Annotated in this window: 46 protein-coding genes, 1 tRNA gene and 1 pseudogene (1 of these 48 running past the window's edge); 28 read left to right on the top strand and 20 right to left on the bottom strand. The window is 68.2% G+C overall.

Translation table 11 applies throughout. The features are described from left to right. Positions 1 to 57, bottom strand: the 5' end (the start) of a protein-coding gene (locus tag AC5JCN_RS06065) for a response regulator (RefSeq protein ID WP_495754135.1). The gene continues 393 nt to the left of window position 1, outside the view; only the first 57 of its 450 coding nucleotides appear in the window; its start codon is at positions 55 to 57; its stop codon lies beyond the left edge, outside the window. Positions 58 to 265: 208 nt separating this feature from the next. Here AC5JCN_RS06065 and AC5JCN_RS06070 point away from each other — a divergent pair, with 208 nt between their 5' ends. Then, positions 266 to 1,015, top strand: coding sequence for a glucose 1-dehydrogenase (locus AC5JCN_RS06070; RefSeq protein WP_495754136.1), 750 nt, complete (start codon positions 266 to 268; stop codon positions 1,013 to 1,015). 6 nt (positions 1,016 to 1,021) lie between these two features. Here the strand turns inward: AC5JCN_RS06070 and AC5JCN_RS06075 are convergent, their stop codons facing one another. Then, complete coding sequence (locus AC5JCN_RS06075) at positions 1,022 to 2,548, bottom strand: sugar transferase (RefSeq protein ID WP_495754137.1); 1,527 nt, start codon at positions 2,546 to 2,548, stop codon at positions 1,022 to 1,024. A gap of 87 nt (positions 2,549 to 2,635) precedes the next feature. Next, positions 2,636 to 3,562 (bottom strand): DMT family transporter, encoded by a 927-nt coding sequence (locus AC5JCN_RS06080; RefSeq protein ID WP_495754138.1) that lies wholly within the window; start codon positions 3,560 to 3,562, stop codon positions 2,636 to 2,638. Positions 3,563 to 3,715: 153 nt separating this feature from the next. Here AC5JCN_RS06080 and AC5JCN_RS06085 point away from each other — a divergent pair. The 6 genes and pseudogenes from AC5JCN_RS06085 (at position 3,716) to AC5JCN_RS06110 (ending at position 9,473) form a co-directional block, all read left to right on the top strand. After that, a tRNA-Glu gene (locus tag AC5JCN_RS06085) sits at positions 3,716 to 3,790 on the top strand. A gap of 128 nt (positions 3,791 to 3,918) precedes the next feature. Continuing rightward, on the top strand, positions 3,919 to 4,701 hold the full coding sequence (locus AC5JCN_RS06090; protein WP_495754139.1) for a GntR family transcriptional regulator: 783 nt from the start codon (positions 3,919 to 3,921) through the stop codon (positions 4,699 to 4,701). 65 nt (positions 4,702 to 4,766) lie between these two features. Then, positions 4,767 to 6,316: pseudogene (locus tag AC5JCN_RS06095) on the top strand (putative N-acetylmannosamine-6-phosphate 2-epimerase). Positions 6,317 to 6,338: 22 nt separating this feature from the next. After that, entirely contained in the window at positions 6,339 to 7,670 is a 1,332-nt protein-coding gene (locus AC5JCN_RS06100) for an extracellular solute-binding protein (RefSeq protein WP_495754140.1), read from the top strand. Between the two features lie 103 nt (positions 7,671 to 7,773). Beyond that, entirely contained in the window at positions 7,774 to 8,646 is an 873-nt protein-coding gene (locus tag AC5JCN_RS06105) for a carbohydrate ABC transporter permease (RefSeq protein ID WP_495754180.1), read from the top strand. Further along, positions 8,643 to 9,473, top strand: coding sequence for a carbohydrate ABC transporter permease (locus tag AC5JCN_RS06110; protein WP_495754141.1), 831 nt, complete (start codon positions 8,643 to 8,645; stop codon positions 9,471 to 9,473). Before AC5JCN_RS06105 ends, AC5JCN_RS06110 begins: the two co-directional genes overlap by 4 nt. Before the next feature lie 7 nt (positions 9,474 to 9,480). Here the strand turns inward: AC5JCN_RS06110 and AC5JCN_RS06115 are convergent, their stop codons facing one another. The 3 genes from AC5JCN_RS06115 to AC5JCN_RS06125 form a co-directional block, all read right to left on the bottom strand. Continuing rightward, entirely contained in the window at positions 9,481 to 10,206 is a 726-nt protein-coding gene (locus tag AC5JCN_RS06115) for a YoaK family protein (RefSeq protein ID WP_495754181.1), read from the bottom strand. Between the two features lie 34 nt (positions 10,207 to 10,240). Beyond that, the gene (locus AC5JCN_RS06120; protein WP_495754142.1) at positions 10,241 to 11,563 is read right to left on the bottom strand and encodes an MFS family transporter; all 1,323 of its coding nucleotides are present in this window, start codon (positions 11,561 to 11,563) and stop codon (positions 10,241 to 10,243) included. A gap of 326 nt (positions 11,564 to 11,889) precedes the next feature. Further along, positions 11,890 to 12,399, bottom strand: coding sequence for a TspO/MBR family protein (locus AC5JCN_RS06125; protein WP_495754143.1), 510 nt, complete (start codon positions 12,397 to 12,399; stop codon positions 11,890 to 11,892). Between the two features lie 165 nt (positions 12,400 to 12,564). Here AC5JCN_RS06125 and AC5JCN_RS06130 point away from each other — a divergent pair, with 165 nt between their 5' ends. The 4 genes from AC5JCN_RS06130 (at position 12,565) to AC5JCN_RS06145 (ending at position 15,150) form a co-directional block, all read left to right on the top strand. Continuing rightward, entirely contained in the window at positions 12,565 to 13,131 is a 567-nt protein-coding gene (locus AC5JCN_RS06130; protein WP_495754144.1) for a fasciclin domain-containing protein, read from the top strand. Between the two features lie 100 nt (positions 13,132 to 13,231). After that, positions 13,232 to 13,783 carry a sigma-70 family RNA polymerase sigma factor gene (locus AC5JCN_RS06135; RefSeq protein ID WP_495754145.1) on the top strand — a complete coding sequence of 184 codons (552 nt, stop codon included), beginning with the start codon at positions 13,232 to 13,234 and terminating at the stop codon, positions 13,781 to 13,783. Further along, positions 13,780 to 14,478, top strand: a complete 699-nt coding sequence (locus AC5JCN_RS06140) for an anti-sigma factor (RefSeq protein WP_495754146.1) — start codon at positions 13,780 to 13,782, stop codon at positions 14,476 to 14,478. Before AC5JCN_RS06135 ends, AC5JCN_RS06140 begins: the two co-directional genes overlap by 4 nt. A 111-nt stretch (positions 14,479 to 14,589) precedes the next feature. Beyond that, the gene (locus AC5JCN_RS06145; protein WP_495754147.1) at positions 14,590 to 15,150 is read left to right on the top strand and encodes a L,D-transpeptidase; all 561 of its coding nucleotides are present in this window, start codon (positions 14,590 to 14,592) and stop codon (positions 15,148 to 15,150) included. A 22-nt stretch (positions 15,151 to 15,172) separates the two neighbouring features. Here the strand turns inward: AC5JCN_RS06145 and AC5JCN_RS06150 are convergent, their stop codons facing one another. After that, positions 15,173 to 15,613, bottom strand: coding sequence for a DUF1810 domain-containing protein (locus AC5JCN_RS06150; protein ID WP_495754148.1), 441 nt, complete (start codon positions 15,611 to 15,613; stop codon positions 15,173 to 15,175). Between the two features lie 412 nt (positions 15,614 to 16,025). On the opposite strand from AC5JCN_RS06150, the gene AC5JCN_RS06155 reads away from it, so the two are divergent. The 7 genes from AC5JCN_RS06155 to AC5JCN_RS06185 all read left to right on the top strand — a co-directional run bounded on the left by AC5JCN_RS06155 (position 16,026) and on the right by AC5JCN_RS06185 (position 23,244). Next, positions 16,026 to 16,817: an HpcH/HpaI aldolase family protein gene (locus AC5JCN_RS06155; RefSeq protein ID WP_495754149.1), complete on the top strand. Its 792-nt coding sequence runs from the start codon at positions 16,026 to 16,028 to the stop codon at positions 16,815 to 16,817. Positions 16,818 to 16,820: 3 nt separating this feature from the next. Next, positions 16,821 to 17,867 (top strand): NAD(P)-dependent oxidoreductase, encoded by a 1,047-nt coding sequence (locus tag AC5JCN_RS06160; RefSeq protein WP_495754150.1) that lies wholly within the window; start codon positions 16,821 to 16,823, stop codon positions 17,865 to 17,867. Positions 17,868 to 17,951: 84 nt separating this feature from the next. Continuing rightward, the gene (locus tag AC5JCN_RS06165; RefSeq protein ID WP_495754151.1) at positions 17,952 to 19,619 is read left to right on the top strand and encodes an extracellular solute-binding protein; all 1,668 of its coding nucleotides are present in this window, start codon (positions 17,952 to 17,954) and stop codon (positions 19,617 to 19,619) included. Positions 19,620 to 19,715: 96 nt separating this feature from the next. Then, the gene (locus AC5JCN_RS06170; RefSeq protein WP_495754152.1) at positions 19,716 to 20,648 is read left to right on the top strand and encodes a carbohydrate ABC transporter permease; all 933 of its coding nucleotides are present in this window, start codon (positions 19,716 to 19,718) and stop codon (positions 20,646 to 20,648) included. Beyond that, positions 20,645 to 21,499: a carbohydrate ABC transporter permease gene (locus AC5JCN_RS06175; protein ID WP_495754153.1), complete on the top strand. Its 855-nt coding sequence runs from the start codon at positions 20,645 to 20,647 to the stop codon at positions 21,497 to 21,499. Before AC5JCN_RS06170 ends, AC5JCN_RS06175 begins: the two co-directional genes overlap by 4 nt. A 19-nt stretch (positions 21,500 to 21,518) precedes the next feature. Then, positions 21,519 to 22,616 carry an ABC transporter ATP-binding protein gene (locus AC5JCN_RS06180; RefSeq protein ID WP_495754154.1) on the top strand — a complete coding sequence of 366 codons (1,098 nt, stop codon included), beginning with the start codon at positions 21,519 to 21,521 and terminating at the stop codon, positions 22,614 to 22,616. 85 nt (positions 22,617 to 22,701) lie between these two features. Beyond that, the gene (locus AC5JCN_RS06185; protein ID WP_495754155.1) at positions 22,702 to 23,244 is read left to right on the top strand and encodes a hypothetical protein; all 543 of its coding nucleotides are present in this window, start codon (positions 22,702 to 22,704) and stop codon (positions 23,242 to 23,244) included. Here AC5JCN_RS06185 and AC5JCN_RS06190 read toward each other — a convergent pair. Next, positions 23,241 to 23,468, bottom strand: coding sequence for a hypothetical protein (locus tag AC5JCN_RS06190; RefSeq protein ID WP_495754156.1), 228 nt, complete (start codon positions 23,466 to 23,468; stop codon positions 23,241 to 23,243). The genes AC5JCN_RS06185 and AC5JCN_RS06190 overlap by 4 nt on opposite strands. Positions 23,469 to 23,695: 227 nt before the next feature. Further along, the gene (locus AC5JCN_RS06195) at positions 23,696 to 24,580 is read right to left on the bottom strand and encodes a lysophospholipid acyltransferase family protein (protein ID WP_495754157.1); all 885 of its coding nucleotides are present in this window, start codon (positions 24,578 to 24,580) and stop codon (positions 23,696 to 23,698) included. Positions 24,581 to 24,842: 262 nt separating this feature from the next. On the opposite strand from AC5JCN_RS06195, the gene AC5JCN_RS06200 reads away from it, so the two are divergent. Then, on the top strand, positions 24,843 to 25,679 hold the full coding sequence (locus AC5JCN_RS06200) for a phosphoenolpyruvate hydrolase family protein (RefSeq protein WP_495754158.1): 837 nt from the start codon (positions 24,843 to 24,845) through the stop codon (positions 25,677 to 25,679). Between the two features lie 66 nt (positions 25,680 to 25,745). Beyond that, the gene (locus AC5JCN_RS06205) at positions 25,746 to 27,176 is read left to right on the top strand and encodes an FAD-binding oxidoreductase (protein WP_495754159.1); all 1,431 of its coding nucleotides are present in this window, start codon (positions 25,746 to 25,748) and stop codon (positions 27,174 to 27,176) included. Between the two features lie 3 nt (positions 27,177 to 27,179). Here the strand turns inward: AC5JCN_RS06205 and acuI are convergent, their stop codons facing one another. From acuI to AC5JCN_RS06230, 5 genes are all read right to left on the bottom strand, one after another. After that, positions 27,180 to 28,166: an acrylyl-CoA reductase (NADPH) gene (gene acuI, locus AC5JCN_RS06210; protein WP_495754160.1), complete on the bottom strand. Its 987-nt coding sequence runs from the start codon at positions 28,164 to 28,166 to the stop codon at positions 27,180 to 27,182. 131 nt (positions 28,167 to 28,297) lie between these two features. After that, entirely contained in the window at positions 28,298 to 29,548 is a 1,251-nt protein-coding gene (locus AC5JCN_RS06215; RefSeq protein WP_495754161.1) for a cell wall hydrolase, read from the bottom strand. Between the two features lie 154 nt (positions 29,549 to 29,702). After that, a complete protein-coding gene (gene ppdK / locus AC5JCN_RS06220; protein ID WP_495754162.1) occupies positions 29,703 to 32,381 on the bottom strand; it encodes a pyruvate, phosphate dikinase in 2,679 nt (892 codons plus the stop codon). 176 nt (positions 32,382 to 32,557) lie between these two features. Next, a complete protein-coding gene (locus tag AC5JCN_RS06225) occupies positions 32,558 to 33,136 on the bottom strand; it encodes an HdeD family acid-resistance protein (RefSeq protein WP_495754163.1) in 579 nt (192 codons plus the stop codon). A gap of 84 nt (positions 33,137 to 33,220) precedes the next feature. Continuing rightward, the gene (locus tag AC5JCN_RS06230; RefSeq protein WP_495754164.1) at positions 33,221 to 34,141 is read right to left on the bottom strand and encodes a LysR family transcriptional regulator; all 921 of its coding nucleotides are present in this window, start codon (positions 34,139 to 34,141) and stop codon (positions 33,221 to 33,223) included. Between the two features lie 102 nt (positions 34,142 to 34,243). Here AC5JCN_RS06230 and AC5JCN_RS06235 point away from each other — a divergent pair, with 102 nt between their 5' ends. Both AC5JCN_RS06235 and AC5JCN_RS06240 read left to right on the top strand, forming a co-directional pair. Further along, positions 34,244 to 34,672 (top strand): DoxX family protein, encoded by a 429-nt coding sequence (locus AC5JCN_RS06235; protein ID WP_495754165.1) that lies wholly within the window; start codon positions 34,244 to 34,246, stop codon positions 34,670 to 34,672. A 62-nt stretch (positions 34,673 to 34,734) separates the two neighbouring features. Beyond that, a complete protein-coding gene (locus AC5JCN_RS06240) occupies positions 34,735 to 35,418 on the top strand; it encodes a glutathione S-transferase family protein (protein WP_495754166.1) in 684 nt (227 codons plus the stop codon). Here AC5JCN_RS06240 and AC5JCN_RS06245 read toward each other — a convergent pair. Continuing rightward, a complete protein-coding gene (locus AC5JCN_RS06245; protein ID WP_495754167.1) occupies positions 35,373 to 36,401 on the bottom strand; it encodes an L-threonylcarbamoyladenylate synthase in 1,029 nt (342 codons plus the stop codon). The genes AC5JCN_RS06240 and AC5JCN_RS06245 overlap by 46 nt on opposite strands. 103 nt (positions 36,402 to 36,504) lie before the next feature. Here AC5JCN_RS06245 and AC5JCN_RS06250 point away from each other — a divergent pair, with 103 nt between their 5' ends. The 5 genes from AC5JCN_RS06250 (at position 36,505) to AC5JCN_RS06270 (ending at position 41,784) form a co-directional block, all read left to right on the top strand. Then, the gene (locus AC5JCN_RS06250; RefSeq protein ID WP_495754168.1) at positions 36,505 to 38,253 is read left to right on the top strand and encodes an acyl-CoA dehydrogenase family protein; all 1,749 of its coding nucleotides are present in this window, start codon (positions 36,505 to 36,507) and stop codon (positions 38,251 to 38,253) included. Then, positions 38,250 to 39,107 carry an SDR family NAD(P)-dependent oxidoreductase gene (locus tag AC5JCN_RS06255; protein WP_495754169.1) on the top strand — a complete coding sequence of 286 codons (858 nt, stop codon included), beginning with the start codon at positions 38,250 to 38,252 and terminating at the stop codon, positions 39,105 to 39,107. The genes AC5JCN_RS06250 and AC5JCN_RS06255 overlap by 4 nt, the downstream gene beginning before the upstream one ends. Positions 39,108 to 39,179: 72 nt before the next feature. After that, a complete protein-coding gene (locus AC5JCN_RS06260; protein ID WP_495754170.1) occupies positions 39,180 to 40,052 on the top strand; it encodes an SDR family oxidoreductase in 873 nt (290 codons plus the stop codon). Positions 40,053 to 40,058: 6 nt separating this feature from the next. Beyond that, positions 40,059 to 41,051 carry a magnesium transporter CorA family protein gene (locus AC5JCN_RS06265; RefSeq protein ID WP_495754171.1) on the top strand — a complete coding sequence of 331 codons (993 nt, stop codon included), beginning with the start codon at positions 40,059 to 40,061 and terminating at the stop codon, positions 41,049 to 41,051. Positions 41,052 to 41,058: 7 nt separating this feature from the next. After that, complete coding sequence (locus tag AC5JCN_RS06270) at positions 41,059 to 41,784, top strand: SOS response-associated peptidase (protein ID WP_495754172.1); 726 nt, start codon at positions 41,059 to 41,061, stop codon at positions 41,782 to 41,784. A gap of 3 nt (positions 41,785 to 41,787) precedes the next feature. On the opposite strand, the gene AC5JCN_RS06275 is transcribed toward AC5JCN_RS06270, so the two are convergent. From AC5JCN_RS06275 to AC5JCN_RS06295, 5 genes are all read right to left on the bottom strand, one after another. Continuing rightward, positions 41,788 to 42,063, bottom strand: coding sequence for an EscU/YscU/HrcU family type III secretion system export apparatus switch protein (locus tag AC5JCN_RS06275; RefSeq protein WP_495754173.1), 276 nt, complete (start codon positions 42,061 to 42,063; stop codon positions 41,788 to 41,790). Next, positions 42,060 to 43,955, bottom strand: coding sequence for a flagellar hook-length control protein FliK (fliK, locus tag AC5JCN_RS06280; RefSeq protein ID WP_495754174.1), 1,896 nt, complete (start codon positions 43,953 to 43,955; stop codon positions 42,060 to 42,062). Before fliK ends, AC5JCN_RS06275 begins: the two co-directional genes overlap by 4 nt. A 112-nt stretch (positions 43,956 to 44,067) precedes the next feature. Continuing rightward, positions 44,068 to 45,492: an FAD-binding oxidoreductase gene (locus AC5JCN_RS06285; RefSeq protein WP_495754175.1), complete on the bottom strand. Its 1,425-nt coding sequence runs from the start codon at positions 45,490 to 45,492 to the stop codon at positions 44,068 to 44,070. Positions 45,493 to 45,523: 31 nt separating this feature from the next. Further along, positions 45,524 to 46,783 (bottom strand): class I SAM-dependent RNA methyltransferase, encoded by a 1,260-nt coding sequence (locus AC5JCN_RS06290; RefSeq protein WP_495754176.1) that lies wholly within the window; start codon positions 46,781 to 46,783, stop codon positions 45,524 to 45,526. Then, positions 46,776 to 47,558: a TlyA family RNA methyltransferase gene (locus AC5JCN_RS06295; protein WP_495754177.1), complete on the bottom strand. Its 783-nt coding sequence runs from the start codon at positions 47,556 to 47,558 to the stop codon at positions 46,776 to 46,778. Before AC5JCN_RS06295 ends, AC5JCN_RS06290 begins: the two co-directional genes overlap by 8 nt. Before the next feature lie 89 nt (positions 47,559 to 47,647). Here AC5JCN_RS06295 and AC5JCN_RS06300 point away from each other — a divergent pair, with 89 nt between their 5' ends. Next, entirely contained in the window at positions 47,648 to 48,163 is a 516-nt protein-coding gene (locus AC5JCN_RS06300; protein ID WP_495754178.1) for a superoxide dismutase family protein, read from the top strand. Positions 48,164 to 48,234 lie beyond the last annotated feature (71 nt).

The raw sequence follows: 48,234 nt of genomic DNA on the forward strand, positions 1-48,234 counted from the left end.
GATGACGAGGACGGGCGTCGACTGGAGATGCTGGCGCATGAGGGCAGTAGAGCTCATGCGTCCAGTCAAGCTTATCCAGCTTAAAATTCGGCTGAGGTTATTGCGCGAGAGCACGGCTGTTTCGGCCGTGCAAGCGCAGGCTGGATCGTGAAGACCGCGCTCAGACGCTCAACTGCAAGATCGTCGTGGACGCGACACTGCGCTTTCCGCAAGCATGTCGTCACGGCCGGGCCATGGCCCCTGAACGTCTTAAAAGGAGCGTTGCATGAGGCTGCAAGGCAAGTCGGCACTGGTGACGGGAGCCGCATCCGGCTTCGGGGCGGAGATCGCGCGAACCTTCGCCCGCGAAGGCGCCCGCGTGGTTCTGCTCGACCTCAACGGAGAGGGCGCGGCGTCAGTCGCGGCCGGGATCGGTCCTGAGGCAGTGGCCGTTCGCGGGGACGTCACTCTCGCCGGCGACATCGAGAAGGCCGTGGCCGCGGCGCTCGCCCATGGCGGGAGCCTCGATATCGTCGTCAACAATGCCGGCTGGACGCACCGCAACAAGCCCGCGCTGGATGTCACGGAGGAGGAGTTCGACCGCGTGTTCGCGATCAACATGCGGTCGATCTACCTCATGACGAAGGCTGCCGTGCCGGTGATGCGGGACAAGGGCGGGGGCGTGATGCTGAACATCGGCTCGACCGCAGGCATCCGGCCGCGCCCCGGTCTCACCTGGTACAACGCCTCGAAAGGCGCCGTGAACCTCGTCTCCCGCTCGCTTGCGGTTGAACTCGCGCCCGACCGCATCCGGGTCAACTGCGTCGCTCCCGTCATGGGCGCGACCGGCATGCTGGAGCAGTTCATGGGCATGCCCGACACACCCGAGAACCGCGCCCGCTTCATCGCCACGATACCGCTCGGACGCCTCTCGGAACCTGCCGACGTCGCCAGCGCCTGCGTCTACTTCGCCTCGGACGAGGCTGGGTTCATCACGGGCGTGGTGCTCGAGGTGGATGGCGGCCGGACGATCTGAACGGAGTCATTCGCGCCCGGCGCGCAGACGCGCCAGCGGTGTCATGGCGAGGATGTAGAGGTCGAGAAGCATCGACCAGTTCTCGATGTAGTAGAGGTCGTGCTCGATGCGGCCCTGCGCGGCCGAGGTCTGGTCTATCTCGGACCCACCCGCCTGGATCTGAGCCCAGCCTGTCAGGCCGGGCTTTACCCTGTGCCGGGCGAAGTATCCGTTCACGACGGCATCGCACTCGGTCCCCGACCTCGGCAGTGGCGGGTGCGGAGCTGGGCCCACCAGCGACAGCGAATGGGAGAAGACGACGGTCAGAAGCTGCGGCAGCGAAGCGATGCCGGTACGGCCGATCAGCTGCGCCAGGGCGCGTGCGCGCAGCGCCAACCTGGACGGCGGCGGGCCTTCCGCGGACTCCACTTCGTCCGGAATGCGGAAGCGCAGGACCTGGATGACCTCGCTGTTGAAGCCGTAGCGCTCTTCACGGACCAGCAGTGGCCCGGGGCCTGAGAGCCGGAGCGTGATGGCGGTCAGCAGCATGACCGGGGCGAGGAGCGCCAACAGCACCAGCCCGACGACCCTGTCGAATGCGCCTTTCAACACCGCGTCCCAGTCGGTGACGGGGCGGTCGGCCACGTCAACGACCGGAATCCCGCCGACGCGGGAATAGCAGCGGCTCCGCAGCCGCAACCGGCTCTGGTGCGCCGACAGCCGAATGTCGACCGGCAGCATCAAGAGCTTGCGGAGCATGGCGAGGATGCGGTCCTCAGCCGTGACCGGCAGGGTGAAAAGCACCAGATCGACCGGAACGCGCCGGACGAATTCGACGAGGTCGTCCGTATTGCCAAGCTTCGGACAGGCAGGGAGCGCATCCGGTGATCTTGTATCGTCGCGGTCGTCGAAATACCCGAGGACACGGACATCGTGCGCGGGCCCGGCAGCAAGCGCCCGGAGCAGTGCCTGCGCGGGTGCCCCGCCGCCGACAAGCACTGTACGACGCTCGAGGAGACCGCCGCGCATGGCCTCGCCCAGGATCAGGGCTGCCGCCAGGCGCACCGACGCGAGCGCCGCCGTCGCGGCGCAGAGGAAGGCTCCCCACCACGCCGGATCGGGCGCCAGCCGCCCTGTCGTGGCCAGTGTGAGGAGCAGGGATGTCACGACGACCGCTGACCAGGCCGCGCCGGCCCGGACGCCCGCGGCAGCGCAGAGCAGCAGTGCACGCACATCGTAGAGACCGGCCGCTCGGAAGGCGAGGGCGGTGCCGGCGCCGATGACCGACGCCAGCAGCGTTGCCACCAGCACGCCCGTCGCATTCGACCCGGCCAGCACCGCGCAGGCGGCGCCCGCGCCGGAGACCACCAGGATATCTGCGATGGCCGCGAGGCCTGCGACGACTCGGGGCGACCAGGAGCGCCGCCAGACCCGGGAAGCCAGGTCCTCGGCTGCCGGGCAGAGCCTGCGCCGATTGAGAAAAGGAGCGGGAGGCAGGGCATAGCGGTCCCGGCCCGGCGGGGCAGTGATGCGTTCGATGCCCTGATCGGCCATCGCAAGCCACTTTCGCGCATGAAAACTGCGCCTGCGACTTATAATTGCAGGCTGCCCGGAGCCTAGGCCGGTGCCGTAACGGAAGCGTTAACCCTGGCGGCGCGCGGCACGCTGCTCGGCAAGGAAGATGTACAGGCCGGCGGCAACGATGACGGCCGAGCCGGCAAAGACGGCCATAGCCGGGATGTCGCCGAAGACCAGCCAGCCCAGCAGCACGGCCCACGCGATCTGCGTATACTGGTACGGCACGACCACCGCGGCGGGGGCCAGCTTCAGCGCGCGATTGACGCAGAGATAGGCCAGCGCCGAAACCACGCCCAGAAGGGCGAGCAGCGCGAGGTCCGGCCATGTCGGCGTCGCCCAGCCGAACGGCGCGATGACGAGGCCGAAGAGGAGGGCGCCCACGGTTTGCCAGCTGATCAGAACGGCGTCGCTGGTGCCGCGCAGCCGTCGCGTGACGATGAGCAGCAGCGCGAACATCAGGCTGCCGACGAGCGCGATCAGCGATGGCCAGGCAATGGTGTCCGCGGAGGGCCGCATGGCGATGACGACGCCGCAGAAGCCGATGAGAATGGCGATCCACTGCCGCCAGTCGACCTTCTCGCCCAGCAGCGGGCCGGAGAGGGCGGCCACCCAGATCGGGCCGGAGAGATAGATCGTGACGACGTCGGCGAGCGGAAGATACGAGACGCAGAGATAGAAGCAGGCGACCTCGGCCGTCCCCAGCGCGACCCGAAGGATCTGCGTCCGCAGGTTCGGCGGATGCAGGATTTCGGCCCAGCCCTGCCGCGCCATCATCGGCGTGAGCATGATGAGCGCCGCGACGGAGCGAATGAACAGGATCTGCCCGACGCCATAGGTCGCGACGAGCCATTTGCCGAGCACGTCGTTGGCAACGAACATGAAGATGCCGACGAGCATGAAGGCGATGCCGAGCAGCGCCGAAGACTCCGCTGTCCGGCTCGCACCGCGTGTTCCGCTGCCCGCTCCCGCGGGTCCCGTCTCGGCGCTCATGATGCCCGTGTCGCTTCCGTCCCGGCCGGCCCCTCTCGACCGGGAGCGCTGGCTCCTCATAGCCGGTCGAGGGACGCGAGGCGAGCCCGGCCACCCCTTGTCGCGCGTGGCGAAGCCCCCTATAAGCGCGGTGCCTGGCTGGGGCCGGGACAGGCGCTCTTCGTCTATCGGTTAGGACGCGACCCTTTCAAGGTCGAGAGACGGGTTCGACTCCCGTAGAGCGCGCCACCTCATCGCGTTTTGCGCGACATGCCGGCCATCATCCCAGCCGTTCCAAAAGCAACTGCCGGTAGCTTTGCGAGGCGTCTGCCGCCATGCGTCTTGCCCCGGCGAATGCGATTGCTCCATATGGCGCCATGTCCATCGTCCGCATGACGCCGGGATCGCCGGCAGACCTGCTCATCGGCCACCTCGGCCAGGCGGTGGGTGCCCTCGACGACCACACTGCGCTCTACCGGCGTCTCGCCGACGGCATCCGCGAGGCGATCGCGCAGGGGGTGATCGCTCCCGGCTCGGCCCTGCCGGGCGAGCGCGAACTGGCGCAGCGCCTGTCTCTGTCTCGCGTGACCATCCGAAGCGCGATCGAGCTGCTCGTCAGTGAACGCGTGCTGGTGCGCCGCCATGGTGCGAGGACCAGCGTCGCCCGCTCCGTCGTGAAGCCGCTCTCCAGTCTGAATGGCTTCTCCGAGGACATGCGCGCCCGCGGGTTCGAACCAGGCGGCATCTGGCTGCGGCGCTGCGTTGCCGTGGCCACCCCGGCCGAGGCCATGGCGCTCGGCCTGTCTCCCGGCCAGGAGGTCTGCCGCCTGATGCGGCTCCGCACGGCCGACGGCGTGCCGCTGGCTATCGAGCGTGTCGCCGTGCCTAGCATTTTCCTGCCGTCGCCGGACCTCGTGACGGATTCTCTCTACGCCGTGCTCGACAGGCTCGGCTTCATGCCGCAGCGCGCGCTGCAACGCATTCGCGCCGGCAGCGCCAGCGCCGAGGATGCCGCGCACCTCGACATCGATCACGGTGCGCCGCTTCTTCTTATGGAGCGGCGCTGCGCGCTCGAGGACGGCCGCATCGTCGAGTTCACGGAATCCCGGTATCGCGGTGACAGCTACGACTTCATCGTGGAAACGAGCCGCACCGCCTGAGCACTGGTTCTGAACTGGTCTTGTCAGGCCCGGCGTCGTGCCCTTAGACTGGCTTTGTCGGAGGTCTGATGCACCCTCTGCTTGCCAGTCTCGCCAATCGCCTTGTCGTGTCCTGCCAGCCCGTGACAGGCGGTCCGCTGGACAGTCCGGCTATCGTGGCCGCCTACGTCCGGGCCGTGGAGGCCGGCGGTGCCGCGGGTGTCCGGATCGAAGGATTCGAGAACGTCCGGGCGGCCCGTGCCGCGACCACTCTTCCTGTGATCGGGCTGGTGAAGCGCGATCTGGATGCCTCCCCCGTGCGCATCACGCCGTTTGCCGACGATGTCGTCCGGCTCGCCGATCTCGGTGCTGACATCGTCGCTTTCGACGCAACGGCGCGCACCAGACTGGCGCCCGTCGCCGACCTCGCCAGTCTCGCCCATTCCCGCGGGCGGTTGGCCATGGCGGACATCGCCACGATCGAGGAGGCCGTTGCTGCTGTCGAGGCGGGATGCGACGTGGTCGGGACGACCCTGTCCGGCTACACGGGAGGCCCAACGCCCGACGGCCCCGACTTCGATTTGCTTTCCGCCATCGCCGCCCGCGGCATCCCGGTAATTGCCGAAGGCCGGATCCGGACGCCGGCGGAAGCTGGCGAGGCGATGCGGCGGGGCGCGCTGGCGGTGGTCGTGGGATCGGCCATCACCCGGCCCGAGCATGCGACGGAGTGGTTCGCCGACGCCGTCCGGTCCGGTGCCGCGTCGAGGCCTCGCCCGTGAGCGCGCCGGTGCTCGCCCTGGACGTCGGCGGCACCAAGATGCTCGCTGCCCTCGTTTCCGGAGGGCAGGTGCTGGAGGCACGGACGATTGGCACGCCACGGGACAATGCGCCGGATCGGTGGTGCGATTCACTGGCCGCGCTCGCCGAGCCGTGGACGGGACGCTTCGCCCACGCCGGGCTCGCGCTGACCGGAGGCATCGTCGACGGACGCTGGTTCGCGCTCAACCCGGCGACACTCCCGGTTCCCGCGGGCTTCCCGGTCGTGGACGAGATGCGGCGACGCCTCGGCGTGCCTGTGCGGGCCTGCAACGACGCGCAGGCTGCGGCGTGGGGGGAATTTCGCCATGGAGCGGGGAGGGGACGCGACATCGTCTTCCTCACCGTGTCGACCGGCATCGGGGGCGGCATCGTCTCGGGCGGGCGTCTGCTCTCTGGTCGGTCCGGACTCGCCGGGCATGTCGGCCAGATCCGCCTCGCCTCGGCCGACGGATCGGCCCGGCTGGAGGATCTCGTCGCCGGCCGTGCGGTGGCCGGGGCTGCCGATGGCCGTGCAGCCGACGCGGCCGGCGTTGCGGATGCAGCCTTCGTCCGCGGAGAGGCGTGGGCCCTCGCCATCATGGACGTGTCCGCGGCACTGCTGGCGCGAGCAGTCTCGGACCTGCAGCTTCTCTTCGATCCCGACCTCGTCGTCATCGGCGGCGGACTGGGACTGAATGCCGATTACCGCCGGCGGCTGGTCCACGCGGTCGAAAGCCTGCCCGACGTGCTGCGGCCCACGGTCGTCGCCGCCGAACTGGGTGTAAACGCCGGGGTGGTCGGCGTTGCCGCCCTCGCCGGCGAAGCCAACGAAGGTTGAGAACAAACAGGAGGGGATGGACATGCGTGCATCAGGAATGGGAATGGCGGGGCGGGCCCTGTTCGGGGCTTTCGCACTCGCGAGCCTCGCAGCGGGCACGGCGCGCGCCGACGTGACCGTTCTCGGCTGGCCGGGCGGCCCCGAGGAAGTCGCGCTGCGCAAGGCGGCTGAGGCCTACAACGCCAAGGCGGCGGACCCCGACAAGGTGAAGCTGATCTTCTTCAACCGCGAAGGCTTCTGGGACAAGCTGCAGGCCGACATGGCGGCGGGATCGTCGGAGTTCGACGTCAACCTGACAGCGACCTATGCGGTCGGCCGTTATGCGCCCTACATGGTGCCGCTGGACCTGCCGGCCTCCGCCGCAGAGACCTTCCCGCCCAAGGTCCTCGATACGATGAAGTTCGACGGCAAGATGTACGGCGTGCCGACCGACCTGTCGTTGCACTTCATGTATTTCCGCAAGGATCTCATCGACAAGCTGCTGTCCGACGCTGCCTGGAAGGAGACCTACGGCAAGATCAGCCAGGCGAAGCTCGGCAAGGCGATGACGCCGAAGGACCCGGCCGAGTGGACGCAGGACGACTGGGCCGCGACGGCGCTGTTCTTCACCAAGTCGGTGAACCCGGACAGCCCGACGCGTTACGGCACCGTGCTGCAGATGAAGAATCTGCTCTTCAACATGATGGTCTGGCACTCGGCCGCCCGCGCCCAGGGAGCCGACTGGCGCGACGCCAGCGGCAAGATCACCGTTGACTCGCCGGCCTTCCGCAAGGGCCTCGAGCTCTACAAGATGCTCTATGACGCCGGCACGTCGCCCAAGGACTCGCTGTCCTACGAGTATGCCGAGGCCAACGCCGCCTTCGGCTCGGGCCAGGCTGCCACGATGGTGCAGTGGAACGCCGCCTACGCCGACCTCGACAACAAGGAGAAGACGCCCGCGGTCGCCGGCAAGATCGGTACGGCTCCGCCGCCGGCCGGCCCGGCCGGCCGCTTCACCCACATCCACGGCCTGGGCCTCGGCCTCAACAAGTCGTCGAAGAATCAGGCGGGAGCAATGAAGTTCCTGAACTGGCTCGCGAGCCCCGACGCCATGGTGATCTATGCCAAGGCGGGCGGCTCCCCGGCCCTGGCCGAGGGCCCGCTGAAGCAGGTCGCGGCCGACAGGCCCGACCTCGTCAAGCTGGGCGACTACGCCGCCAAGTACGGCTTCGTCATGAATGGCGGCACCTCCGCCAAGGCCCTGTCGGTCTATGAGCTGCAGGCCGAGCAGTTCACGGGCTACTGGTCGGGCCAGAAGAGCCTCGACGATGCTCTCGCGGCGACGTCCAAGGGCATGGCCGACCTCCTGAAGTGAGCAACGCGCCGGCCCCTTCCGCACGGGACGGGGCCGGCCAGCTACACGACGGGACGGCACGGTGCCGCTCGATCCCGTCCATCCCCTGTCCTATGGAGACCTGATGACACCGGCGCAGCAGAACCACCACGGCCCCGTGCTGGTCGCGCCGCTCGTGATCTTCCTGCTGGCGATGCTGGGGTTTCCGCTCGTCGCCGACCTCGTCTACAGCGTGTCCCAGGTCGACTTCCAGACGCTGCGCTCGCCGCGCTTCGTCGGCCTCGCCAATTTCACGACCGTCCTGTCGGACCCGGCCTTCTGGCAGGCATGCTGGTTCTCGCTGCGCTTCGCGCTGGCCACGGCGATCCTGCAGGTGGCGCTCGGGCTCGGGCTCGCCGTCTTCCTGGCTCCGCTGCTGGAACGCCGCCCCTGGCTCATGGCGATCCTGATGATGCCACTGATGGTGGCGCCGGCGCTCGTCGGGCTGATGTACCGGCTGATCCTGCACGAGTTCGTCGGCGTCGTGCCCTACTACCTGATGCTGTGGACAGGTGACAGCCCGGCTTTCCTCGACGCCGCCAACGCGTTCCGCACGCTCGTGGTGGTCGAGGTTCTCCAGTGGACACCGTTCGCCATTCTCATCCTCTACACGGCCTATCAGGCGATACCCGGCGCCCTGCGGGAGGCCGCACGAATGGACGGGGCGGGAGCGTGGACGCTGTTCCGGCTCGTCGAACTCCCCATCCTGATGCCGACGCTCGCCGTGACCTTCTTCATCCGCTACATCGACAGCTTCCGGGTGTTCGACAATGTGTATGTGCTGACCGGCAGCGGCGCGGGCGGATCGACGACGAGCCTCTCGATCTACATCTACAAGGCCTTCTTCAAGAGTGGCAGCATCGGCACGGCCGTGGCGGCATCCATCCTGCTGCTGGCCGCCGCGACGGCTGTGTATCTCGGGCTGACCCGGGTGGCCGGGCGGAGAGTGACGGCATGAGGCATGTCGTCCACGCCGCCCGCTGGGCGGTCTTCGTGCTCGCCGCGCTCGTGCTCAACTTCCCGGTGATCTCGACGCTGGTGACCTCGCTGAAAAGCGAGGCCGAAATCGCCGCGAGCCCCTCCCTCCTGATCCAGCAGCCGACCCTGGCGAACTATGCCCGCGTCTTCGGGATGGCGGACCGGTTCGACATCCTGCACTACCTCTGGAACAGCCTCGTGGCCTCGTCGATCGGGGCGGGGCTCGCCATCCTGCTGAGCTTTCCCGCCGCCTACGCCATCGGCCGCCATGGCTATGGGCGGCGCTGGCTGATGCCGGTGGCCGTCAACATCAGGGCCGTCCCGCTCATCATCTTCGCCATCCCGCTCTACCTGATGTACCAGGCCTTCTCGCTGCTCGACACGCGGCTGGGCCTCGGGCTCGTGCTCACCGTCGTGAACGTGCCCCTCATGCTCGTGCTGCTGGCGGGAGCCATCGCCGAGATCCCGGGTGAACTGGAGGAAGCCGCCCGCATGGACGGGGCGGGTACGGTGCAGATCCTTCGCTACGTGGTGCTGCCACTGTCCCGGGCCGTGCTCGCTTCGGCGCTCATCCTGGGCTTCATCACGGCGTGGAACGAGTTCCTGTTCGGCCTGATGCTGACGACCCGTTCGGCCGTCCCTGTCACTGTCGGCGCCTCCTTCTTCTTCGCCGCGAGTGGCGGCGGAGTGCAGTGGGGCGTGGCGGCAGCCGTGATGATGATGAGCACGCTACCTCCCGTGCTGCTGGGCGTCCTCATGTACCGGCAGATCGGCGCGTCGCTGACGGAAGGCGCCGTGAAGGGCTGAGCGGGTGCTATCGCGAGGCAGGCCGCACGAAGGCGCCCGTGGCTTCGCCCGCCAGAGTCAGTGCCGTCGCTGCCAGCGGCACGGCTAGCGCCATGGTCCCCAATCCGCGGTGCGCCCAGGCACCCGCAACGGCGCCGCCGAGAAAAGCGAGCCACAGAAGCAGGCTGACTAGCCACCGCCAGGAAGGGCCCTGGCCGTGCAGGGCGAGCGCGAGGTCGCGCGCCGCGGTGGCGAGGGTGCCCGTGACGTAGGTGATGCCGAGCCGCCGGCCGTCCTGTTCCACCATCGCCGAATTCTGGGCACCCATCGCAGCGGCCAGAACGGGCATAGACGCCGCCGCGGGTCCGCCGAGGTGCAGCACGGCGAGCGACGCAGCGAGCAGGGCCGTCACGACCGCCAGCACGAGCGTGCGGCCGTATCGCAGCGAAACCGGAGCCAGGAAGGCTCCTGTCAGCGCTCCGAGAAAGAAGGCGGCGACGATGGCGACCGGCAGCAGGGCAGGGCTGTCCGTGCCGAACGCGACGCCGATCTGCGTCGTGTTTCCGCTCATGAAGGAGACGAAGAGGCCGCCGAGTGTGAGGAAACCCACGGCGTCGACCCATCCCGCGGTGGCGGTGAGGACAAACCCCAGCGTGAGATTGGCGGCCGTGTTCAGGTCCTGTCTCCGCCGGCCATCCCTGGGCTCCCGCTCGTGCCGCGGCGGAAACTGCCCAGCATTCCGGCCGCAGTCCAGAACGGTCTGCCTGCCCGCTGCGGAAGGGGCCTGATCACTGCGTGCCGTGGCCTTGGAGGTACCCGCCCTTGCGGGCGTCCGGCATGGCGAGCGTCACGAGGAAGCCGATGACCATCATGCCCGTGACGTACCAGAAGAAGGCACTCTCGATGCCGGCCTGCTTGAACCAGAGCGCGACGTACTCGGCCGTGCCGCCGAACAGGGCGTTGCCCAGCGCATAGGCGAAGCCGACGCCCAGGGCCCGGATTTCCGGAGGAAAGAGCTCGGCTTTCACGATGCCGCTGATCGACGTGTAGAGGCTGACGACGGCCAGCGCGATCGTGGCGAGGGCGAAGGCGGCGACCGGCGACCCCGTTTTGCCGATGGCGGTCATCAGGGGGACTGTCATGATTGCCGCCAGTGCCGTGAACAGGCGCATCGAGGTGCGCCGGCCGATGCGATCAGACAGGGCGCCGAACGGTGGCTGCATCAACATGTAGACGAGCAGTACCACCGTCATCGTGTTGGTCGCGGTGGCGGGGGAGAAGCCCGCCGTGTTGACCAGGTACTTCTGCATGTAGGTGGTGAACGTGTAGAAGATCAGCGATCCGCCTGCCGTGAACCCCAGCACGATGAGGAAAGCCTTCCGGTTCTCCGGAACACGGAAGATTGCTCCGAACGTCCCAGCCCCCGCACGGCTGCGCGTCTCCTCGGTCGACGTTTCGTGGAGCGAGCTGCGCAGGTAGAGCGCCACCACTGCGGCGACCGCCCCGATGGCGAAGGGCACGCGCCATCCCCACGCCCTCAGCTCCGCTTCGTCGAGGAAGAGCTGCATCACGACCAGCACCAGCGTCGCGAGAAGCTGCCCGCCGATCAGCGTGACGTACTGGAACGAGCTGAAGAACCCGCGGCGGCCGCCTATCGCAACCTCGCTCATGTAGGTCGCGCTCGTTCCGTACTCGCCGCCGACCGACAGGCCCTGCAGCAGCCGCACGAGCAGGAGGAGCACCGGGGCGGCCACGCCGATCGTGGCGTAGGTCGGCAGCACGGCGATGGCCAGCGAGCCCGCACACATCATCGACACGGAGATCAGCATGGAGGTGCGGCGGCCCAGCCTGTCGGCCAGCGTGCCGAAGATCCAGCTGCCGATGGGGCGCATCAGGAAGCCGGCCGCGAAGATCCCGGCCGCGTTCAGCAATTGCGAGGTCTGGTCACCCTTGGGGAAGAAGGCCGGCGCGAAATAGAGAGCGCAGAACGAGTAGACGTAAAAGTCGTACCATTCGACGAGATTGCCAGACGCGGCGCCGACGATGGCCTTGATGCGGTTGCGGGTGTCGTGCGGATCGAGGGCGGGTGTGACCGCGACCGTCTCGTCCATTTCGCATACTCCCTGCGCCCTGTGCCCCTTCAACGTCAGTGGATGACGCTCAGGCCGCGCTTGCGGTTCCGCGTGCGGTGCGGACCTGCCGCCGGCTCGAGGCCTCCGCCGACGCCGCATCGGCGATGATCACTTTGCGCACCTCTGATTGCAAAAGATTCGACCGCACGCGTTAGGCGGCCGTTAACCGCGGCGGGAGAGATTTTGGTCATGGCCATCCTCGTCGCAGTCGCAACCGTCTACGCCGCGCTCGTGATCTTTATGGGTGCAGCCTTCGTGCTCGCGCGCAAGGCCGACGACGCCGCCAATTCCTGACTGCCCGGAATTCAGCCGGGCTGGTTGCGCTCCCGGATGTCCTCCGTCATCAGCCCGCCAAAGATGCTCCACAGCGCGAACGGCACCGCGCAGGCGGCTGCGGCGGTATCGACACGCGCGGCTCGCTCGATGTGCGCGGCCGCTGAAGCCACCAGCGCCGCCGACACGACCGCGCCGCCGAGCGGGCTCCGCTCGCCGAAAAACGCCTTGGCCCAGCCTGTGACGAGGGCGATGTCGGTTGCCCAGAAGCCGAGAGCCGCGTCCCGCTCCGGGCTGCGAGGCGAGGTCATAAGGCGATACGCGCCGTAGGAGTGGAGAAGCTGCAGGGCCGGCCAGATGGCACCGAACAGCGGGTCCGGCGGCTTGTAGGACGGCTTGTCGAGGTGCGCGTACCACGAGGCGATGCGGGGGTGCGTGGGGTCCGGCGAGTAGCGCCGGGCAACGATGCCGGCCAATCCGAGGACGCCGGCGATCGCAATGGCGGCGGCCGGGCCCGGGACCCGGCCCTGGTCGAGTGTCATGTCCGAAACCCTCCTGGGGAGCAGGACACAGCAAACCCGTCGCTTCATCGTTGGTTCGCCACGCCGGGCTGGATCACCCAAAACCGGGGTCTGAAACTTTTCCGAGAACGCTCCCGTACCGTCTTTCACCCGGATCTTTCCGGGAGAGACCATAGGAGAGCATCCATGCGTGCCGAAACCTGGAAGACAGTCGCCTTCGCCCTTGTCCTGGCCGGGACGTCAGCGATCGCGTCCGGCGCTGCTGCAAAGACCGTGATGGTCGGCGGTGCCCCGATGTACCCGTCGAAGACCATCGTCGAGAACGCCGTCAACTCGAAGGACCACACGACCCTCGTTGCCGCCGTGAAGGCTGCAGGGCTCGTTGACACCCTGTCCGGACCGGGCCCCTTTACGGTTTTCGCGCCCACCAACAAGGCCTTTGCCAAGCTGCCGGCCGGCACGGTGGACAGCCTCGTCGAGCCGCAGAACAAGGGGACGCTGACCAAAGTGCTCACCTACCACGTCGTGCCCGGCGCCCTGACGGCGCAGGATCTCCAGCGCATGGTTCGCGACGGCGGCGGCAAGGCCGAGCTCAAGACGGTACAGGGCGAGACACTGACGGTTCTGCCAGGAAAGTCCGGCAAGACCCTTTTCGTGGAGGACGCCAAGGGCAACGAGGCACGCGTCACCATCGCCAACGTGATGCAGTCGAACGGAGTGATCCACGTCGTCGACACGGTCCTGATGCCCTGATCAGAGGCGAGGCGGGCGCGCAGCGCGCCTGCCTCTCTCTTTTTCCGATCCGGCGGCGGCTGGCGCGCGTAAGCTGCTCCCGGGGTACATCGGAGTCGACGTGAAAGCTCAATCCGAGCAACTGGCCGACTTGCTCGTGCGGACGGGCAGGGCAGACCGCCTTGCGTTCCGCCAGCTCTATGAAGCCACCGCGCCGAAGATCTTCGGCGTGATCCTGCGCATCGTCCGCAATCGAACGACGGGCGAGGAGGTCCTGCAGGACGTCTATCTCAGGCTCTGGCAAAAGGCGGCAACGTATCAGCCGGACGCAGGGCCGCCCATGCCTTGGCTCAACACAATCGCCCGGCGCTGCGCAATCGACGTCATGCGCCGGAAGACTCCCGAGGTCACGACGTCCAGCGGCGATGGCGAAGATTGGCTCGCCCAACTCAGTGACGGCCGGGATGCCGAGACCGATATCACGGACAGGTCGTCTCTCCAGCGCTGCCTGTCGCGGCTGGAACCCGACCTTCGGACCTGCATCGTCCTGGCCTATTGTGAGGGGCGTTCGCGCGAGGAACTGGCCGAACAGTATGCAAGGCCGGCCAATACCATCAAGACCTGGCTCCGCCGTGGCCTGATGTCCCTCAAGGAGTGCCTGGACACGCCATGACGAGCGAGGAAGCAAGAGATCTGGCAGGCGAGTATGTCCTCGGCACGCTGAGCGCGTCCGAACGGGCGGCCTTCGAGGCTGAGGCCGCCCGGGATCCCGCGTTGCGCGCACTCGTACGGGATTGGGAAGCCAGGCTGATGCCTCTCTCGGACAGTGTTCCCCCCGTCCAGCCGGACTCCAGGGTTTGGCGCGCCATCGCCGCCGCGGCGGGGCTCGACATCCCCGCACAGGACTCAGCCGTCGTGGCCCTGCGGAGCGCGGTGCGGTTCTGGCGAACGGCCGCGGTCGGCATGGGAGCACTGGCAGCGGCGCTGCTCGCCGGCTTCCTGATCGAGCGTTTCGCCTCCACCCGGCCGGACGGCGACCGCTTCGTCGCAGCGATCAACAGGGGCGGGGACCAGCCGGCGCTCATCATCACCGTCGACTTGGCGACGCAGACCGTCGCGATCCGGCCGGTTGCACTCGAGACGCCCGCCGGCAAGAGCCTCGAGCTCTGGTCCGTGACGGATGGCCGACCGCCCGCATCCCTCGGCGTCATCGGCGAAGGCGGCGCGCGGCTCCCCGACAGCAAGGTCCTCCAGGGCAACCGGCCGGAGAGCCTGACCTTCGCGGTTTCCGTCGAGCCGCAGGGCGGTTCGCCGACGGGTGCGCCGACCGGACCGGTGGTTTATTCGGGCAAGCTCGTGAAGGAGTAGCGCGCGCGTTCCGGCCCGGCGCCAGAATTCGGACGCAATGGCGGCCAATGTGCGCACTCCCGCTTCGCCCGCAGCCGGAGGCGAACGCAGGATGCGAGGAGTTTTCGCCGCATGAAGCGTTTGCTTGTTGCCTGTCTCGCCCTCATGGCCTTGGTCCCGCCCGCATCGGCGGCGAACGACCCCTTTCTCAGCGGACCGCTGGCGGACTTCCTCGACATCTTCCGTCAGGAGGCGATCCCACGCCGCGAGATCGCGTGGAACAACCCCTATGCGGCGGGGACGGTGGTCGTCTCCACCTCGCGCCGCCGGCTCTGGCTGATCAAGGGCAAGGACCGCGCGATCGAGTATGGCGTGGGGGTAGGACGCGAGGGCTTCACATGGTCCGGCGCCAAGACCGTGACCATGAAGAAGGAATGGCCGTCGTGGCGGCCCCCGGAGCAGATGCTGCGACGCCGCCCGGACCTGCCGCGCTACATGCCGGGCGGGATCGACAATCCGCTCGGCGCGCGGGCGCTCTACCTCGGCTCCAGCATGTACAGGATCCACGGCTCCAACGAGCCGGACACGATCGGCGCGGCCGTGTCGTCCGGCTGCATCCGCATGACGAACCGGGACGTGACCCACCTCTACGAGCGAGTGCGTATCGGGGCGAAGGTGGTCGTCATTCCCTGACGTATCTCGCCGGGACGCTTCGTCAGGACTGTCCGAGCAGCGCCAGCGTCCGGGGGTCTCGCTCGCCGCCGTAGAACGCCGAGACGGCCTCTCCGAAAAGCTCCCTGTCGTCGGCATCGGTGGCTGCGGCCTCGAACAGGGTGAGGCAGGAGCGGAACTTCATGTCGTCCGGCGAGCCCAGGATGGCACGCGCCGACCGGCCGCGATGGCGCAGCATTGTGCGGACATTGTCGCGCAACCTCGCGCCGAGGACGGGATGGGCCAGCCAGGCTCGCGCCTCGTCCAGCCCGGAAAGGGCGTAGAACCGGGCCGTCGGGGATGACCCGAGACCGTCGAGCTGCGGAAACACGAACCACATCCAGTGGCTGGCCTTGCGGCCCGCCGCGAGTTCGGACGCGACAGCGTCGAGGACGGCGTCCTGAGCTGAAACGAAGCGATCGAGATCGGGACTGCTCGCGTTCATTTGAGAGAGGTGGCGCGATGGGGAACAGGGTCAAGGGTCGAAGCCCCACTTCGAACGTCGGTCACGAGCGGGGCGCCCGGGCCCCACTCCAATGCCGCTGCATAGGACATCACTGCTCGCCTGCCCCTGCTGCAGCAGCGATGTTCGCCGCGAGGTGCAGCCGGATGCTCCGGCCAGCACGGCGGATGCAGGCCTGGACTGCACGCGACGGCTTGCCGCATAGGCTGCCGTCGTATAGTCATCAGACCAGTCTGGAGCGAGCCGCAACGGATTCCCTTCCCAGGGCAGTCCACCAGCAGGACAGCGGATGCACGGCCCCGCCGCAAAGCATCCCGCCGGGAGCGTGTCTCCCGGGTCATGCAGGCAATGACGGCCGCCTGGGGTAGGAAGCTCGACCTCCGGGGAGGACGTCTTGGCCGAGACCATGAAGGCGCTGTGCGCGTCCCGAGGGCACAAGTTCGGGCATTTCATCGTCGAATTTGCTACGCCCGGCATCGGGCATATCCTGAAGAACGCCGGCTGCGACTTCGTCCTCTTCGACACCGAGCACTCCGGCTTCGGCTTCGAGACGATGAAGAGCGCCGTGCGCTACTTCGAGGCCGCCCGCCTTCCGGCCATCATGCGCGTCCCGTCGAAGGAGTACCACCACATGGCCCGCGCCGCCGACATGGGCGCCGAAGCCATCATGGTGCCGATGGTCGATACGGCCGAGGAAGCCGAGGCGCTCGTCTCCTACCTCAAATACACTCCGCGCGGACACCGGGGCGTGGCGCTGGGCGTCGCGCACGACAATTACGGCGGCTCGGGGCCGGTGAATGCGAGGCTGCAGGCGGCGAATGACCGGACCTGCTTCGTCGCGCTGATCGAGACGGCGTCAGGGATCGAGCACATCGACGCCATTGCCGCCGTGGATGGCGTGGACCTGCTCTGGGTGGGGCATTTCGACCTGTCCTCGTCCCTCGGCATCCCGGGAGAGTTCGAGCACCCCCGCTTTCTCGACGCGATCGACCGCGTGGTGCGCGCTGCCAAGGCTAATGGGAAGGCGCTCGGCCGGCTGGTCCCGGACGCGAAGACCGGTGTCGAGTATGCGCGGCTTGGCTTCGACTTCATCTGCTGGTCCGGCGATGTATGGGCGCTGCAGGCGGCGATCCGGGGCGGCATCGGCGAGATGAAAGCCGGGCTCGGCATCGAAGGGGGAGCCTGAGCCATGGCCCCGTTCCGCGTCGCCATCAGTGGAGATTTCCAGAAGGCGGACGGAACGCCCGCCTTCCCGATGTGGGACCTCACGCCGCTCAGGACGACGCCCGGCGTCGAGTTCACCTATGTCCCGCCTGTCGATGGCCGGATGCGGGGCGAGGACCTCGCCGGCTTCGACGCACTCATCCTGCTCGCGGTGAAGTTCGACGCGGGCAGCGTCCCGCCGGACGGCCGGCTGGCGGTCGTGGCCCGCTTCGGTGTCGGCTATGACAGTGTCGACGTGGACGCCTGCACGAAGGCGGGCATCGCAGTCGTCATCACTCCCGACGGGGTCCGCCGGCCGGTTGCGGTGACCATTCTCACCCTCGCGCTGGCGCTGGCGAGCAAGCTCTTCGTCAAGGACAGGCTGACGCGCCAGGGTCCGGACGGCTGGTCGAGGCGCGCCGAACACATGGGCATGGGGCTCACGGGCCGTACGTTTGCCCAGCTCGGCGTTGGAAACATCGGCGCCGAGACGTTCCGTCTCTTTGCCCCGCTCGACATGCGCTTCATCGCCCATGACCCCTATGTCGATGCCGCGGCTGCCAAGGCCCTGGGCGTCGAGATGGTGGATATCGAGACGCTGTTCCGAGAGGCGGACATTCTCTCCGTCAGTGTTCCACTCACCGAGGGGACGCGCGGCCTCGTCGGTGACCGGCTGATCGGGCTGATGAAGCCGACCGCGTACCTCATCAACACGGCGCGCGGGCCCGTGGTCGACCAGAAGGCGCTCACCGCTGCGCTGCAAAAAGGGCTGATCGCCGGGGCCGGGCTCGACGTCTTCGAGGTCGAGCCGACGCCGGCCGACGAGCCGTTGCTGAAGCTCGACAACGTCATCGTCACGCCGCACGCTCTGTGCTGGACGGACGAGTGCTTTGCCCAGATCGGGGCTGCCGACGTCCGTGCCGTACTCGCGGTGCGGTCGGGTGAGGTGCCGGTCGGGGTCGTCAACCGCGCGGTGCTCGACAGCGAAAGCTGGCGGGCTCGCCTCGCGGCCTACAAGGGCGCCGCCGGCTAGTCCGGTAAGGCGGCAAAAAAGAAGACGGGGAGGGGTGGGGACAGGAGCACCGCGCAAGCGGGCTACAAGGAGGGAGGATCCGACATGGATGAACGCGAGAAACGCGATTTCAACGCCGGTCTGGAAGCCGACGTAGATGCCTGGCTGAGAGGCGAACCGACTCGCCGCGACTTCATCAAGCGCTTCGGACAAATGTCCGGAATGATTGCCCTGGGTGGCACGATGGGGGCCGGGCTCCCGGTCTTCGTGCAGGGTGCACTGGCACAGGCCGCCGTCGACCTCGCCGATGCCAGCACGCCGCTCGGCCAGGCCCAGGCCGCCGCCATGAAGGCGTCGACGGAGGGGCCGGCCGACGGTTCCGCTTTCCGGGCGGTGCAGGCGGCCAAGAAATTCCCCGGCGTCACCCTCAACATGACCTACGAGGCCGGACTGCAGGCGCTCGACCCCCGCAACTTCTCCGGACCAGTCTGGGAGCAGCTCACGGGCATCAAGAGCAACGTGGTCGAGCTCTCGCATCCCGACCAGTACTCCAAGCCGATCGCCGAGCACATCGCCGGCTCCGGCGCCTACGACATCCTCGACATCGAGCCGGCCTGGACGCCTTCGCTCGCCGACGGCGGCGTCATCGCGCCGCTCGACGAGTACATCGCCAAATACATGAACAAGGCGGATCTCGAGGACTATCATCCCCTTTACAAGGCGCTGCCGACCTACAAGGGCAAGATCTGGGGCTTCTTCGACGACGGCGACATGTTCGCCCTCTACTACCGCAAGGACGTGTTCGACGACCCCAAGCTGAAGGACGCGTACCAGAAGAAGTTCGGCAAGGCTCTGGAAGTCCCGAAGACGTGGGAGGACTACGCCCAGGTGGCGCAGTTCATCACCGACCAGATGGCGCCGAACATCTACGGTGCCGCGCATTTCCGCAAGGCCGGAGCTCCCGGCAACCAGTACGACTTCCTGCAGCAGTTCCGGGCCAATGGCGGCAAGTTCTTCGACGCGAACATGAAGGCGCAGCTCGCGTCTCCGGAAGGCGTGAAGACGCTGCAGAACATGATCGCCGCCAACAAGGCCTCGCTGCCCGGAAACAACGAGCTCGACGCCGTCTCGGTGTGGGTCGCCTGGCTGCAGGGCAAGGTGGCGATGATCTACTCGTGGCCACCCACGGGACGCATGAGCGCGAACTACTCGCAGAGCGCGAAGGCAATCAACTTCGTCCCGCAATCCACGGTGGCGGACAAGATCGGCTATGCCCTGGTGCCGGGCAATCCGGAGCATGCGACGGGTTACAACAAGGCGCTGGCGGCGGACTCGGCCAACGCCGAGGCGGCCTACCTCTTCATGCAGTGGGCGACGTCACCACCCGTGTCGCTGGCGCGCTGCATGCTGCCCTACTCGCTGCGCGATCCATACCGGATGTCGCATTTCAAGTCGCCGCTCTACCAGCAGCTCTGGCCGGGCGCGAAGGACTACCTCTCCAACCTTGCTCTGTCGGCGAACCGCGGCCTGCTCGATATGATCATGCCGGGCTGGCAGGACTATGCGCTGACCATCGACCGCATGTGCACCTCCGTGTGGGCCGGCACCGACCCGCAGCAGGCGTTGCAGACGGCCGCCGCCGAGTGGGACACGACGACGGAACGTCTCGGCGTCGACTCGCAGAAAGCGTTCTTCGCCGAATACCAGAAGCTGCCCGGCTCCTCGGCCGACCATACGGTCGAGAAGATGGGCATGGCGGTGAAGCTCGACTGACGAGGGGAGGCGGCATCGCCGCCTTCCACTCCTTCGCATGGCGGCCCGGGGCGAAGGTCCCGGGCCGCTCCTCGCCTGAACCCCGGTAAGGATGCGATGACCGACACCTCCCTCGGACGGCACGACGGACGGCGCCGCGCGTCGGGCTTCTCGGAATGGATGGAGCGCAATTTCCGTTTTCTCCTCGTCGCGCCCGCGGTCCTGCTGATCCTGGCCCTGTCGGTCTATCCGCTGCTGTTCTCGGTCTGGGTCGCCTTCGTCAACTACGACTTCACGGTCCCCGGCCACGCCTTCGTGGGCCTCAAGAACTTCTCCATGGTGGTGTCGGATCCGGTGGCGCGGTGGTCCGTCGTCGTCACCGCGATCCTGTCGGTGGCGAGCGTCGCCGTCGAGTTTCTGCTGGGCCTCGCGCTGGCGATGGCAATGGTGAAGAGCTTCCGGGGGCGAGGGCTGGTGATGTCGATCATCATCATCCCGCTCTTCATCAGCCCCGTGATCGTCGGCCAGGCCTGGGCGCTGATGCTGCAGCGGCCTTTCGGTCCGACGAATTACCTGCTCGGGCTGCTCACGGGGCACGAGGTGACCATCAGCTGGCTCACCCAGACGCCCTGGAACTTCATCGCGCTCGTGGTGGCGGATGCGTGGCAGTGGACGCCCTTCATGTTCGTCATCCTGCTGGCAGGGCTCACCTCGGTGCCGCAGCACATCTACGAGGCGGCCGAGCTCGACGGGGTGAGCAGCTGGGACACGTTCTGGTTCATCACCGTCCCGCATATCGCGCCGATGATGCTGCTGGCGCTGACCTTCCGCCTGCTGGACGCCATCAAGCTCTTCGACACGATCTTCATGATGACGGGCGGCGGGCCGGGCACGCAGACCTACAGCGCGTCGTTCTACCTCTACACGGTCGGCTTCCAGCAATTCCACCTGTCGCAGGCGACGGCGGGAAGCTGGATCTTCCTCGCCATCACGCTGGCGGTCGTCGTGCTTCTTGTCCGCCGCCTGCTGAGGCCGGAGGCCGCACGATGAGTGCCGCGACAGCACCGGCGCGCCGCTCGCGCAAGAAGAGCCGCTGGCCCATCGGGCGCATCCTCTTCATCGGGCTGTGGCTCGTCTTCGTTTTGGCGCCGCTCTACTGGGTGTTCGTCACCTCGATCAAGCCGAGTGACGACTATCTCGCCAACCCGCCCGTCTGGTTTCCCGACAAGCCGACGATCAGTCACTACACGGCGGCTCTCTTCGCCTATCGGGGCCTGCAGGGACTGGTGAACAGCCTGATCGTCGCGTCGGCCGCCACGTTCGCCTCGACGGTGCTGGGCACGCTGATGGCCTACAGCCTCGCCCGCTTCAACACGGGAGGCCAGCATCTCTCGTTCTGGGTGCTGTCGCAGCGCTTCCTGCCGCCCGTCGCGACAGTGCTGCCGATCTTCCTCATCTACCGGACCGTCGGGCTCCACGACACGCGGTTCGGCCTCATCATCGCCTACACCGTGTTCACGCTCCCGGTGACGGTCTGGATGATGTTCGCCTATTTCCGGCAGTTGCCGACCTCGCTCGAGGAGGCGGCGCAGGTGGACGGCTGCACGCGCTGGCAGTCCCTGGTCAGGGTCGCGATCCCGCTAGCCGCGCCCGGTATCGTCGCAGCCGCCGTGTTCGCCTTCATCGCCTGCTGGACGGAGTTCTTCTTCGCGCTGGTGCTGACGAGCCGCAACGCCTTCACCCTGCCTACGGTGTTTCGCGCCTTCATCGGCTTCCAGGGGGCGCAGTACGGCGAGGCGAGCGCGCTGGCGATCGTGTCGCTTGCGCCGTCAATCATCCTCGGGACGCTGGCCCAGAACCATCTCGTGCGTGGCCTGACGCTCGGCGCGGTGCGCGGCTGAAACCCGGAAAGCGGAGCTCATGGCGGACGTCAAGATCACCGGATTGCACAAGCGCTACGGGAGCTTCCACGCCCTGCGGGGTGTCGACCTCGACATTGCGGATGGCGAGTTCGCCGTTCTCGTCGGGCCGTCCGGTTGCGGCAAGAGCACGCTCCTGCGCAGCATCGCGGGTCTGGAGGATGTCTCGGACGGCACCATCGCCATCGAGGGGGAAGTCGTGAACGACATCCGCCCGCGTGACCGCGACGTGGCGATGGTATTCCAGGACTATGCGCTCTACCCGCATCTGTCCGTCTTCAACAATATCGGGTTCGGTCTCAGGGCGAGGAAGTTTCCCAAGGACGAGATCGCGCGGCGGGTCGAACGCGCGGCGAAGATGCTGGGCATACAGGCGCTCCTCGAGCGGTACCCCCGCCAGCTTTCGGGCGGCCAGCGCCAGCGCGTCGCCATCGGCCGGGCGATCGTCCGCAACCCCCGCATCTTTCTCTTCGACGAGCCACTCTCCAACCTCGACGCGCAGCTTCGCGACGAGATGCGCACCGAGATCAAGCGCCTTCACCAGGAGCTCGGAGTCACGATGATCTACGTGACGCACGACCAGATCGAAGCCATGACGCTGGCCGACCGTATCGTCGTGCTGAAAGACGGGATCATCGAACAGCAGGGCAGCCCGCTCGAGCTTTACGAGAAGCCGCGCACGCGCTTCGTGGCGGGATTCATCGGCTCTCCACAGATGAACTTCCTCCCGGGCGAAATCGTCACCGAGGGCGCGGGCGAGGGCGTTCGATTGCAGGACGGTTCCGTGCTGCCCCTGTCCGCCAGAAGCGGCAAGCCCGCTGGATCATCCGTCGTGCTCGGGCTCCGGCCGAACCACATCCAGCACGCCGGCTCGTCGGGGCCAGCCCCGGGCCATGTTCGCCGGAGCGTCAAGGTGGACCTCATCCAGCCCACCGGAGCGCGGAGCCTCGTGGATTTCCGGCTCGGCGGCACGGAGGTGACCGCCGAGATGGGGGCCTACGATGCGATGCGCCCCGGGCAGGACCTTTCCGTGGACATCGAGATGCAAAAGGCAATCCTGATCGACGGCGCGAGCGGAACAGTGCTTGGCGCCGTTTGATCGAAGGCGGTGCGCGCAGCGGTTAAGTCTCTTCTTAACGCAAAGCTGGAACATTGATGCGGTATGAAGCTGCCGGAGCTCCTGCATGCTCGTTCCGCTCGCCTGCGGCCTCGTTGCCGCGGCCCTCGTCTGGCTGTTGCAGGCGCGTGCCCGGGGCGGCTCCGCAACACGGGCCAGGGGCTATCGCGAGCTCACGTTCCCGCAGTCGCTGCGGATCGGCGTTCTCGTCCTCGTCGTCTTCTCGTTCGTCATCGTCTATGCCGCGGCGCAGGCCCGGCCGGACCAGGCGCTGACGGCCAGCATCGTATCGGCCTGCTTCGTCGTCGGCAGCTTCTACCTCGTCTGGTGCGTGTTTCTGACGCGCGTCTGGTGGACGAGGGACGGCATAGGCTCGCGGCACGTTTTCGGCCGCGAGCGCTTCCTGCGTTGGGACGATGTCGAGGCCGGCGGTTACCTCGCCTGGTGCCAGGTCTTCTACGTGAGGGGCGCGGGTACCCGCATCTGGTATTCACCGATGCATGCCGGACCCCGGGCCCTGCACCGCTACATGGCGCGGCGCCTCGACCCCGTCCGCGTCCCGATGATGCGGCTGCACGACGGGCCCGACCACACGGAACCCGGCCGCTAGATCCGCAGGTCCTCGGCGCTCAGCCCCGCCCGGCGCCCCACACGCCTCGAGGCCCGCCGCATGGCGGTTTCCGACACGCCGGAGTTTTTCGCGAAAAGATAGGCGTCGTGAAGAATCCGATCGATTTGTTTGCGCTCGACACCGGTACGAGGCCCGGCGTGCCGCTCCAGGAGTTTTTCTGCCACCAAAAGGCGTGCGACCAGGTCGCAGACACCGCGCACCATGGCGTCGTCTCCTTCCAAATGCTCTCACGAGATCGACAGGATGCTACTGTTCGGTTGCCGCTGCCAGAGAGTGGGTGTGCGGGCGCGCACACCCTGCGGATCACGTTTTGCAACGCGGCGGGGCAGGGCTTGTCGCTCTGCGTGAGCAGTCATCCGACCGGGTTCGGGGACGGGCTCGGGCCGTGTCGGCGTGCATTCGTCCGATACGGTAGCTGGCGGCAGGGAAGTCAGGTCGTGGGGGCTCGTCGCCGCCTTGGACGAGGCTTGAGCCGCGCCAGTTTCGCTTTCAGCTCCCCCAGACCCGCATGGGGCGGGCGGGCGGCGGGTTCGCACCCGCCGGGGCCGAGCGCGTAGGTGAGCCTGCGAAGGTGTGCGAGAAGACCGTGCCGGCCGCTGGTCGCGCGAAGCTCCTCATAGGGAACCAGGTCACCGATCGCGACATCCACGTCGGTGCCGATGCGGTCGTGCACTTCCTTGAAGAGCAGCGACAGCCGAAGGGTCATGCTGACATGGCTGGCAATCTGGAAAAGCCGGCTGTTCTGACCCGCGAAATGGACGGGAAGGACCGGTGCCTTCTGCCGCATCACGAGCTGGGCCACGAAGGGATGCCATGGCGCGTCCACGGCCGGCGAACGGCCCAGTGCATCGGGAGAGGTCGAGACTGCTCCGGCAGGGAAAACCAGCAGAGCGCCGCCATTGGCGAGATGCTGGCGGGCGCGCTCGCGCGAGCGGAGATTCGTCTCCTGGGCCTCCGCGGTGCCGCTGAAATCCACCGGGAGCAAGTAGGGCTGCGCCTCGGGGGCTCGCGTGAGCAGGGAGTGCACGAGGATCAGGAAATCCTGCCTGACCTGGCCGACCAGCCAGCCGAGGACGATGCCGTCGAGCACGCCGTAAGGGTGGTTGGCGACAACCACCACCGGGCCCGTCTCGGGAAGCTGCGCCAGCCTGGCGGGGTCGTGGCGCACGTTGAGCGCAAGCCGGCGGACGGCTTCGGTGAAGAAGTCTCGCCGACCCTCTCCGGTGCTGACGTAGTCGAGATAGAGCCTTTCGAGCCTCGGCCGTCCGGTCATCCGCTCGATGGCGAGAACGAGGCCGCGCTGGAGACGCGGCATCGTGGGGTCCGCATAGCTGAAACGTGTCAAGCGCCTGCCCCGAATCCGCCGGCGCCTGCGGGCGCCGATCCGGATGCGGGTACGCTCCGCTCAAGACGGCGGAATGACAGCACTCCAAGGTCCGCCCGGCGAGACGAAGATGGCGCTCCACCGCATTGGCGAATAAGGCGCAGCTGCGAGGGTGGCGCCCTGCGCTTCCCCGCCGTAACGTCGCGGCGAACCGCCGGCGCGACAGGCGGACCATCATCATGGAGGACGCATCGTGCCGAGGATTCCGCGCAAGGCCATCCTGGAGAAGTTCCGCGGCATGATGGTGCGCGGTGAACCGATCGTCGGCGGCGGCGCCGGCACGGGCCTTTCCGCGAAATGCGAAGAGGCCGGCGGCATCGACCTCATCGTGATCTACAACTCCGGCCGCTACCGCATGGCGGGCAGGGGATCCCTCGCCGGCCTGCTCGCCTATGGCAACGCCAACGAGATCGTCGTCGAGATGGCGCGCGAGGTGCTGCCTGTCGTCAGCCATACGCCGGTGCTCGCGGGCGTCAACGGCACGGATCCGTTCCTCATCGTCGACAAGTTTCTCGACGACATCGCCGCCATGGGCTTTTCAGGGATCCAGAACTTTCCGACGGTCGGGATCATCGACGGCGTGTTCCGCGCCAACCTCGAGGCGACCGGCATGTCGTACGCGCTCGAGGTCGATCTCGTGCGAAAGGCCGCCGAGCGGGACCTGCTCACGACGCCTTACGTGTTCGATCCCGGCCAGGCGGCTGACATGGCACGGGCCGGAGCGGACGTGATCGTATGCCACCTCGGGCTGACGACCGGGGGCTCGATCGGCGCCGGTGTCGCCCTGAAGCTGGAGGAGTGCCCGGCTCTCGTCGATGCGTGGGCGGAGGCGGCGCTGAAGGTGCGCAAGGACATCATCGTGCTGGTGCACGGGGGTCCTGTCGCCGAGCCCGACGATGCCCGCTACGTGCTGGCCAATACGAAGAACTGCCACGGCTTCTACGGCGCCTCGTCGATGGAGCGGCTGCCGACGGAGCGCGCGCTGGTGGACCAGACACGGCGTTTCAAGGCCATCGGCAAGCCGGCCTGAAGCCGGCGTCCGCGGCACGCAGCGTGCAGGGAGCCCTGCGGCGCCTTTGCGCCGGTGCGGGGACCCATGGCACCGAGAATCGATATTGACCTGCTCCGTCAGCGGCTGGACGGGGTCAGGCTGGAGGGCAACCCTTCGGTTGTACGGCAGAAGAGTCGCGACTTCTTCTGGTACTCGCCGAGGCTGAAGCGGCTGTTGGACCACGTCTCGGCCGACGCCGTGGTGTGCCCGATCTCGGAAGAGGAGGTGGTGCACGCCTTGGCGGTTGCCTACGAAATGGGCATTCCGGTTACGCCCAGGGGTGCAGGGACCGGAAATTACGGCCAGGCCATGCCTCTAGCGGGCGGCATCGTGCTCGATCTGTCGGGCTTCGCGTCGGTCGGCGCGGTCTCGGCCGGGCGGGTCGTTGCGGATCCGGGCGTGACGATGGCACTTCTGGATGATGTCACCCGCTCGGCGTCCGGGCAGGAACTGCGGATCCACCCCTCCAGCTCCCGTACCGCGACTCTGGGCGGCTTCGTTGCGGGCGGTTCCACGGGCGTCGGCTCGGTGCGCTGGGGCGGCCTGCGGGATTGGGGCAACATCCTGCGCCTGCGCGTGGCCACGATGGAGAAGTCGCCTCGTCTCCTCGACCTCACCGGCGCCGACCTGCACAAGGTCAGTCACGCCTATGGCACGAACGGCATCATCACGCAGGTCGAGATGCCTCTCGCACCGGCCTATGGATGGGTAGACGCCATTGTGGGGTTCGACAGCCTGCCGGAGGCGCTGACCTTCGCAGATGCGCTGGCCCGCCTCGACGGCCTGCTGCTCAAGAACCTCAGTGTCGTCGACGCACCGGTGCCGTGCGACTGCTTCACCCAGCATCGCCGCTTTCTGCCGCGCGAGAAGGCTGTCGTCATCACGACCGTGGCGGAATTTGCCGTCGGCGCGTTCGTCGCCTTTCTCGATCGCTGGCGCGGGGCAGAGGTGCTGTTCCGCAGCGATCTCGTCACGGAGGAGGAGGCGGCGGACCTGCCGCCCGCCTTCGAGCTCACCTGGAACCACACCACGCTGCGGGCACTGCGCGTGGACCCCTCGATCACCTACCTCCAGGCGCTCTATCCGGAAGCAGACACCCTGCGGACGATTGCCGACCTGCATGCAAGGCTCGGCGACGAGGTACCGGCCCATGTCGAGTTCATGAGGCTGGACGGGCGCGTCGCCTGCTTCGGCATACCCCTCGTCCGCTTCACGACCGAGGAGCGGCTGGACGACATCATGCACCTGCACGAGCAGGCCGGTGCTGTGATCTTCGATCCGCATCGCTTCACGCTGGAAGAGGGCGGCATGAAACGCACGGACACGGTGCAACTGGCCTTCAAGAACGAGGCCGATCCCAGGGGACTTCTGAACCCGGGCAAGATGGCGGCGTGGGAGGATCCCAATTTCGACTGGTCGTCCGGCCACCCCTATCTCTACCCGGGTCTGGCCGAGCCCGGCTTGCACGACGCCTGAGAGTCAGCCGATCTCGACCACGACGCGGCCGCGCACGGTTCCCCCGAGAATCTCGCGGGCCACGTCGATGACCCGTTCGAACGGGATGGCAGTCGTCATCGCCGCGAGCTTGCCGCGGTCGAGCTCCCGGTCGAGGAAGCCCCAGGCTTCCAGCCGCCGCTCGCGCGGTGCATTGACGCTGTCGATCCCAAGCAGCGACACGCCGCGCAGGATGAAGGGCGCCACCGTCGCCGGCAGATCCATGCCCTGCGCCAACCCGCAGGCCGCCACCGCGCCGCCATAGCGTGTCGCGGCCAAAACATTCGCGAGGGTCACGGACCCGACGCTGTCGATCGCCGCGGCCCAGCGCTCCTTCGCCAGCGGCTTGCCCGGGGCGGAGAGCTCCGCGCGGTCGATGATCTCCGCGGCGCCGAGCCCCTTCAGGTACTCCGCTTCCGCGGCACGGCCGGTCGAAGCGATGACGTGCCAGCCCCGTGCAGCCAGCAGCGCGATGGCGACCGAGCCGACGCCGCCGGCGGCGCCTGTGACCAGCGCCGGGCCATGCGACGGCGCAAGGCCGTGCCTCTCGAGGGCCAGCACGGCGAGGGCGGCGGTGTAGCCGGCAGTGCCAATGGCCATCGTTTCGGCCAGCGAGAGCCCGGCCGACTTTCCGATCAGCCAGTCGCCCTTGACCCGGGCCCGGCCGGCATAGCCTCCGAGATGCGTCTCGCCCACGCCCCAGCCGTTCAGGACCACCTCGTTCCCTGCCGCGAAGGCGGGATGCGTGGAGGTCTCGACAATGCCGGCAAAGTCGATGCCCGGCACCATCGGGAAGCGGCGCACGACCGGCGACTTGCCGGTGACGGCGAGCCCGTCCTTGTAGTTCACCGTCGAATGCGTGACGCGGACCGTGACGTCGCCGTCCATGAGCTCGGCATCGTCCATGTCGCGGAAAGCGCAGGAATATCCCGCGTCGGACTTGTCGACGACGACAGCAGTGAACTTGCCCATGCCCTGTCCTCCTGAAGTGCCTCAGGGGTTGTGGCGTATCGCTCCAGGCCGGGCAAGGCCTCGCGGTCAGGCGGTGACAGCAGGAGCGGACACTTTACCGGCTTGAGGTTCGGCAAGTCGATCAACCGTCGCTACGTCTGTCCGGGCTTGAGCTTGTAGAAGATGTGGCGGCCGATCACGTCCATCTTCTTCAGGCGCTTCGCCCAGAAGGGGCGCACATAGTTGGCGTGGTAGTGGGTCGCCCCGCCAACCTCCGAGTTGTAGGTCTCGCCGAAGGTGACCTCGCGGGCGATCCGGACGGCCGTTTCCCAGGAGTCGGGCTCGGAGATCCGCAGAGCCTTGCCTTCGCAGGCGAAGGAGAACTGGCAGGCGAACTTGCGATTGCGGTTCTGGTAGACGACGCCGCAGACGCTCGTGGGGTAGAGGCCGCTCTTCACGCGGTTCAACACCACCTGAGCCACCGCGGCCTGTCCGGCTTCCGGCTCGCTGCGCGCCTCGAAATACACCGCCTCGGCGAGACACCGCTCTTCCCGCGACATGGCTTGGGGATCGATCAGGCTGGCGTAGCTCGGCCTGCCGTCCTCGGTGCGAGGGATCTCGGTCATGCCGCCGCCGCGCGCACGAAGTGCAGCCAGTCCGTCCGGCGACACGGGGGCCGCGGCGATCTCGACCGGCGTTGCATCCGAGGGGGCCGGCGTCGTGGAGGAGAGTGCCATGGCGCGCGGCACGGAAGGGGTGGAGCCCACGCCTGTCGTCGTGGTGCCGGAGGCCCGGGCGGCGGCCGTGAGTTCCGAATGCCCGGCCGTGGGTGAATTGTCGGCCAGGCCGGCGCGGGGCGTCGTGGCCTCGAAATCCGCTTCCGGCTCGAACCGGGCCACCGAATCAAGACCCGGCGCGACGTCGCCCATCGGCATCAGGATCGTGGGAGGAAGAAGCTCTGAATCCTGCGACAGCACGGGGGGGCGCGCGGGTGCTAGGGGGAGCAGATCCACGGCTGGCCTGAGCGTGACCAGTGCGTCTCCCTTGCCGACGCGGTTGACGTTGGGGAAGCCCTGAACCGTCGTCTTCAGCTCGTCCCTCGGAGGAAAGAGAGGGCCGCTCGGCTCGACCGGACTATCGGGATCCGGCAGACGCACCGTGTGCACCATGCCGGACTGGCCTGGGATGGAGAAGCGGGGGGCCACGGCCAGTTCGGCTGTGCCCACGCCGGGGACGAGCCGGCTCGGCTGGGGGATGGCGAGGGCTGGAGACGGGCTCACCACCTCGTACCCGCCGAAGGTGGCGTCGACACCCGCATCGGCTGAAATCGAGACGAGGACCGCCGCCGCGAGAACCCACGGGGAGACCGTCGCGAACGCCCAACGCAGACCGGCACCCACCATCCCGACGCAACCTCGCCGCCACCCGAAGCCAGGGACCCAGGCCGGCCGCACGGAAGCGGATCGGTCGAATGCCCGTGAATTCGTTTATCCGGCAGTAAGGTTGAGCGAGGGTTAACCGGACCGCCTCGTAGGCGGCCCGGGAAGGTTCATGTCGTCAGGCGGAGCTGGCGACCTTCGAGCCGATCGCCGCCTGCGCAGCGGCAAGGCGAGCGATGGGAACGCGGTAGGGCGAGCACGAGACGTAGTCGAGGGAAACCGTCTCGCAGAAGGAAATGGAGGCGGGATCTCCGCCATGCTCGCCGCAGATGCCGAGCTTAATGTCCGGCCGCGCCTTGCGGCCGCGCTCGGCGGCCATCTTCACCAGCTCCCCGACGCCGTCCTGGTCGAGCGTGACGAAGGGGTCCGCGGGGAGGATGCCCTTGGCCGTATAGGGGCCGAGGAAGCTCGCCGCGTCGTCGCGCGAGATGCCGAGCGTCGTCTGGGTGAGATCGTTCGTGCCGAAGGAGAAGAACTCGGCCGAGGCCGCGATGTCGCCGGCCATTATGGCGGCGCGCGGGAGCTCGATCATCGTGCCGACCTGGTAGTCGAACGCCTGTCCCGTCTCCTTGCGCACGGCTTCAGCCATCGCGTCGATGCGCGACTTCACGAGATCGAGCTCGGGCCGCGTCATCACCAGCGGCACCATCACCTCCGGGATCACGGCCTTGCCAGTCGAGCGTGCCGCCTCGACCGCCGCCTCGAAGATGGCGCGGGCCTGCATCTCCGCTATTTCCGGATAGGCGACGGCCAGCCGGCAGCCGCGGAAGCCGAGCATGGGATTGAATTCGTGCAGCTCGGCCGCGCGGCGCTTCAGCTTTTCGGCCGGAGCTCCCATCGCGGCGGCAACTTCGGCGATCTCCTCGTCGGACTGCGGCAGGAACTCGTGCAGCGGCGGATCGAGAAGACGGATCGTAACGGGCAGGCCGCTCATGATGGTGAAGAGCTCGACGAAGTCGGCCCTCTGGATCGGGAGTAGCTTGGCCAGCGCCGCGCGCCGGCCCGCCTCGTCGTCCGCGAGGATCATCTCGCGCACCGCAAGGATTCGGTCGCCCTCGAAAAACATGTGCTCGGTGCGGCAGAGCCCGATGCCTTCCGCCCCGAACTTGCGGGCCGTGCGCGCGTCGAGCGGCGTCTCGGCGTTGGCGCGCACCTTCATCCTGCGCACACCGTCGGCCCATTCCATGAGCGTGGCGAACTCGCCGGAGAGCTCGGGCTGCAGCATGCGGACTTCGCCGGCCAGCACCTGTCCGGTGGTGCCGTCGATGGTGAGCCAGTCGCCCTTCTTTAACGTAACGCCGCCGGCGGTCATGGTCTGAGACGCGTAGTCGACCCGCAGGCCGCCCGCGCCGGAGACGCAGGGCTTGCCCATGCCGCGTGCCACGACTGCGGCGTGGGAGGTCATGCCGCCACGCGTGGTGAGGATGCCTTCGGCGGCGTGCATGCCGTGAATGTCCTCTGGCGAGGTCTCGACGCGCACCAGGATCACCTTGCGTCCGGCTGCCTTGGCGGTCTCGGCCTCGCCGCTGTCGAAGACGATCTCACCGCCGGCTGCGCCCGGAGAGGCCGGCAGGCCGGAGGCGATCAGCTTTCGCTCGGCGGAAGGGTCGATCGTGGGGTGCAGCAGCTGGTCGAGGCTCGCCGGCTCGATGCGGGCGATCGCCTCCTCCTTCGTGATCAGCCCCTCGGCCGCAAGCTCCGCCGCGATCTTCAGGGCTGCCTTGGCCGTGCGCTTGCCATTGCGCGTCTGCAGCATCCAGAGCTTGCCGCGCTCGATGGTGAACTCGACGTCCTGGACGTCGCGATAGTGCTTCTCCAGCAGGGCGCAAATGCGCAGGAACTCGTGGAACGCCTCGGGCATCGCCACTTCCAGCGACGGCCGGTCCGATCCGGCGGCCTTGCGGGCCGCTTCCGTGATGTCCTGCGGGGTGCGAATGCCGGCCACCACGTCCTCGCCCTGCGCGTTGATCAGGAACTCGCCGTAGAGCTCCTTTGCGCCAGTGGAGGGGTTGCGGGTGAAGGCGACGCCGGTGGCCGACGTCTCGCCGAGATTGCCGAACACCATGGCCTGCACGTTGACGGCAGTGCCCCAGCTCGCCGGGATGCCGTGCAATTCGCGGTACTTGTTGGCGCGCGGGTTCATCCACGAGCCGAAGACCGCCCCGACGGCGCCCCACAGCTGCTCGCGGGCATCCTGCGGAAAGGGACGGCCGAGCTGAGTCTGCACGACGCCCTTGTAGTCGCCGACGAGCTTGCGCCAGTTCTCGGCCGTGAGCTCCGTGTCCAGGGTCAGGCCCTTGCGGTCCTTGAACTCCTCCAGCAGGTCCTCGAAATGGTGGTGGTCCACGCCCAGCACCACGTCGCCATACATCTGGATGAAGCGGCGATAGCTGTCCCAGGCGAAGCGGGCGTCCCCCGAGCTCTTTGCAAGAGCCTCCACGGTGACGTCGTTCAGGCCGAGATTGAGGACGGTGTCCATCATTCCCGGCATGGACGCGCGGGCGCCAGAGCGCACGGAAACCAGGAGCGGGTTTTCGGGATCGCCGAAGCTCCGGCCGGTGAGCCGGCCGACGTAATCCAGGGCCTCGTCCACCGCAGCGGCGAGGTCGTCCGGATACTTGCGGTCGTTGGCGTAGAAGTGGGTGCAGACAGCCGTCGAGATGGTGAAGCCGGGGGGAACTGGAAGTCCGAGATTGCTCATCTCGGCGAGGTTGGCGCCCTTGCCGCCGAGGAGGTTGCGCATGTCCGCCTGCCCCTCCGCCTTGCCGTCGCCGAAGGTGTAGACCCACTTGGTCATTCTATGCGTCCCCGTTTGCCTGTCCGCCGCGTGGCGGATACCGGCCCGCTTTCAATCCGACATCGCAGATGCCGTGGCAACCCGGCCTAAGGGTGAACCGAGGCTGGAGCGCGGCAGGCCCGGCCGGAAACGGGCGGAAGCGGCCGCGGGTTCCGTCCGGCGGCCGTGTCCCCGGGTCAGCTCGCGCGCTTCAGTGCAAGGCCGACGACGACCCAGCTGACGCCGGCGAAGACGAGGTCGATTCCGAGGAACGTGCCCAGCACCCACAGACTTGAGACCGGCCACTTGGCCAGGATCATGAGCCCGAGCAGCAGGGTGATGAGGCCCGACAGGACCACCCAGCCCCACGGCGTTCCCTCGCGCATCTGGAAGGCGAGGATGACGCGCACGATCCCCGAGGCGGCGAGGCCGGCGCCGAGCAGCAGCGTCAGCACGCCTGCCGCCAGCACCGGGTTCATGATCGTGAAAACGCCTGCCAGACCGTAGAGCAGCCCGAGTAGGGCCCACAGGAAGAACTTGCCCCAGGTCTTCACCGCGAAGGCATTGGCGACCTCGGCCGCGCCTGAGATCAGCATCATAATGCCCACCACCCAGACGCTCGCGACAGTCGCGGCGACCACGCTTCCAAGCGCGATCAGCCCGAAGACGATCAGCGCGATTCCGATGCCGACCACCCAGCCCCATTTGGCGCGTAACGCTCCGAGGCCGGTCGCGAGCGAAGAACCCGTCAGCCCTCTGTTTCCGATGTCGGTCATGGTCGCCCCCCGTTGACACACGCAGGGAGTGTGCTCCCGGGGGTACCCTCGTGCAAGGCGCAACGGCTGGCTTAGGCTGCCTGCTCAGGTCACCCAGGGCCGGTCGCCCTCGATCAGGGGGCGCATCTTGACGATTTCAGCCGCCGCCGCGTCGAGGAAGGCGCGGATGCGCGGCGAGGCGCGCAAGTCTGGATGGGTGAGGAGCCAAAGCCCGGCCGCGAACTCCGGGTTGAGAGGCGTCAGCCGCACCAGGGCCGGCTTGCGGTCCGCGATGAAGGCGGGGAGGGGGCCGATGCCGATACCCTCTTCCACGGCTTCGCTCAGCCCGAGCACTGAGTTGATCTTCAGGGCCACCTTCTCGTTTTGCACCGTGTCCCGCACGAAGCGCGCCGCCTTGAGATGGCCGAACTGGTCGCCGAGCGACACCCATTGCGCAACCGCAATCCGCTCGGGCGAAACGGCCTCGCCGCCGGCCGCCTCCGGAAAGTCGACACGCCTGCCGTAGACCGCCCAGACGATCGAGGCGAGGCGGCGGCCGACCAGCGTCTCCGGCGGCGAATCCGTGGCCCGCAAGGCGATGTCCGCGTCGCGCTTGGAGAGGTTCAGCGCCTGGTTCGAGAGAACCATGTCGACGCGGATCTCGGGATAGGTGCGGCGGAAGGAGGCCAGCACCGGCATCAGCAGGTGGATCAGGAGCGTGTCGTTGGTGGTGACGCGCAATTCGCCAGAGGGAGTGAGGGTCTGCCCCGCAAGGCGGCGGGTGAAGCTGGCGACATCGCGGTCCATGCGGTCGGCGAGCGCCACCATCTCCTCGCCGGCCGGAGTCAGGGCATAGCCCGTGCGATGACGCTCGAAGAGAGGCGTGCCGAGCCGGCGCTCGACGTCTCCGAGCCGTCGGAACACCGTCGAGTGATTCACCACGAGCATCTCGGCCGCACCTGCCAGCGACCGGGTGTCGGCAATGGCTTTCACCAGCCGGAAATCGTCCCACGGCAAGCGGTCCATTTGCGCTCCTGCAAGAATAGTCTTTCCCCTTCAATCATGGATTTGCGCTGCGGAAAAGATACATCGTCCTGCATCGTTTCCGCTTCTCTCGGAGTGTCCACCATGATCGACCAACGCACCGCCCCCTACGGCATCTTCGCCCTTCGCGTCGCGCTCGGACTGATGTTCGTCGCCCACGCCCTCCTGAAGTACGTCGTCTTCACGATGCCTGGCTTCGCCGGCTTCCTCGCCCAGGTCGGCTTCCCGCCCGTCTTCGCGTGGCCCGTGTTCCTCGCCGAATTCATCGGCGGCATCGCGCTGATCCTCGGCATCTACGCACGCTGGGTTGCGGCTCTGCTCATCCCCGTCCTGCTGGGCGCACTTGTCGTCCACTCCGGCAATGGCTGGCTGTTCACGTCGGCTAATGGCGGCTGGGAATATCCCGCTTTCCTCGTCGTGATCGCCGCCACGGTGGCGCTCGCCGGTGACGGCGCCTTCGCCCTGAAGTCCTCGACGGTTCCTGGCGAAACGGGTCGCGTGGCACTGGCCTGACGCCATCCTCCCCTGGCGCCGCGGGAAACCGCGGCGCTTTTTTCTCGTCAGGAGCTTCCCCCATGAGCGCCTTCAAACCGCATCTGATGAGCCACCATCTGTGCCCCTACGTGCAGCGCGCCATCATCGCGCTGGAAGAAAAGGGCGTCGAATACGACCGCACCTATATCGACCTCGCAAACAAGCCGGACTGGTTCCTGGCGATCTCTCCCACTGGCAAGGTGCCGGTGATGAAGGTCGACGGAGAGGTGCTGTTCGAATCCAGCGTCATCGCCGAGTTCATCGACGAGGTGACACCCGGGTCCCTCCACCCGAGCGATCCGCTGCAAAAGGCCCGGCAGCGGGCGTGGATGGAGTTCGGCTCCTCGATTCTTGCAGACATCGGGGGCTTCTACTCCGCGCCGGACGCCGAGAGTTTCGAAGCCAAGCGCGCCACCATCGCCGGGAAGTTCGGCCGGCTGGAAGGCGAGGTCAGAGGGCCGTTCTTCGGCGGCGAGCGGTTCGGCCTCGTGGACGCCGTCTACGGACCGGTGTTTCGCTATGTCGATACCTTTGACCGGATCCGGGACTTTGGCTTCCTCGCCGGACTGCCCAAGGTGCAGGCTTGGCGTAAAGGACTTTCCGCGCGTCCGTCGGTCAAGGCAGCCGTTCCCGAGGACTATGCCGCGAGGCTCGTCGCGTTCATCGATGCTCGAAATACCTACCTGTCCGGACTCGTACGCGAGGCTGGATTGAAGGCAGCCTGACGAGGGGCTGCCGCACGGCGCAGGCGGTCGACGATGGCCTCGCCCAGCCCTACCGCTGGAATGGGCGCGACGCCGATGCTCGCCGCGCCTGAGGCATCGAGCCGCCGCAGCGCCGCAAAGAGGTTCGACGCCGCTTCGGCGAGATCACCTTCCGGGCTCAGATTCTCGACCGCGCCGGCGGCCTCGATCCCCGTCGGCATGGCCCTGCCGAACAGGAGCACAGCCTCACCGGGCCGCACGGCCTCGACTTCGAGCCGCACTGCGGCATCCGGTGCGTAGTGCGAGGCAAGCAGTCCCGGAGCCACCGGGGCGCTCCCCGAATCAGCAGCCTGGGCCAAAGGGTGGCCGAGCACCCGCTCGATCGCCTCGCGCGCGATGCCGCCCGGGCGCAGCAGCGCTGGTCTGTCCCGGCAGTCGACGATCGTCGACTCCACCCCGACCTGCGTGGCCCCGCCGTCAACGATGGCAGCGATGAGACCATCGAGATCGGCAAGGACGTGGGCGGCCGTCGTCGGGCTCACGCGGCCGGAGCGGTTTGCCGACGGAGCCGCCACAGGCCGCCCGACGGCGCGCAGAAGTTTTGCCGCGACGGGATGATCGGGAATCCGCAGGCCGATGCTGTCGAGCCCCGCCGTCATCAGCGACGATACGTCGGACGTCGCGGCAAGAGGCACGACCAAGGTGAGCGGCCCGGGCCAGAAGGCCTTGGCGAGCCTGAGCGCGGCCTCGTTGAACTCGCCCTGCTGCCTCGCCGCTGCCAGGTCGGGCACGTGAGCGATCAGCGGATTGAAGCTCGGGCGGCCCTTCGCCTCGTAGATCCCGGCCACCGCCCGGCCATTCGTGGCGTCCGCTCCGAGGCCATAGACGGTCTCGGTGGGAAAGGCGACGCAGGCGCCCTGGCGCAGCAACTCTGACGCGCGTGCGATCCCGGCCTCGTCTGCGGCGAGGCGCTCGGTGGGGAAACCTGCGGGGTTGTGTGTCACGAGGCGGGTCTCTAGTGCGCTTTGGGGTTCAGGGAAACCAGAAAGCGCACTAGGCTCCGGCACTCGCCCGGCTGCCCAGACCGCCGAGGCCCGGAGCGCCGCCATGACCTTCCGTCCGCCGACTGACGACCTGCTCTTCACGTTGCGGCACGTGGCGGGCCTCGACGGGCTTCTCGCGGAGGGGATCGCGCCGGAACTTGCCGAAGGACTCACCGAAACGGTCCTCGACGCGGCGGGCACCTTCGCGGCCGAGGAACTCGCGCCGCTCGACAGGGCGGGGGACATCGCCGGATGCGTTCTGAAGGACGGGGCCGTCACGACGCCCGCGGGGTTTGCCGACGCCTATCGCCGCTGGATCGCCAATGGCTGGAACGGCCTCGCCGCGTCGCGGGAGCATGGCGGGCAGGGACTGCCGCGCGTCATCCAGGCTGCCTGCAGCGAAATCTGGCACCAGGGCTCGATGGCGTTCGCGCTCGGCCCGCTTCTCACCGCTGGCGCCATTGACGCCCTCGCGGCGCATGGCTCGGACAAGCTGAAGCGGCTGTACCTGCCCCGGCTCGTCTCCGGCGAGTGGACCGGGACCATGAACCTCACCGAGCCACAGGCGGGATCCGACGTCGGAGCGCTGACGTCGCAGGCCGAGCCGGCCGGCGACGGCACGTACCGGATCCGCGGCCAGAAGATCTACATCACCTATGGCGAGCACGACTGGACCGAGAACATCGTCCATCTCGTCCTGGCGCGGCTTCCGGATGCACCGCCGGGAACACGAGGCATCTCGCTGTTCCTCGTGCCGAAGTTCATTCCGGATGAAGACGGCAGCCCGGGCCGGCGCAACGACGTGTTCTGCGCGGGCATCGAGCACAAGCTCGGCATTCACGCGGCTCCCACCTGCACCATGGTCTACGGGGCCAGGGAGGGCGCCGTGGGCTGGCTGGTCGGCGAGGAGAATCGCGGGCTGGCCTGCATGTTCACGATGATGAACTCGGCGCGCCTCACCGTGGGACTGGAGGGCGTCGCGGTGGCCGAGCGCGCCTACCGCCGGGCGCTCGCCTTCGCACAGGAACGCCGGCAGGGCCGTGCCCCGGGCGCCTCCGGTGCCGCGATGAGCCCCATCATCGACCATCCCGATGTCCGCCGCATGCTGTCCATGATGCTTGCCAAGACCCGGGCGGCGCGCGGCATCTGCTACCGAACCGCCGCCGCGATCGACCGCGCCGAGCGGGCGGGCGACGCGGACGCCGCCGACCTCGCCGCGCTGCTCACCCCCATCGCGAAGGCGTGGTCCACGGATGCGGGGATCGAGGTTTCCTCCATTGGCATCCAGGTTCATGGCGGGATGGGCTTCATCGAGGAGACCGGGGCTGCACAGCACCTGCGCGATGCCCGCATCGCGGCCATTTACGAAGGCACGAACGGCATCCAGGCCATCGACCTCGTGACGCGCAAACTGTCCTTGCGCGGGGGGGACGCGGTGGCGGGCGTCATCGCCGGCCTTCGCCGCGTGGCGGATCGCGCCGCAGCTGCCAATGACGGCGAGCTCGGCGCCGCCGCCCGGCTCCTGTCGGATGCCGTGCGCGCCCTCGACGACGCCACTGCCGGGCTCCTGGCGGCGCAGCGGGAGGGCCGCATCTCCGACGCCCTGGCCGGTGCCACCCCCTACCTGCAGCTGTTCGGAGACACTCTGGGCGCCGCCAACCTGCTGGAGGAAGCGCTGGCCGGGGATACCGGCAGGGCCGCGCTGGCGCGCTTCTTCGCGGCCAACGTTCTGCCGGGAGCGCCGGGGCTGGCGCGAACGGTGCTGTCGGCGGGCGACGCGCTTCCATCCGCCGAAGCCCTCTCCGCCGCATGACAGGAAAAGGTGAAGCCCGGCCGCTGGCTGGCCGCGTCTGCATCGTGGCCGGAGCCTCGCGCGGCGTTGGCCGTGGCATCGCTCAGGCGCTGGGCGAGGCAGGCGCGACGGTGATCTGCTCGGCGCGCTCCACGCGCTTCGGCTATCGCACGGAGGGCCGCCCCGAAACGGTGGAAGATACTGCGGAACTGGTGACGGAGGCCGGGGGCCGCGGCCAGCCCTACGTCTGCGACCACACCGATGCCCGGGCGTTGCATGACTTCGCCGCCTGGACATTGCGGCGGTTCGGGCCGCCCGACCTGGTTGCCGTCTCAGTCTGGGGTGGGAACGAGGGCTTCGATGGCCGGGCGCATGCCGACGGCACGGCATTCGGGACGCCTTTCTTCCGCCGGCCGCTGACCGGCGTCGAGGTGGCGCTCCGCACCGGTCCGCTGGCGCTGGTTGCAACGGCACGTGCCTTCGTCCCGCTGATGGCCCAGGCGGGGAAGGGACTTCTGATATCGGTGGGGTTCGATGCGCAGGGTGCCTCCCTCGGCGACCCCGTCTGGGACCTCGGCATGAACGGCATCCTTGCCGCCGCTGGGATCGTCTCGCGCGAGGCCGCGCCGGTGGGGGTGACTGCCCTGCACCTGACCCCGGGGTTCGTCAGGACAGAGCGCGTCATTGACGCCGGGATGGCCGAAGATGCCACCGAAACACCGTTCTACGCGGGCCGTGCCGTCGTGGTGCTGGCGCTGGATCCCGATGTGCGGGGAAAGGCGGGAGCCTCGCTCTTCGTCGCCGACCTGGCAGTCGAATACGGGTTTGCGGACGCCGACGGGACACGCCCGGCGCGTTTCGTGCCGCCGGCCTGAGCAGGAGCGGTTGCCGTCCCGAGGGGCGCGTGTCTAGGGTGCGCGCAATCGCTGGCGAGGATCATTGCAGGCATGACCAATTCGCTCAGGGGCAAGACCCTCTTCGTCACCGGCGCCTCGCGCGGCATCGGCCTTGCCATTGCCCTGAAGGCCGCCGCGGACGGGGCGAACGTGGCGATCGCCGCGAAAACGGTGGAGCCGCACCCGACACTCGAGAACACCATTCACACGGCGGCGGAAGCGGTTGAGGCCGCAGGCGGGAGAGCACTCGCGCTGGCGGTCGACGTCCGCGACGAAGGGCAGGTGAGGGCGGCACTGGAGAAGACGGCGGCAATGTTTGGCGGCATCGACATTGTCGTCAACAATGCCTCGGCTATCCAGCTGACGCCATCGCACGCAACCGACATGAAGCGCTTCGACCTGATGCACCAGGTGAACGCGCGGGCCACCTTCATGGTCTCGAAGCTGGCGATCCCCTATCTCGAGAAGGCCGGGAACCCTCACATCCTCGCTTTGGCGCCGCCGCTCGACCTCAAGGAGAAGTGGTTCGCCCCGCACCTCGCCTATTCCATGGCCAAGTACGGCATGAGCCTCGTGGTGCTCGGGCTCGCGGGCGAACTCAGGGACCGCGGCATCGCGGTCAACGCACTCTGGCCGCGAACCACGATCGCGACCGCTGCGATCCGCAACCTGCTTGGGGGCGACGCCGTGATGCGCGCCAGCCGGACCCCACAGATCGTCGCCGACGCGGCATGCCAGGTATTTCTCAAGCCGGCGCGGGATTTCACGGGCAATTTCCTCATCGACGACACCTTCCTGGCTTCGGAAGGTGTCACCGACTTCGACGGTTATCGTGTCGATCCGACCCAGCCGCTCGTCTCAGATTTCTTCATTCCCGACGACAGCGTTTCCCCGGCCGACCTCGGCCCAGCCAAGGCAATTTGACCTGCCATGATCTACGTTCACACGCTTGCTGAAGCGCAGCAACCCGGCGCGTCGCGCTTCGGCCAGCATCTGCTCGGGCCCAACGAGCCGATCCCGCCCCAGACCCGCTGGATCGATCTCCTCGAACCCACGCGGGAGGAGGACCGGAAGGTCGAGGACCATCTCGGCATTTCGGTCCCGACACGCGAGGACATGGGCGACATCGAGCCGTCCGAGCTTCTCTATACGGAGGACGGCGCCCGCTACCTGACGGTCCGGCTCGTCTCGCGTGCCAACAAGGAGCCCGAGATCGAGGGCGTCTCGATCATTCTGAAGGACGGGGTGATGATCACCGTCCGCTACGTCGATCCCATGGCCTTCCAGATGTTCGGCAACCGCATTGCCCGCCCCGGCGCGTGCGAACCGACCATGGAAGGACTGGTCTCCGCCTTGCTCGACGCCATTATCGATCGGGCCGCGGACGTTCTGCAGATCACGGGAAGCGAACTGGACAAGACCTCCCGCATCGTCTTCGAGGGCCGCGGAGATGCCCGCCGCCGCAGCGAGGAGTACCAGGAGGTGTTGCGGGCGCTCGGGCGCCACGGCGACCTCATCTCGAAGATCCGTGAGAGCCTCGTCTCGGTCGAGCGCGTCCTGCTCTACATGTCGGCGACCTACAGAAATTCCGGCGTTTCCAAGGATCTGCGGGAAGAAGTGAAGAGTACGCTGCGAGACTTGCAAAGCCTGGAGGAGCACGCGACCTTCCAGTCTCAGAAGATCCAGTTCCTGCTCGACGCGACCCTCGGACTGGTCAATCTCGAGCAGAACAACATCATCAAGCTGTTCTCGGTGATGGCCGTCATCTTCATGCCGCCGACCTTGATCGCGTCGATCTACGGGATGAATTTCGAGAGCATTCCCGAGCTGCATTTCAAGTTCGGCTATCCGATGGCGCTGATGGCCATGGTGATGGCGGCCATCCTTCCCTATGTCTTCTTCCGGTGGAAGAAATGGCTCTGACTGCCTGATGTGCGGACGCTACTCGCTCTCGGTCACGCCGCAGGTGGTGCAGGCGCTTTTCGGGTACGAGGACGAGCATCCGTTCCCGCCGCGAGAGACCGTATCACCCACCGAGCCGATCGGCATCGTCGCCGAGATCGACGGCCGCCGCAGGTTTCTGCTGGTGCGTTGGGGGTTCCTGCCGGGTTGGGTCAAGGATCCCGGCGACTTTCCGCTGCTCTTCAACGCGCGGGCCGAAACGGCTGCCGACAAGCCCGCCTTTCGCAACGCCATACGGCGCAGGCGCTGCCTGGTGCCCGCCGACGGATTCTACGAGTGGCAGCGCAGCGGCACCGGGAAGTCCGCCTCCCGCCAGCCGTTCCTCGTCAGGCGGAGGGATGGTGCGCCCATGGCCATGGGCGGCCTCTGGGAGACCTGGGCGGGGGCCGACGGCTCGGAGATCGACACCGCTGCCATCCTCACCACCGCCGCGAACGGCACCGTTGCGGCCATTCATGAACGCATGCCCGTGATCGTGGAGCCGGCGGACTTCGCGGCATGGCTCGATCCGCACAATGACGATCCGGCCGCCATTGCCCGGATTCTGCAGCCGGCAGGGGACGACGTCGTCGATCTTCTGCCCGTGGACCGCGACAGGACCCGGCCGCTGCCTCCCGGCTCGCTGGCCGGCGCCCCTGGGAAGCCTTCGCCCAAGCCCGCGCCCCCGGAACCCGAGCAGGGCAGCCTGTTCTGAGCGTCAGCCGCCGGCGCGCATGCGCGCCAGGCGCAGCACGAAGCCGATCACCTCGGCCACGGCGCGATAGAGCTCTTCCGGGATCTCGTCGTCGAGCGGCAACCTGGCGAGCGCCTCGGCAAGGAGCGGATCCTCCTGCAGGGCGACGCCATGCTCTTCCGCCGACGCGATGATGTTCTCGGCCACCTGTCCGCGGCCCTTGGCCGTGACCCGCGGCGCGCCGGTTCCGCGTTCGTATTGCAGCGCGACCGCGATGCGGGTGGCGGCAGGCGCGCTCATGACTGGGTGTCCACAAGATATCCCTTGGGCGCGGCCGGGCGCACCGGCGCGCCGAGATGGAAGTCGACCTCGTCGACGGCCAGTGCGGCGTCGGACAGGGACCTGCGCAGCTGAGCGGACGAGTCCTTGAGCGTCTGCGCCGTGTCGGGCCGCTCGGCCCACATCGTCACTCCGACACCGTCGCCGATCAGGCGGACATGGGCATGCACGGGGCCGAGCGCCATCGAGTCGAGGGCGAAATCGACGCTCCAGCGCGGCGGATCGTTTTGCGAGGAACTGCCCTGACCACCGCCATCGCGGGTGATGCGCATCTGCGCCGCCGTGGCCTCGCGCCCGATCAGGACGGGGACGTCCATGACCCATGCCTGAGCATGCTGGCCCTGCGGCGCCCCGGGCGTGCCGGCGTCACGGGGCAACGAGGCGTACTGGTTCAGGAGTGTTCGATCGATCGCCTGGTCCGTCTCGCGCAGAAGCAAGCGCACAGTTTCTGCCGTTCCCGAATCGTTGGAGAGCGTCGCGACCGACGACGGCTCCGGCCGGGGCGGAGCATCGGCCCGGGGTGGCGGGGAGGTCTGCGAGCTCCGGGCGTCCGGACCCGCCGCGCGCATGGCGGCGTCGGCGTAGCGCCCGAGCATGGCACGATCCGGCCGCTCATCCGGCCCGCGCGAGGCCAGGGCCGTGTCGCCGACGACGCCGGCCTTGAGCAGGATCTCGCGCACCGATGCGTTGTCCGGCGCTTCGCCCGACAGCGTTCGCGTGAGCAGGCGCACCAGCTGCGAGCGGCCGGGCTCGGGCAGGTTGGCGACCGCGGCGGCGATGGCGGGCGGGAGTGCGCGCGGCTCGGCAGGCGAGGGGGATGGATCGTCGGCCGGTCGGACACCGGATGAGGCTGGCGGCAAGGTTGCTGCGGGCGGCCGGGCCTGCGTGGCTGCCGCAGTGTCCAAAGTGGCGTTTTGAGGCGCCGCGTCGGCGCCGCCTGGAGCCGGTGGTGCTGGCGTCGGGGTGGCGCCTTGCGTTGCCTCTGCAGCGGTACCGGCTGCGGCGGCCGTCGGCGGAGCGGGCGGAAGCGCTGCATCCCGGACGGTGGAGGGTACGGGCGGAGCACCGTTGCCGGGCCGCTGTGGAGGTGTTTGGGACTTTGCAGATTGCAAAACGTCCTTAGCGTCGGACACGCCTGCAGCCGCAGCGCCGGACCTCGCAGTGTTCGCCGGCGCCGCCGGCTGGCCGCTGGCGCGCACGGTATCGAAGGCTTCGACGACGCTGCCCAGCACGGTCCGGAATGCGATGAGGGCCGACTTCAGGTCGGCCGCCGGCTGGGCGGCAGCGGGCTGCCCGCTCGCCAGCCGTGCCTCACGGAAAACGCCGGAGCCCGTGATGGCGGCCTTCACCGCCTGCGCCGTCACCGGCTTTTCGGCCGACAGGGCATGGGTGAGGACGTCGACAGCCGGCTGCACAGCAGCCGTCGGAAGTCCGGCCGTCTCGCCCTTCAGGAGCGTCGGCAGGTTGGCAAAGAGCGCGGTCATGCCGGCCGCGGACGGGCCGCTGCGCTGCATCACCTCGGCAACGGCGCGAAGGATGGCAGGGGCTTGCGCCGGGCCGGGCGTCGCCGGCGCGGCGGGTTGCTGCGGCGCCTGCTGGGCGCCCGTCTCGTCGGTGAGGAACGCGAGCGTCAGCCCCGCCGCGGCGTTCTGGACAACCAGGCGTACCGCCTGCCCCGGCTCGAGCGGCACGTCGGTGGCAAGGTCCGCACTGCCGAACGCCGTTGCGATCCGTACCGTCCCGTCGTTCCCGACGCTGGTCACGCGGGCATCGAGCACGGCACCGCGCGCCAGGCGGGCGTCGCTGGCGGCGCCGCTGGCCTTCGCGGTGCTGGAGACGGCATCGACGGGCATGGACGGCCCTCCGCTCGGCGGCGCCTCATTGCGTGCCGCCATCCTCGAACGGAGCCATGCCGGCGGTGAAGGCGCGGTTAAGCAGGCATGGCGGATTTGTGGCGTTTCGCCCTCAGAGCACCTTGCCGGGATTGAGAATGCCGTCGGGGTCGAGAGCAGCCTTGAAGCGGCGCATCAGGTCGAGCGCCACCGGATCCTTGGTCGCGGCCAGCAGGTCGCGCTTCATCTGGCCGATGCCGTGCTCGGCCGACACCGAGCCGCCCAGCGCCAGCACCCGCGCGTAGACGAGCGCGCTGACGGCGGGCCAGCTGTCCATGAACGCGGCGGGATCCATGCCCTCGGGCTGGCTGATGTTGAAGTGCAGGTTGCCGTCCCCCGCATGGCCATAGGGCAGGGGGCGGCACCCCGGGACCATCCGCTCCAGCTCGGGGAGCGTCTCCGCAACGAAGCGGGGCACGAGCGCGACTGGCAGGGAAATGTCGTGCTTCATCGAGGCACCAGCCCTGTTCTGGGCGTGTGGGAGCATTTCCCGCAGCCGCCACAGCGCATCGCGTTGGTCTGACGATGCGGCGATGACGGCATCCAGCACCACGCCAGCCTCCATCGCGTCCGCGAGCATGCGCTCGGCCGGTCCCTGCAGGTCCGCGTCGCTGCCGCCGGACAACTCCATCAGAACGTACCACGGGTAGGGCTTCGCGAACGGGTCCCGCGTGTTCTGCATGTGGGCGGTGACGAGCTCCATGGCGAAGCGCGGCAGGAGCTCGAAGGTTGTGGCGACGCCACCCGCACGGCCCTTGGCGCGCGCCAGAAGGTCCAGCGCCGCGTCCGGCGAGGGTACGGCCGCAAGGGCGGTGAGGATGCGCCCGGGCCTGGGGAAGAGCTTCAGGACGGCGGCGGTAACCACGCCCAGCGTTCCCTCGGATCCGATGAAGAGATTGCGCAGGTCGTAGCCCGTGTTGTCCTTGCGCAGCCGGCCCAGCCCGTTCCAGACCCGGCCGTCCGCCAGCACAACCTCCAGGCCCAGCACGAGCTCGCGCATGTTGCCGTAGTGCAGCACTGCCGTGCCGCCGGCATTGGTCGCGATGTTGCCGCCGACGGTGCAGGTGCCTTCCGAGGCAAGGGACAGAGGAAAGAGGCGGTCGACCGCCTCGGCCGCCTCCTGCACCCGCTGGAGCGTGACGCCGGCCTCCGCCACCAGAGTGTCGCCGAGAGGGTCCACGTCCCGTACGCGGTCGAGGCGTCCGAGCGACAGAACGACCGCGCGTCCGCTCGTGTCTGGCGTCTGCCCGCCGACGAGGCCCGTATTGCCGCCCTGTGGAACGATCGGGATCCTGCGTTCCGCGCAGACCTGCACGAGAGCAGAAACCTCCTGAACTGAACCGGGGCGCAGCACGGCGAGCGCACGGCCGGTGAAGAGCTTTCGCCATTCCGTCAGGTACGGGGCGGTTTCCGCCTCGGCCGTCATGACATGGCGCGAGCCGACGATGGCGGCGAACGCGGAGAGCGCGCCGTCGGTGGCCACATCACTCGCACTCACAAACGTCTCCTCGTCTGGACCAGGTCGACGATCATCCCAGCAGGCCAGCACGGCGGCGGGTGCTGGGCCGGCGGAATACGCCGACGATTTCCACATGCGCCGCATACAGGAACTGGTCCACGGGAACCACGGATTCCAGCCTGTACCCGCCGTGCACGAGTATTGCGGCATCCCGCGCGAATGTTTGCGCGCTGCAGGAGACGCTGGCCACGACGGGCACCTTCGAGCTGGCCAATTGGCGCGACTGTGCCTCCGCGCCGGCTCGGGGCGGATCCATGACCACGCCGTCGAAGGCTGCAAGCTCCGCGGTCAGCAGTGGCCGGCGGAAGAGGTCGCGTGCCTCGGCTGTCACGGGCCGCAGGCCGTGCGTCTCGCGGACGGCACGCTGGAGAGCGGCGATGGCGGGGGCATCGCCGTCGAAGGCGGTGACGGTGGCCTTGCCGGCGAGCCGCAGGGCGAAAGGACCGATGCCGCAGAACAGGTCCGCCACCTTCTTCGCGCCCGACAGGGCGTCCGCTGAAAGCCTGGCCAGCGTCTCCTCGGCGGCCGCCGTTGCCTGGAGGAAGGCGCCCGGGGGCAGCAGGACAGTGGCAGGCCCGGCCTGCACGAGAGCCGGCCGGCGCTCGACGATCAGCTCGCCGTGCAGGCTGAGACGGGCGAGGTCGGCACGCCCGGCCGCCGCGACGAGCGCTGCCCGGATCCGGGGCGAGGCCGGGCCGTGGCCGCGGACGTCCATGTCGAGGCCATTCGCCGTTGCCGTGACCTGCACGTCCAGCGGCTTGCCTGAACCCATCAGCGCAGCAGCGACGATGCGGGCCGCCTCCGGCGCGCCGGCCAGCGAGGGCGCCAGCACAGGGCAGGCGTCGACCTCGACGAGCTGATGGCTGCGCGCCGCCATAAAACCGACGGCCACGCCGTGTTCGCCCCGGCGGGCATGGAACGTGACGCGCCTGCGGCCGTCGCCATGGGCGCGCACCAGAGGGGAAACGGGTGCATCCAGCCTGGCGCGGCGCAGGGCCGAGACAACCATGTCCCGCTTCCAGCCTTCGTAGAGAGACGCACCCATGTGCTGGGCGGCGCAGCCGCCGCAGCGGCCGAACAAGGGGCAGGGCGGTTCGGCTCTTTCCGGCGAGGGCACGTCGATGGCGACCAGCCGCGCGGCGTCGCCTTCGCGGTCGACCGTGACTGTCTCGCCGGGAAGGGCGAGGGGCACGTGCACCGGGCCCGACGGCGTGTCGGCGACCCCGTCGCCGCGCTGCCCAAGGCGGTCGATGCGGACGGTCTCAGCCACGGGCGTTCTCCGCGGGGAAGGCGCCCCGCCGCGCACCGAGCAGAAACTCGCGATTGCCGTCGCCGCCCTCGATGGGCGAGGGCTCGATGCCGTCCACGCTCCAGCCGAGCTGGCCGACGAAGTCGCGCACCTCCCGGCAGACCCGGGCGTGCACGGCGGGGTCGCGGACGATGCCCTTGCCGATCTCGGCTCGCCCGGCCTCGAACTGCGGCTTGACCAGCATCATCACGGCCGCGTCAGGAGCGGCGAGTGCGAGAACGTGAGGAATGACAAGCTTCAGCGGAATGAAGCTGAGATCAAAGGTGATGAGCGACGGCGGGGCGGGCAGGTCCGCCGTCGAGAGCTCCCGGGCATCGAGGCCCTCGCGCGAGATCACCCGCGCATGGCCGTGCAGCCGGGGATCGAGCTGACCTCGCCCGACATCGACCGCGGTCACCCGCGCCGCGCCGCGCGACAGAAGCACCTCGGTGAAGCCCCCTGTCGATGCTCCGACGTCCAGGCAGTCCCGGCCGGCGGGATCGTAGCCGAAACGGTCGAGGCCATGGGCGAGCTTCACGCCGCCCCGGGATACCCACGGGTAGGGCGCGCGCGCCGTCACTTCGTCGGTCTCGAACACCGTCTCGGACGCCTTCCGGACGGGCCTGCCGTTGACGGTGACCAGCCCGGCGGCAATGGCCTCCTGCGCCTTCGCGCGGCTGGCGAAGAGGCCGCGCGAGACAAGGGCGACGTCGGCGCGTGCGGGACTGCTCACGGGCGTGTTCGCCCGAGTGGCCATGCGCGTCGCGATGACGACATCATGTCGGGGTCCACTTTGCGCTCCGGCGCTGCCGCCGGGCGCCTATTCCGATAGCCGGAGATCCCCCCATGCTTCGTCACGCCGTCCTCGCCGCCGCGTTCGTCCTGCCTCTGCCCGCCCTGGCGCAGTCTCCCGCTCCCGTGGATGTGCCGGTGGGCGGCAATGCGGGCAAGCCGATCGGAACGCTGCAGCTTCGCGGCGGCGCGACCGGCGTGGTGCTCCGAGTCACGCTGCAGCCGGGCTCGGTGACGCCGGGCTGGCACGGCATTCACCTGCACGCAGTCGGCGACTGCAGCGACACGGCCAAGTTCGAGAAGGCGAAGGCGCATGTGAACCATGGTGGCCGCAAGCACGGCCTGTTGAACGCGGATGGGCCGGACGACGGCGACTTGCCGAACGTCTTCGCGACGGCGGACGGTTCCGTCAATGCCGAGGTCTTCACGAATGCCGTCACGCTGACCGGCGAGAAGGGCCTGCGCGACGCGGACGGCTCGTCGCTGATCATCCACGCCGCGGAGGATGACCACGCCACGCAGCCGATCGGAAACGCCGGCGCGCGCGTCGGCTGCGCCGAGATCCGCTAGGCGCTCAGGCTTGGAGCGGCCTCGGCCTTCCCCAGCGCCGCGAGGACCTTTGCGACGATGGCGGGGGCGTC

The sequence above is a fragment of the Alsobacter sp. genome, from assembly GCF_059501845.1.

Excerpts from the sequence above, each read along its gene's own strand:
- fliK (WP_495754174.1), bottom strand. The coding sequence starts at position 43,955 with ATGCCCGTCGATGCCGTCTCCAGCACCGCGAAGGCCAGCGGCGCCGCC.
- AC5JCN_RS06275 (WP_495754173.1), bottom strand. The coding sequence starts at position 42,063 with ATGAGCGCGCCTGCCGCCACCCGCATCGCGGTCGCGCTGCAATACGAA.
- AC5JCN_RS06215 (WP_495754161.1), bottom strand. The coding sequence starts at position 29,548 with ATGGTGGGTGCCGGTCTGCGTTGGGCGTTCGCGACGGTCTCCCCGTGG.
- AC5JCN_RS06295 (WP_495754177.1), bottom strand. The coding sequence starts at position 47,558 with ATGGCCACTCGGGCGAACACGCCCGTGAGCAGTCCCGCACGCGCCGAC.
- AC5JCN_RS06190 (WP_495754156.1), bottom strand. The coding sequence starts at position 23,468 with ATGGTGCGCGGTGTCTGCGACCTGGTCGCACGCCTTTTGGTGGCAGAA.
- AC5JCN_RS06170 (WP_495754152.1), top strand. The coding sequence starts at position 19,716 with ATGACCGACACCTCCCTCGGACGGCACGACGGACGGCGCCGCGCGTCG.
- AC5JCN_RS06090 (WP_495754139.1), top strand. The coding sequence starts at position 3,919 with ATGTCCATCGTCCGCATGACGCCGGGATCGCCGGCAGACCTGCTCATC.
- AC5JCN_RS06075 (WP_495754137.1), bottom strand. The coding sequence starts at position 2,548 with ATGGCCGATCAGGGCATCGAACGCATCACTGCCCCGCCGGGCCGGGAC.
- AC5JCN_RS06240 (WP_495754166.1), top strand. The coding sequence starts at position 34,735 with ATGAGCGCCTTCAAACCGCATCTGATGAGCCACCATCTGTGCCCCTAC.
- AC5JCN_RS06120 (WP_495754142.1), bottom strand. The coding sequence starts at position 11,563 with ATGGACGAGACGGTCGCGGTCACACCCGCCCTCGATCCGCACGACACC.
- AC5JCN_RS06110 (WP_495754141.1), top strand. The coding sequence starts at position 8,643 with ATGAGGCATGTCGTCCACGCCGCCCGCTGGGCGGTCTTCGTGCTCGCC.
- AC5JCN_RS06130 (WP_495754144.1), top strand. The coding sequence starts at position 12,565 with ATGCGTGCCGAAACCTGGAAGACAGTCGCCTTCGCCCTTGTCCTGGCC.
- AC5JCN_RS06160 (WP_495754150.1), top strand. The coding sequence starts at position 16,821 with ATGGCCCCGTTCCGCGTCGCCATCAGTGGAGATTTCCAGAAGGCGGAC.
- AC5JCN_RS06105 (WP_495754180.1), top strand. The coding sequence starts at position 7,774 with ATGACACCGGCGCAGCAGAACCACCACGGCCCCGTGCTGGTCGCGCCG.
- AC5JCN_RS06070 (WP_495754136.1), top strand. The coding sequence starts at position 266 with ATGAGGCTGCAAGGCAAGTCGGCACTGGTGACGGGAGCCGCATCCGGC.
- AC5JCN_RS06185 (WP_495754155.1), top strand. The coding sequence starts at position 22,702 with ATGCTCGTTCCGCTCGCCTGCGGCCTCGTTGCCGCGGCCCTCGTCTGG.
- AC5JCN_RS06270 (WP_495754172.1), top strand. The coding sequence starts at position 41,059 with ATGTGCGGACGCTACTCGCTCTCGGTCACGCCGCAGGTGGTGCAGGCG.
- AC5JCN_RS06255 (WP_495754169.1), top strand. The coding sequence starts at position 38,250 with ATGACAGGAAAAGGTGAAGCCCGGCCGCTGGCTGGCCGCGTCTGCATC.
- AC5JCN_RS06080 (WP_495754138.1), bottom strand. The coding sequence starts at position 3,562 with ATGAGCGCCGAGACGGGACCCGCGGGAGCGGGCAGCGGAACACGCGGT.
- AC5JCN_RS06260 (WP_495754170.1), top strand. The coding sequence starts at position 39,180 with ATGACCAATTCGCTCAGGGGCAAGACCCTCTTCGTCACCGGCGCCTCG.
- AC5JCN_RS06230 (WP_495754164.1), bottom strand. The coding sequence starts at position 34,141 with ATGGACCGCTTGCCGTGGGACGATTTCCGGCTGGTGAAAGCCATTGCC.
- AC5JCN_RS06250 (WP_495754168.1), top strand. The coding sequence starts at position 36,505 with ATGACCTTCCGTCCGCCGACTGACGACCTGCTCTTCACGTTGCGGCAC.
- AC5JCN_RS06205 (WP_495754159.1), top strand. The coding sequence starts at position 25,746 with ATGGCACCGAGAATCGATATTGACCTGCTCCGTCAGCGGCTGGACGGG.
- AC5JCN_RS06175 (WP_495754153.1), top strand. The coding sequence starts at position 20,645 with ATGAGTGCCGCGACAGCACCGGCGCGCCGCTCGCGCAAGAAGAGCCGC.
- AC5JCN_RS06150 (WP_495754148.1), bottom strand. The coding sequence starts at position 15,613 with ATGAACGCGAGCAGTCCCGATCTCGATCGCTTCGTTTCAGCTCAGGAC.
- ppdK (WP_495754162.1), bottom strand. The coding sequence starts at position 32,381 with ATGACCAAGTGGGTCTACACCTTCGGCGACGGCAAGGCGGAGGGGCAG.
- acuI (WP_495754160.1), bottom strand. The coding sequence starts at position 28,166 with ATGGGCAAGTTCACTGCTGTCGTCGTCGACAAGTCCGACGCGGGATAT.
- AC5JCN_RS06225 (WP_495754163.1), bottom strand. The coding sequence starts at position 33,136 with ATGACCGACATCGGAAACAGAGGGCTGACGGGTTCTTCGCTCGCGACC.
- AC5JCN_RS06145 (WP_495754147.1), top strand. The coding sequence starts at position 14,590 with ATGAAGCGTTTGCTTGTTGCCTGTCTCGCCCTCATGGCCTTGGTCCCG.
- AC5JCN_RS06235 (WP_495754165.1), top strand. The coding sequence starts at position 34,244 with ATGATCGACCAACGCACCGCCCCCTACGGCATCTTCGCCCTTCGCGTC.
- AC5JCN_RS06300 (WP_495754178.1), top strand. The coding sequence starts at position 47,648 with ATGCTTCGTCACGCCGTCCTCGCCGCCGCGTTCGTCCTGCCTCTGCCC.
- AC5JCN_RS06100 (WP_495754140.1), top strand. The coding sequence starts at position 6,339 with ATGCGTGCATCAGGAATGGGAATGGCGGGGCGGGCCCTGTTCGGGGCT.
- AC5JCN_RS06265 (WP_495754171.1), top strand. The coding sequence starts at position 40,059 with ATGATCTACGTTCACACGCTTGCTGAAGCGCAGCAACCCGGCGCGTCG.
- AC5JCN_RS06165 (WP_495754151.1), top strand. The coding sequence starts at position 17,952 with ATGGATGAACGCGAGAAACGCGATTTCAACGCCGGTCTGGAAGCCGAC.
- AC5JCN_RS06125 (WP_495754143.1), bottom strand. The coding sequence starts at position 12,399 with ATGACACTCGACCAGGGCCGGGTCCCGGGCCCGGCCGCCGCCATTGCG.
- AC5JCN_RS06140 (WP_495754146.1), top strand. The coding sequence starts at position 13,780 with ATGACGAGCGAGGAAGCAAGAGATCTGGCAGGCGAGTATGTCCTCGGC.
- AC5JCN_RS06195 (WP_495754157.1), bottom strand. The coding sequence starts at position 24,580 with ATGCCGCGTCTCCAGCGCGGCCTCGTTCTCGCCATCGAGCGGATGACC.
- AC5JCN_RS06180 (WP_495754154.1), top strand. The coding sequence starts at position 21,519 with ATGGCGGACGTCAAGATCACCGGATTGCACAAGCGCTACGGGAGCTTC.